The organism is Streptomyces sp. JL2001 (genome assembly GCF_050917515.1).
Taxonomy (GTDB): Bacteria; Actinomycetota; Actinomycetes; order Streptomycetales; family Streptomycetaceae; genus Streptomyces.
In genome coordinates, this window is record NZ_CP169421.1 from 6,768,801 (window position 1) to 6,825,524 (window position 56,724).

Genomic DNA, 56,724 nt, shown 5'->3' on the forward strand with positions numbered 1-56,724 from the left:
CGACTCGGACGGCGGCTGACCTGCCGGTCGAGCCCGGCCCGGTGTCGTGGACGCGGAGCGCCCGCCGCCATCGGGCCCGGCCCGCGACGCCGCCCCGGGCGTCCCGCCGCCGCGCTCCGGACCGGCGGCGAAGCACGCCTGCTCCGTGGGCATTTCGACCGATACGCGCCACACCGGAACGCCATGAAAGTGGGCAAAGCGGGCCAACGGGGGTCGTGGGGCGGTGGCGTAGGCTCCTGGGCGTCGGACGGGTATCGTCTCGGCCGCTCGGTCGAGAGGCTTCGAGCCCGCACCGAAGACGTGCCGCGGAATTTTCGGCGTTTCCTGTTATCCGGGAGACGGCCTGCGGTCTCCCAGGTGCCGGGCATCGACAACAGGCGGGACAGGCAGAGTGAACCAGGGCATGGCTACACAGCACGGTACGGAGCTCGTCAGGGCTGCACAGGGCGGCGACCTGTGGGCGCAGGACCAGCTCATCGCGGCCTACCTGCCCCTCGTGTACAACATCGTGGGACGGGCCTTGAACGGTCACCACGACGTCGACGACGTCGTGCAGGAGACCATGCTGCGGGCGCTCGACGGTCTCCCCGCTCTCCGTGCCCCCGACAGTTTCCGGTCCTGGCTCGTGGCCATCACGATGAACGGGATCCGGGGGCACTGGCACAAGCAGCAGTCCCGACTCCCGATCGGCGCCCTCGACGAGGCGCGTGACGTCGCTCACCCCGGCGCGGACTTCGTCGACCTGGCGGTGGTCAAGCTGCACCTGTCCGGGCAGCGGCGCGAGACCGCCGAGGCGACCCGCTGGATGGAGCCGGACGACAGCGCGCTGCTCTCGCTCTGGTGGCTGGAATGCGCGGGCGAGCTGACCCGCTACGAGGTGGCGGCGGCCCTGGAGCTGTCCACGCAGCACACCGCGGTCCGGGTGCAGCGGATGAAGGCGCAGCTCGACACCGCCCGCGTGGTCGTCCGGGCCCTGTCGGAGAACCCGCTGTGCCCCACGCTCCGGTCCGAGCTGGGCACGTGGGACGGCCGTCCCTCCGCTCTCTGGCGCAAGCGCATAGCCCGCCACGCCCGTGGCTGCGCGCACTGCGCGGGCCTCTGGAGCAACCTCGTCCCCGCCGAGGGCCTGCTGGCCGGACTGCTGCTGGTGCCGCCGTCGGCGATGCTGCTGGCCGCCGTCCGGGACGGCGCCGCGTTCGGCCTCGCCGCGACGACCACGGCCACCACCGCCTACTCGGCACAGCCGTACGGCTCCGACCCCCTGTACGGGTCGCCCGCGCCGTACGAGGCCACGGGCGCCTACGAGGCGACGGGCACGTACGGGACCCAGGGGCCGTACGACACACCAGGAGTCCACGACACCGCCGGCCTGTACGACGCCCAGGGCGGGTACGCCACGCAGGGCCCGTACGAGACCCAGGGCCTGTACGAGACCCAGGGCTTCCAGGACACGCAGGGCCTGTACGAGACCCAGGGCTTCTACGAGACGCCCGGGGCCCACGAGACGACGGCGCCGTACGGCATACCGTCGCCGTCGCCGTACGAGGCGACGGCTCCCTACGGGATACCCGCCCAGCGGGCACCGTACGAGGCGACCCGGCCGTACGACCCGGCGCCGCAGTACGGGACCGGCGGAGGCTACGAGGCCGCGCCGTACGACCCGGCGCCGTACGGGCAGTACGAGGCGTACCGTCCGGCGGACGGCCGCGAGCCGTTCGAGTCGGCGGCCGGGCACGAGGGCCCCGGAGCGCAGGAGGCGTTCACGCCCTACGCGACACAGAGCACCGTCACCCCCGTCGGAGCGGCCGGCCGCGGTTCGCGCGGTGCCCGGCGGCGTCAGGAGCAGGAGCGCCGGCGCGGCCGCCGCAGGGCCGTCGTCGCCGCCGGCATGGCGGTCGTGGCGGTCACCGGCGGGTCCTTCTACCTGAGCGGCGGACCCGACGGCGACGGTGAGGCGCTGGACGTGAACCGTGCCGCGGCCCCCGGTCCGGACCTGCCCTTCGGCCAGCAGCCGACCGCCCTCCTGGCGACCCCCTCCCCCTCGGCGTCGACGTCGGCGAGCGCCAGTGCCAGCGCGAGCCCGTCCGCCCGACCGAGCCGCACCGCGAAGGCCACGCCGCCGAAGACGGCCGCACCCCGCACCTCGTCGCCCGCGCCCAAGCCGACGAAGACGGCCGACTCCGGCTCCGACACGGGCTCGAAGAGCGGATCCGGCTCCGACTCCACCGCCGACCAGGTGATCAGCCTGGTCAACGCCGAGCGCGCCAAGGCGGGTTGTTCCCCGCTGACCGCGAACTCGCAGCTGACCAGGGCGGCTCAGGCCCACTCCGACGACATGGCGGCGCGCGACTTCTTCGACCACACCAACCCCGACGGCAAGGGTCCGGGCGACCGCGTCACGGCCACCGGCTACCCCTGGTCGACGTACGGCGAGAACATCGCCATGGGTCAGAGCAGCGCCGAGCAGGTGATGGAGTCCTGGATGAACAGCCCGGGCCACCGCGCGAACATCCTCAACTGCTCCTTCAAGGAGATCGGGATCGGGATCCACGACGAGGGCGGCCCCTACTGGACCCAGGTCTTCGGCGCGCGCTGACGGCCGGCACGATCCGCCGGGAGCCGGGAGCCGGGAGCCGGGAGCCGGGAGCCGGGAGCCGGGTGGCGGGTGGCGGGTGGCGGGTGGCGGGTGGCGGCCGGCCGTCGGACCGGCCCCCTGCCCCGCCCCGTGCCGCTCCTCTCGATCCCCGCCCCGTCACCTCCGCCGTCTCATCGCCCTCGTCATCCGGGGCAGTACGTCATCGAGCAGCCGGCCCACCAGGGCACCTCCGAAGACGACGACGCCGACGGCGAGCAGCCAGGACTGGATGACGAGGAAGGCGCCGAAGGGGCCGTAGGTGACGGCGCTCGAGGCGATCAGCGGCGAGAAGACCAGCCGGGAGAAGATCCTGAGGCCGAGGAGCCCCACCGTCGTCGCGACCGCCCCCGGCAGGAGCGCGAGCCAGCCGATCCGGCCGCCCAGCAGCCAGCGTTGCGACCACCAGAAGAACAGGGTGCCGCAGAGTGCGGTGCCCACGCCGCGGGCCGGGTTGTCGCCCCAGAGGGTCGTGACCGCGAACAGGTAGAGGACACCGATGAGGACGGCCAGCCACACCACGTGGCGCCACCGCGACCACCAGCGCTCCGGCGGCAGGTCCCAGACCTTCTCGTAGCCGGACTGGACCACCGTGCCGAAGGAGAGACCGAAGACGGCGAGTACGGCGAGACCGAACGCCGTGGTCGTCCGCCAGACCTGGCCCGGCAGGGCGAACAGCCGGGCGATCTCCGCCCGTGCCGGTGCCGAGACCCCCAGCCCGTCCCCGAGCCACTGCGCGAAGCCGCGTCCGCTCTCCGTGTCCGCCGCGGACACCACGATCAGCAGGGGTACGAGGGTGAGGAATCCCAGCGCCGCGAACCCGAGCGAGCGCTGCCAGAGATCGAGTGCGGTCACCCGCCCCCAGCGGTGACCGGCCCGCAATCGGCGGATCACACTGCGTGCCCGCGCGAGAGGAGAAGGCCGTCCGGTGGGGTCGGGGGCCGTCATCGTGCCGGGGGAGGCGCGGCCGTGACGGCCGGCGCCGGCACCCCGGGCACTCCGGCCGCGCTCGGGACGACGAGCATGGCGCGCTCCGCGGGAAGACGCTGGTGCCTCCACCGTAGGGCCGCCCGGCCACCCGGGCCAACGCGAGGCGCGGGCCACGGGGATGGCGGCCGCTCACGCCGGGACCCGGGCAGGCTCGCCACGACACGCCCACCGGCCGGTCCGTCACGCCGCCCGTCCTCACCGGGCCGGCCGTTCCGGTCCCGCCGGGTGGGGGAGCGCCCTGGCGGGTAAGGGAACAAGTGGAGGTTTCGATGTCGTGACCCGCGCGGACTGGTTCCTGGAACGCGGCGAACGCGGCAACCCCGCGACGCGCCTCGACGAGCGCCGCCCCGGCGGAACGGCCTGGTCCGAGGGAAACCTCGTCCGGCCGCTCGTGCACGGTGCCACGTACTTCGCGGAGCTGCTCGCGGCCGTGCGCGGCATGCGCGGTGGTGATCTGCTCCTCTTCACCGACTGGCGCGGCGATCCGGACGAGCGGCTCGCGGGTCCCGGCACCGAGATCGGCCCACTCCTCTGCCGGGCGGCGCGGCGAGGCGTCGTCGTCAAGGGCCTGTTGTGGCGCTCCCACCTGGACACCCTCCAGTACAGCGAGACGGAGAACCGGCACTTCGGCGAGGAGCTCGCGCGGGCCGGCGGCGAGTGCCTGCTCGACATGCGGGTACGCCCCGGCGGATCGCACCACCAGAAGATGGTCGTCCTGCGCCACCCCGGCCGCCCGGAGCGGGACGTCGCGTTCGTCGGAGGCATCGACCTCTGCCACAACCGCCGCGACGACGCCGGACACCGGGGCGACCCGCAGGCGCTGCCCATGGCCGCCGCGTACGGGCCGCGGCCCCCATGGCACGACGTCCAGCTCGCCGTGCGCGGGCCGGCCGTCGGCGATATCGAGGCCGTCTTCCGCGAACGCTGGGAGGACCCGGCGCCGCTCAGCCGCAGCCCGCTCCTCCGCCTGCGCGAGCGGGCGCACCAGGAGGACACGGAGGCCGACGAACTGCCTCCCCAGTCGGCCGATCCGGCCCCCTGCGGCCCGCACGCCGTCCAGGTGCTCCGCACCTATCCGAACCGGCTGCTGCGCGGCTACCCCTTCGCCCCGGACGGCGAACGCAGCATCGCGCGCGGTTACCTCAAGGCGCTGGGGCGGGCGCGGGCGCTGATCTACGTCGAGGACCAGTACCTCTGGTCGCCCCGGGTGGTGGGCGCGTTCGCCGGCGCGCTGCGGGCCTCTCCCGGGCTGCTCCTGATCGCCGTCGTCCCCGCCGTACCGGAACAGGACGGCCGGCTGACCCTGCCCATGAACCTGATCGGACGGATCGAGGCCCTGGACGCGCTGCGCCGCGCGGGCGGCGACCGGGTCGCGGTGTACGCGGTCGAGAATCCCGAGGGCACCCCGGTGTACGTCCACGCGAAGGTGTGCGTGATCGACGACGTGTGGGTCTCCGTCGGCTCCGACAACGTCAACCTCCGCTCGTGGACACACGATTCGGAGCTCGGCTGCGCCGTGCTCGACGTACGCAGGGACCCGCGCGAGCCGCTCGACCCGGCCGGTCTCGGGGACGGCGCGCGGCCCTTCGCCCGGGAGCTCCGGCTGGAGCTCATGCGCGAGCACCTGGACGCCCGGGGCGCGGACGGGCGTCCGGACCCGGAGTCCGACGCCCTCGCCGACCCGGTGGCCGCCTTCGCCGCTTTCGAGGAGACCGCGGCGGCGCTCGACGCCTGGTACGCGAGCGGCCGACGCGGTCCGCGGCCATCGGGCCGGCTGCGCCGGTACGTCCCTCCGGAGCTGTCCGCCGCGCAGCGCGCAGTCGCGATCCCGTTGCACCGCCTCTTCGTCGACCCGGACGGGCGACCGCTGCGGCTGCGCCGCCGGAACACCTTCTGAGCTGCGCGAAGCCTTCCGCGTGACGACCGGGGCGTGCCACGGCACATCGGGGGTAACCGCAACTCCACGAAGGCACCAACGGACTTGGGGGGATCGATGGGCGTACACATCAGACGCCGCCTGGCCGCCGGCGCGGCTGCCGGCGGCGGTACGGGATCCGGGACGGCACGTGCGAAGGCGGCGAAGTCCGCCCCGGCCGGGAAGGGCGGGTACTTCCGCCTCGGGCGGCGGAAACCGGGCGTGGAGGCGAAGCCCGCCCCGCCCGAGAAGGGGAGGTCCCTCCGCCTTCTTCGGCGGAAGCCCCGCGCCGAGGAGGCGAAGCCGGCGCGCAGAGGGCCGAGCCCTGTCATCCGGATCGCCGTGACGGTGCTGGCTCTGGCGGGCATGGTGGCCTTCGCCGTCGTCCTCGCGCGCCTCACCCTGCAGCCGTCGCCGGCCTCGGAGGTGCTCACCCACACCAACCTGCAACCCGGCGACTCGATCCGCAACTACCTCTCGCAGCCCGCGTTCCGCGACACGGTCAAGCAGCTCGGCGGCAACATCCTGCTGGGAGTTCCGTTCGGGCTCCTGCTTCCGGTGGTGTCCCCGTACACCCGCGGCTTCCTCCGGGTCGGGCTGCTGACGGTGGCGACGATGCTGGTGGTGGAGCTGGTCCAGGGGGCGCTCATCACGGGGCGCGCCTTCGACATCGACGACGTCGTGCTCAACACCTTCGGGGCGCTGCTGGGGTACGTGGTGGTGGGACGCAGGCTCGGCCGGGCGGTACACCCGCCGCGGCGGCACTGGTGGTCCTCCCGCCGTACCTGACGTGTCCGGGCGGGCCCGCCCGACCGCGCCCATGTGTGCGAGGGTGGGCCCCGTGACCACGAGTGAGAAGCCCGATCGTCTCGTCCTCGGCTGCATGGGCCTGGGCGGTGCCTGGGACACGAGCCCCTACACGGCCGCCGACGTCGACGCCGCGGAGGCGGCCGTCGAGGCGGCCCTCGACAGCGGCATCACCGCCTTCGACCACGCCGACATCTACCGGCACGGCAAGGCCGAGGCGGTCTTCGGCGAGGTCCTCGCCCGATCGGCCGGCCTCCGCGACCGGATCACCCTGCAGACCAAGTGCGGCATCCGACTGGCCGACGGCGACCGGCCCGGGCTCTACGACCTGCGCGGGGCCACCATCGAGCGGAAGGTCGAGGAGAGTCTCGCCCGGCTCCGCACCGATGTGCTGGACGTACTCCTCCTGCACCGTCCCGACCCGCTCGCCGACCCGGCCGAGATCGGCGAGGCCCTGACCTCGCTGCACCGCCAGGGTCTGGTCCGCCGCTTCGGCGTCTCCAACATGAACGCCGCGCAGATCGCCCGGCTCCAGACGCACGTCGCGCTGCCGCTGGTGGCCGACCAGCTGGAGATGAGCCTGCACCGGAGGGCCTGGCTGGAGGACGGGGTGCTCGTCAACACCCCCGAGTCGGCCGCCAACGGCTTCCCTGCGGGCACCGTCGAGCACTGCCTGACGCACGGGATCTCCCTCCAGGCATGGGGGCCGCTCGCCCAGGGGCGCTACACGGGCCGGCAGGAGACCCCCGAGGAGCACGCCACCGCCGCGCTCGTGAGCTCGCTCGCCGAGGCGAAGGGCACCACGCCGGAGACGATCGTGCTGTGGTGGCTCCGCCGGCACCCCGCCCGCGTCGTCCCCGTCGTCGGTTCGTCGAACCCCGGGCGGATCCGCGCCTGCCGGGACGCGGCGACCGGCGAGCCCGACCTGACCCACGAGGAGTGGTACACGCTGTGGGTGACCGCCCGCGGCGCGGCCCTTCCGTGACCCGCCCGGCACCCCGCCCCGCGGTCCGCGAAGAAATCCCCGACCGGGTGGGTGTGAGACACCGGAGCCGGGGCAGCAGGTCGTCATCCCCCCCACGGGACACCGAGGGAGAACGGCCTCACCAACCCCCTTCTGGTGAGGCCGTTCCGGTGGTGCGGGGCGGACCCGGAGCCCGTCCGGCCTGGGCCGCACTCCCAACTTCCCCTGCGCGCAGGGGTGATGGGCGCCTCCCGGTACGCTTCGGCGTGATCACGGCCTCGCCGGCCGCCGCCGTCGTCGCCGCCGGCCCGGCCGAGGCACAGTCCGGCCGGCCCCGGGGGCGAGACACCCCCGGGGCACCGCGCCCCGTCCGGCGCGACCGGCCCCGTCCTGGGGGAGGACCCGTCCATGACCCGGTCCCGAAGCGTTCTCGTCATCGGCGGGGGAACCGCCGGATGCGCACTCGCCGTGCTGCTGGCCCGGGCGGGCACAGCCGTCGATCTCGTCGAACGGAGCCCCGACGGGAACGCCGGCCGCGGATCCGGCATCACCCTGCAGGGCAACGCGCTGCGCGTGCTCGACGCGATCGGGGTGTGGGACCGCGTACGGGCGCGGGGCGCCGCCTTGGACGGCGTCACGATCGTCGCCCCGGACGGCACGCCCCTCGTCACCCAGGACGACCTGCGGACCGGCGGGGACGATCTGCCCGCCGCGCTCGGCATGCGGCGCCCCGTGCTCCAGGGCATCCTCACGGACGCCGTCCTCGCGGCGGGCGCGCGCTTCCGGCCGGGCCGCACCCTGACCCACCTCGCCCAGGACTCCCAGGGCGCGCAGGTCCGCTTCGACGACGGCACCTCCGGCCGGTACGACCTCGTCGTGGCCGCCGACGGCGTCCACTCCGCCACCCGGGCGCTGATCGGCATCACGGAGACCCCGCGGCCCACCGGCATGGCCGTCTGGCGGGCTCCCGCGCCCCGCCCCGAGGGCGTCGACCGCACCCATCTCGCCTTCGGGGGACCGGCGTTCATCGCCGGCTTCTGCCCGACCGGCCCCGACACCGTCTACGCCTACCTGGTCGAGGCGGCGCGCGACCGGACCGCCGCGGACCCGGTCTCCCTGGTCCGGGAGATGCGCGAGCGCGCCGAGGGGTACGGCGGTCACTGGAAGACCATCACCGCCGCGCTGACGGACACGTCCCCGGTCAACTACACCTGGTGCACCGAGCACCTGGTGGACGGCCCCTGGTACCGCGGCCGCGTCGTCCTCGTCGGCGACGCCGCCCACTCCTGCCCGCCCACCCTGGCGCAGGGGGCCGCGATGTCCCTGGAGGACTCCCTCGTGCTGGCCGAGCTCCTCACCGAGGGATCCTCGTGGGACGACAAGCTGCTCGACGCGTACACGGAGCGCCGCCTGCCGCGGGTCCGCTCGGTGGTGGAGGCGTCGGTGCAGATCGGCCGCTGGCAACTGGACGGTGTCCGGGACGCCGACGTCCCCGGCCTGATGGGGCGGGTGATGGGGGCGTTGCGCGAACGCCCGTGACCGGCGGGCGGTTTCGCGGTCGCGGGTCGGTGCGCGCCGCCGTTCGGGGCCCTTCAGGCGAAGGCGTACGAGCGGAACGCGGCCCGCAGCGCGGCCACCGGGCCCCGTTCCCGGGTGAAGTACAGCTTGTTGGTGAGCAGGACCGCCCAGCGGTGGCGGCCGGGCGCGATCCACATCGCCGTGCCGGTGAAGCCGAAGTGTGCCCACACGTCCGCGGGCCCGCCGGTTCCGAGGTCGGGGTCGGGGTGCCAGAGCAGTCCCCGCGCGGGGACGAGCCCGCCGGTGTGCACGCGCAGGGAGTCGCCGACCCACCCCGAGTCGAACGGGGAGGCGCCGGGGGAGAGCATGAGGGTGAGGAACCGGGCGAGGTCGCCGGCCGGGGCGAAGACCCCGGCTATGCCGCAGGCACCGCCGAGCAGCCGGGTCGAGAAGTCGTGCACTGTCCCCTTCAGATGGGTGCCCGTCTCGTCGTCGAACTCCGTGGGAGCGCACCGGACCACGACTTCGGGCGGCAGCGGACCGTAGCGCGTCTCGGTCATGCCGACGGGGCTCCAGACCCGGGTCGCCGCGAGCTCGGCCAGCGTCCGTCCGGTGAGGTGTTCGGCGAGGTAGCCGAGGACGAGCGCCGCCCGGTCGGTGTAGGCGACGGCCTCGCCCGGCCGGTGGCGCAGGGGTGCGTCGAGCACCCCCGCGCGGACGTCCGCGGGATCGGTGCCGTAGTGGTGGCGGAGGTTCGCCCGCAAGGGCAGACCCGCGGTGTGGGTGAGGAGGTGGTGGGCCGTCGCGTCGCCGAGCGGCCGGCCGGCCGCCTCGGGCCAGAACGCGCCCAGCGGCCGGTGGAGTTCGAGACGGCCCGACCCGGCGAGGAGGCCGACGACGGACCAGACCGCGAGGATCTTGGTGAGACTGGCGAGGTCGAAGACCGTGTCGGTCCGCATCGGCTCGTGCGGGCGCGCGGGGTCGAGGAGACCCGCGGCGCCCTCGGCGAGGATGCCCCCGGAGTCCCCGACGGACCAGACGGCTCCGGGGCAGACCCGTGCGCCCACGGCGTCCCGGACGAGCGATTCGATGCGGTCGGCGCGGAGTCCCATGGCGTCCCCCGGTGTGCGGTCGGGCGTCCCGAAGGTGGCGGGCTCAGACGGTATGCCCTGACCGGGCCCGAAGGATGCGCCGTCCGGCACCGCCCTCAGGGTCGGAACACCTTCAGCTCCGAGACCGTGTACGACATCTCCGAGGTGTTCGGGTCGGGCGCCGGGTGGTAGCGGCCGGCACAGACGGACAGGTTCACGATGAGATGCGCCCGCCAACTGCGGCCCACCCCGCGCCGGTCGGCGAAGGCCCGCACGCCGTTGACGCTCCACACCACCGAGCCGGCGCCGAACTCGGTCCGCAGGGTGACCCATTCACCCGGGCGGATCGCCGGATCCCGGTAGTAGAGATGTCCTCCCCGCACGTGGTTGGACAGTTCGAGCAGATCCGGGTTGTCGGGGTGGTACTCGAAGACGTCGATCTCCTGCCCGCCGTCCAGCCAGGTCCAGATCGCCGGCCAGGCGCCCAGTTCCCTGGGCAGTTTCACCCGCGCCTCCAGGACGTCGCCGGCGCGCACCATGAATCCCTCGGCGCTGCCCTCCGTCGTCAGCAGGCCGGCGTTCCACTTGCCGTCGGGCCGCCGGGTCGCCCGGAAGACGCCCGAGCGGCTGTACGCGGGGTCCTCGACGAGGTGGTCCAGCTTGTTGTCGCCGGCGTTGGTCGGCCCGCCGTTCGGGTAGGCCCACGAGTGGCCGGCGACCCACTGGGTGGTGGAACGGAAGTCCGCGGTGAACACCGGTGACGCGGTCCGGGGTGGCGCGGGGGCGCGCGAGGGTGCCGGGATCGTGTCGCGGCCCTGCCCTCTGCGACGCCGCTTCAGCCGGTCGATGAGGCCTGTGAGCATGGGTGACTCCCTCGAAGGGGTGGTATGGGCGGTCTGGAGCGGTTCTGCCCACAGGCGCGTCACTCATGCGGAAATGCTCACAGTGTGTCGAGTAGTCGTCACGAAGGAGTAATCGTCATGGGAATGGGGGGCGGGCCGCCTCGGGGCGGCGTCCCCTCGGCTCCCCTCGGCTCGGCGTCGCCTGGCGCGGTTCCCCGGCGCCCGCGGCATCCGTCGGGCCGTCACGCCTTGGGGTCCATCGTTGCGCTGTCCGGCGTGCGTCGGCTGGCGGCGCACGGCCGCGTCACGCACGCTCGATCCGTCCGGATCGCCGTCTCCGCCCGAGGTGACGACGCCTCACGAAGGGAAACCAGACCCGTGGCCACTCGCCTCAACCCCTACATCAGCTTCGCCGGCGACGCCCGCCAGGCCGTGGAGTTCTACCAGGAGGTCTTCGGCGGCACCCTGACCCTGAGCACCTACGGCGACGTCTCCCCGGAGCAGGCCGGCGCCGTCGCCGACAAGGTCATGCACAGCATGCTGGAGACGGACGGCGGCCTCACCCTGATGTGTGCCGACAACCCGCCGGGCACGGAGCACAAGCCGGGCAACGACATCGCGGTGAGCCTGAGCGGGGAGGACGCCGGGGAACTGCGCGGCTACTGGGACAAGCTCTCCAGCGGGGGCGCGGTGGCGGTGCCGCTGGAGAAGCAGATGTGGGGCGACGTCTTCGGCATGTGTACCGACCGCTTCGGCGTCACCTGGATGGTCAACATCAGCGAACGCGGCTGAGCCGACCGCCTCCCGGCCCGGGGCGGCGGCTCGTGACGCGCCCGCGAGCCCCGCCTCCGCCCTCCGGCGCACCGGAGGGCGGAGGCGGGGCCTCGTGTGTCCGCCCCTGCCGGCCGCCCTCGTCCGGCGTCGCGCCGGGCCGCACCGGCCGCCACCCGGACCCGCCGGTCCGGCCGCCCTCGTCCCGCCCTGGTCATGGTGGGTGTCACACACCCTTCTGGATACCCCCCTGGGTATTACTGCTACGGTGGAGAATAGATACCCCCGGGGGTAAACATCACGAGGGAGAGTGCAGTGTTCTTTGTCGACACCCTGGAGACCGAGGGGCTGGGCAACCGCAGCTATCTGGCGGGCGGCGGCAGGGCCGCGGTCGTCGTGGACCCGCCCCGGGACATCGATCGCGTGATCGCCGAGGCCGCCCGTCGCGGTGTGCGCATCGTGGCCGTCGCCGAGACCCACGTGCACAACGGCTACGTGACCGGCGGCCTGGAGCTCGCGCGTCTGACCGGCGCGCGCTATCTGGTCCCGGCCGGGGCCGACGTCGCCTTCGCGCGGGTGCCGGTGACGGACGGGGACGTCGAGTCGGTCGACGAGCGGCTCGTGCTGCGGGCGGTGGCCACTCCCGGCCACACCCCGCACCACACCTCGTACGTCCTGGAGGAACAGGGCCGCGCGGTGGCCGCCTTCACCGGCGGCTCCCTGCTGATCGGCGGCGTGGGACGCCCCGACCTGGTCGAGCCCCGGCTGACCGAGAGCCTCGCCCGCGCCCAGTACGCCTCCGTGCACCGCCTGGCCGGCGAGCTGGACGACGCGGTCCGGGTGCTGCCCACGCACGGCTTCGGCAGCTTCTGCTCCGCCGGCCAGGCCGGCGCGACCTCCGGCACCATCGGCACCGAGAAGGCCTCCAACCCCGCCCTCGTGCGGGACGTGGACACCTTCGTCAAGGACCTGCTGGCGGGGCTGGAGGACGTGCCCGCGTACTACGCGCACATGGGCCCGGCCAACGCCGCCGGTCCGGCGCCGGTCGACCTCACCCCGCCGCGGCGCGCCGACGCCGCCGAGATCGAGCGGCGTCTCGCGGCCGGGGAGTGGGTGGTCGACCTGCGGAGCCGGATCGCCTTCGCGGCCGGCCACGTGACCGGCTCCGTCAACTTCGAGGTCGACGGCCGGCCGGCCGTCCATCTCGCGTGGATGATCCCGTGGGGCAGGCCCGTGACCCTTCTCGGGGAGAGCGCCGAGCAGATCGCCCGCGCGCAGCGCGAGCTGACCCGTGTGGGCATCGACCGTCCGGCCGCGGCGGCCGTCGGCGGGCCGGCCGACTGGCTCGCGGAGGGTGCCGAGCCGGGCTCGTTCCCGCGTGCCGTGTTCGCGGACCTCGCCGCCGCGCGGCGGCGAGGCGCGGATCCGGTGGTGCTGGACGTGCGCCGGGACGGTGAGCGCGCGGGCGGCTGGATCGAGGGCAGCGTGCACGTGCCCGTCCACCAGATCCACCGGCGCCTGGAGGACGTGCCGGACGGCACCGTCTGGGTGCACTGCGCGGGCGGGATGCGCGCCGCCATCGCCGCCTCCGTGCTCGCCGCCGCCGGCCGGGCGGTGGTGGCCGTCGACGACGGGTACGCCGCCGCGGCCGAGGCCGGGCTCACGATCGTCGCCCCGTCCGGTGACTGACGGCGCGCGGGTGCCCGGCCCGGCACGCGGGGCGCGCCGATGACCGCGCTCGTCCTGGCCCTGATCGCGGGCGGTGTGGTCGGCCTGGCCCTCGGCGCCCTGGGGGCGGGCGGCAGCATCCTCACCGTGCCCGCGCTGGTCTACCTGCTCGGCTTCGCCCCGTCCGCCGCGACCACCGCCGGCCTCGTCGTCGTGATCGGCACCTCTCTCACCGCGCTGCTGGCCCACGCCAGGGCGGGAGCGGTGCTGTGGCGCGCCGGTCTGCTCTTCGCGGCGGCGGGACTGCTGCCCGCCGCCGCGGCGGGCCTCGTGTCCGTACACCTGCCCGCCGCGCTGCTCACCGCGATGTTCGCCGTACTGGCCGGGCTGGCGGCGGTGCGCATGCTGCGGAGCGCCGGGCCGGCCGGGAGCGGCGCGGAGACGGAGGCGGCGGCCGGCGGGAACGGGGCGGCGGGTCCGTCGGCGGCCGGCCGTGCCGCGGGAGCCGGGGCGGGCCTCGGCGCCGTGACCGGTCTCCTCGGTGTCGGCGGCGGATTCCTGGCCGTGCCGGCGCTGGTCACGGTTCTCGGCGTGCCGATGAGCGCGGCGGTGGGGACGAGCCTGCTCGTCATCGTCGCCAACGCGCTCGTCGCCCTCGCGGCCCGGGCCTCCACCGCCGTGCAGCTGGACTGGGCGCTGATCATGCCGTTCCTCGCCACCGCCGTCCTGGGGGCCTGGGACGGCCGGCGACTGGCCGCGAAGGTCTCCGCGCGGGCGCTCCAGCGGGTCTTCGGCGGCGTGCTGCTGGCCGTGGCCGCCGCCATGGGCGCCACGGCCCTGCTGTGAGCGGACCCGCGCCGGCGGGCGGACTCAGGCCGGCGGGCGGACCCGGGCCGGCGGGCGGACCCGGGCCGGCGGGCGGACCCGGGCCGGCGGGCGGACCCGGGCCGGCGGGCGGACCCGGGCCGGCGGGCGGACTCAGGCCAGCGAGAGGAAGAGCTTCTCCAGCCGGGCCCGCATCTGCGCGGAGTCCCGCATCTCCGGGTCCTCGCCGGTCATGCACTGCTGCAGTCCGGTGGCGATGATCGAGAAGCCGGCGCGGTCCAGGGCGCGAGAGACCGCGGCGAGCTGGGTGACCACGTCCTCGCAGTCCCGGCCCTCCTCGATCATCCGGATGACGCCCGCCAGCTGGCCCTGAGCCCGCCGGAGCCGGTTCAGCGCCGACTTCAGCTCCTCGGCCGACATGTCGAGTTGCACGCTTCCTCCTCCTGCATATACCCCTGCGGGTATCCTACCGTGGGGGTCAACACTCCACCGAAAGGTTCCGTTCCGTGACGACCCCGACCGCCCTGACCACTTCGCAGGCGACGCGCCGCCTCGGCGAGTACACCGTCATCGACGTGCGCACGCCCGGCGAGTACGCCTCCGGCCACCTTCCGGGCGCCCACAACATCCCCCTGGACCGCGTCGAGGAGGCCGCCCACGCCCTGCGGTCCGCGGCCGAGCGCGTGCCGCTGCTGATCGTATGCGCCTCCGGTGCCCGGTCCGCCCGGGGCTGCGTCCAGCTGGCGGCACTCGGCATCGACGCCACGAACCTCGACGGCGGCACCGGCGCGTGGGCGGCGGCCGGCCACCCGGTCGAGCGGCCCGCCGGGGCCGGGACCACCTGGCCGATGGACCGCCAGGTCCGCCTCGCCGCGGGAACCCTGGTCCTGCTCGGATTCCTGGCCGGTCTGGCCTGGCCGCCCGCCCACTGGCTCTCCGGCCTGGTGGGAGCCGGTCTCGTCCTGGCCGGCGTGACGAACGCCTGCGGCATGGCCGCCCTGCTCGCGAGGCTGCCCCACAACAGGGCCCCGCGGGACGCCGTCGGGTTCGAGGCGACCCTGCGGGCCCTGACCGTCTGAGCGCACCGCCGCGTGCCCGTCCGCCGCCCGTGCCGTGGGCCCGGGCGGCCCGCCGGTCAGCGCAGGCTCGTGCCGTACACGTGGTCCACGGTCAGCGTGAGCAGGACCCTCCGGTCGGCCACCATGACCGCCCGGTACTCGTCCCAGTCCGGGTGCTCCCCGGCCGCCTCGCGGTAGTAGTCGACCAGGGCCTGGACCTCGGGGCCGTCCGGGTCGGTCCCGGGGCCGACGAGGGTCACGGTGCCCTCGGCCGTCGCCCACGACCGGCCGTCGGCGCTCGTGACCTCCAGGGCGGCGCGTGGATCGCGGCGCAGGTTGGCGGTCTTGGCCGTCCCCGCCGTCGTCGACACCCGGACGACACCGGCGGACCGGTCGTACGAGGGGAGGACGGGGGAGAGCTGGGGGCGGCCGTCGGACTTGATCGTCGCGAGCACGCCCAGCCGGCTCTCCGCGAGCAGTGCGTGCGCGTCGAAGGCTGTGTCGGTCATGCCAGGATCAACTCGCCGCCGGACGCCGTGTATTCCGCGTCCACGGGGTGCGCCGGCCGCCCGCGTACGCGGAGGGTCCCCCGCCCCGCGGTGCCGCCCCGCTCGTCGCCCGCCCGGTCCGGGCCCCGTCCCCGGTGCCTACGATGAGCCCATGGCCGAACGCGAGGGATTCCCCACTGCGCGTGATGCGCACCAGCGCACCCCTGGTGCCCGCGAGCTCTCCGCGGCGGCGGGGGTGTTCGCGCTGCTCGCGGACCCCACCCGGCTGCACCTGGTGTGGCTGCTGACGCGCGGGGAGTCGGACGTGACCGCGCTCGCCGAGGCGTGCGGCGCGGCGCGGCCCGCGGTCAGCCAGCACCTGGCGAAACTCCGTCTCGGCGGCCTCGTCCAGCACCGCAAGGACGGACGGCGGGTCGTGTACACGCTGCCCGACGGTCACATGCGGCGCCTGGTCGTGGAAGCGATCAGTCACGCCGACCACCAGGTGACGGGCGAACCCTGGCACGACTGACGTCCCGGGACGGGCGTGTCCATGGGGGCGCACCTGTCTCGAATCGACATGTGCGCACCTGTGCACATGTCGGCTACGGTGGAGTCCACCCCGTAGCCGAACGAGGGCGGTCCCCATGCTGTCCGTGCTGCGCCACCGCGCCTACCGGCACCTCTTCGCGGCCCAGGTCGTCGCGCTCACCGGCACCGGCCTCGCCACCGTCGCGCTGAGCCTGCTCGCCTACGACCTCGCCGGCGACCGGGCCTCCGCGGTCCTCGGGACCGCGCTGGCGCTCAAGATGGTCGCCTACGTGACGATCGCCCCGGTGGCCGGCGCGCTCGCCGAGCGGATACCCCGGCGCGCCCTCCTCGTCGCCACGGACCTCACCCGTGCGGCGATCGCCCTGACGCTGCCCTTCGTCACCCAGGTGTGGCAGGTCTACGTCCTCGTCCTGCTGCTCCAGGCCGCCTCCGCCGTCTTCACGCCGGTCTACCAGGCCACCCTCCCCGACGTGCTCCCGGACGAACGCTCCTACACCCGGGCGCTGTCGCTCTCCCGGATCGCCTACGACCTGGAGAGCCTGTTCAGCCCGGTGCTGGCCGCCGCGCTCCTGACCCTCGTCCCCTACGGAGGGCTCTTCACCGGAACCGCGATCGGCTTCCTCGCCTCGGCCGCGCTGGTCGTCTCCGTCCTGCTCCCCGGACCCGCGACCGGCGAGCCGGCGCCGGACCGGGCCCCTCGCTCCGGCGGCCGGTACGCCCAGGCCGCCTTCGGTACCCGGCTCTTCCTCGCCACGCCACGGCTGAAGGCCCTTCTCGCGCTCGACCTCGTGGTGGCCGCCGGTGGCGCCCTGGTCCTCGTCGGCACCGTCGTGCTGGTGCGCGACACCCTCGGCCGCTCCGCCGGCGACGTCCCGATCGCCCTGGGCGCGTACGGCGCCGGATCCATGGCCGCCGCCCTGCTCCTGCCGCCCCTGCTGGACCGGCGCGGCGAACGGGGTCCGATGCTCGCCGCCGCGTTCGCGACCGCCGCGGTGCTCGCCGTGCCGGCGACGACCGGTGCCTGGTCCTGGCCCGGCCTGCTCGCCGCCTGGTTCCTCGTCGGCGCGGTGGGGTCGGCGGTCCTGACACCCGGTGGCCGGCTGGTGCGCCGCTCGGCGGCCGGCACCGACCTGCCGGCCGCCTTCGCCGCGCACTTCTCCCTCTCGCATCTCTGCTGGCTGCTCACCTACCCGCTCGCGGGCGTGCTGACCGCGACGGCCGGACCGCGGGTCTGCGCCGCCGTCCTGGCCGGCGTCGCCCTGGCCGGCTCGGTCGCGGCGGTCCGGCTGTGGCCGCGTACGGACCCGGACGGGAGGGCCCACGTCCATCCCGAGCTGCCGCCGGACCACCCGCACCTGGCGGGCGCGGGCGGGCCCCACGTGCACGGCTACCGCCGGGACGCCCTCCACCCCCGCGGACTCGGCGGGGGCACCCGGAACGGGCGAAGCGCAGCGTGACGAGCTCGAACGGCCGCAGCCGCAGACGCAGCGCCCCGTCGTCACCCGCGCCGTCCCCGCCGGGGCGTCCGCGAGGGGACGCTCCGGGAGGTCGCAGAGCTCGACGCCGACGGCACCGGTGAGGTCGAGCGCACGGTCTCGACGTGTTCTGCGGCTTCCTCCGGGAGATCGGGCGGCTGCTCGGTAAACCGGTGCTGATGGCCCCGTAGGGCGGCTCGGGTCATCCGGTGCTCGGCTTCGACGTCGAGGCCGATCGAGTCGTTCTCCTCGCAGACGCGCAGGTCAGGTGAGCATCCACGCTGCCGCCCAATCGATTCAGCACCGATCTTCGGTCGTCATCGACCGTGGCACGTCCCGTTCCGCAACTCGCCGACAGAACCGCACGCTCGGTTGCAACCGAGCGCACGCCAAGGGCTGTTGCGCACATGGCGGTGTCCCGCCTCGGTGAGGTTCAGCCGATGCCGTCGAGATCGAGCGAGTGCTGAGGAAAAAACCAGGTCGACGCCGGTCATTGCGGTACTCGATCATGCGTTCATGCCCCTGAGAGAGACCCTTGCCCGAGTTGATGCAGACCTGGCCGCCGGCCGGGTTCCCGTCGCGCGCCAGCGCTTGCGAGGTCTCATCTCGTCCTTCCCGCACGACCTGACGCTCCGCCGTCGTCTGGCCGGGGTGTACCGGCTCTACGGTGACGCCGCCGAGGCTGGACGCTGGATGTACCTCGAAGAGGACCGGAACGCAGACGAGACGGCCGCCTTCGAGGCGCGGTACGGGTCGCCCGGGTGGCGGATGAAGGCCCTCGCCTGGCGCTGCCCCGAGGCGAAGGCCGCTACCGCCTTCGCGGAGGGGCAGTTGGTCGCGGTGCGGACAGCCTGCGCCGAGGAGGTGGGGCGCCCCGTCGCCTGGGACGACCCCGCCTCCTACTCGGACAACCTGGAAGATGAGGCTGAGGCACCCTCCGAGCCGTGGTCGGTCGGCGGTGTGCTGGCGGGCGCCGGCTGCCTGGTGCTGGCCCTCCTGTTCCTCGCGATCTGGGTGAACGGACTCGTTTCCCTCTTCGACTGACTCAGGTCACCGGAGCCCGTCCGGCACTCGCCCCCCCCGCGGCCCGGTGCGTCGGGAACCCTTGACGCGCGGCGAATGCGGAGGAAAATACTGAATACACCAGAAACCAGAGCGAGCCGCACCCGACGGCGAAGACGTTCGCCGCCCCGCGTGACCCCCTCGCGGCTCTGGCCAGGCCCCCGGCAGCTCCTCCCGGGCCCGTGGCTCCCGACGACGGTCGAGAACCCCGGCGCGGTGACGGACTGCCGGGGGACCGCGTGTCCGGACTCCCCGCGACCAGTCGGGCCCCCATGGAACCCCTCGCCGCCGCCCTGATCGACATCGACGGGGTGCTCACCGTGTCCTGGAAGCCGCTCCCCGGCGCCGTCCGGGCCTTGCGCTCGCTGCGGGACCGCGGCCTTCCGCTCGCGCTCGTCACCAACAACACCGCGCGGACCCGCGCCTCGATCGCCGGGAGGCTCGCGGACGAAGGCTTCCCCGTCACCGCCGACGACATCCTGACCGCGCCCGCCGCCACGGCCTCGTACCTGCGGGACCACCACCCGGGCGCGCGCTGTCTGCTCCTCAACACCGGGGACGTCCGCGACGACCTCGACGGCGTGACGCTGGTCGGCGAGGACGATCCGGCGCCCGAGGTGATCGTCCTCGGCGGCGCCGGCGACGCCTTCGCCTACCCGGCGCTGAACCGGGTGTTCCGCCTGCTCCAGGGCGGTGCGCACCTCGTCGCCATGCACCGCAACCTGTACTGGCGCACCTCCGGCGGTCTCGACCTCGACACCGGGGCCTTCCTCCTCGGGCTCGAACGCGCCGCCCGCGTGGAGGCGGTCGTCACCGGCAAGCCGTCCGCCGCCTTCTTCGCGGCCGCCCTCGCCCGCCTGGGGGTCTCCGCCGACCAGGCGCTCATGGTGGGCGACGACATCGTCTCGGACGTCCTCGCCGCCCAGCGGGACGGGATCACCGGCGTCCTCGTCAGGACCGGCAAGTACCTGCCCGAGACCCATCGTTCGGCCGACGGGACACCGGACCACGTGCTCGACTCCGTCGCCGACCTGCCGGCCCTGGTCGAACGACTCGCCGGGGCGGCCAGGTCCGCTGAGTGAGGGCGGCAGGACTGCTTCCGGATGGCCGGGCGGGCGGCCGTAGCGGCGGTGATCCACGAGGCAGGTGTGGCGCGTTCGCTGAATGGTGCTTATGTGACGAGTGAGTCGGGTGTGGCAAGCATGGTTGCGTGGTGCCAGTGTGACGGACGGTGGCCGGCCGGTTCGGAATTGTCCGTGGCGTGACGTAGAAACGTGAAGTGGGGGAACCGCTGACAGGTCGAAGGGGACGGGTCGTGCAGACACACGCGGGGCGGGGGTGCGTCGACCGCGCGCCCTTCGTCGGGCGGCGGGCGGAGCTGGACCGGCTCGGTGCCCTCCTGGACCGGATCGACGCCGGGGGGCCGGCCGCCGCCCGCGTCACGGCCGTCGACCTCACGGGCGAGGCCGGGGCGGGCAAGAGCCGGCTGCTCACCGAGTTCGCGGCGCGGGCGCGCGCCCGCGGCCTGACCGTCCTGCGCGGCCGTGCCGTCGACGACGGGCACGCAGGCCCCTTCCAGGTCTTCACCGACGCCCTCGGCGACCTCGACCACACCCACGAGGACGACCCCGCCTCCCGCCTCGGCGCCCTGTTCGGTGGCGGCGGTGCCGGTGGGGGGAGCGCGGGGCGCGGCATCACGTACGGGCCGGGCGGCTCCGCCGGCGCCGCCGGACGGTCCTCGCTCCTGCGCCGCGCCGCGGCGGCGCTCGGCCGTGTCCCCGGCCCCGGCCTGGTCCTCCTCCTCGACGACCTGCACGGAGCCGACGCGTCCTCCCTGGAGCTCCTCGACCACCTCCTCAGACACCCGGTACGAACCCCGTTCCTGCTCGTCGCGGCCCGGCGCGAGCGGCAGACTCCGCCGGACCTCGCCGCCGCCCTGGCCCGCGGCATCGACACGGGCGCCGTCACCCGCCTCACCCTCGGACCGCTGGACCGCCGCGACTGCGTCGAGCTGGCACCCGGCCTGCCGGTCCGGCAGGCGGAGGAGGCGTACACCGCGAGCCAGGGCAGCCCGCTGTACTTCCTGGCCCTCGTCCATGCCCGCAGCTGCGCGGGCACCACGGGCCCCGAGGCGCACCTGCTCGGCGAACTGGCGCCGCTGCCGCCCCTGCAGCGCGCCGTCGTCGAGGCCGTGGCGGTCCTCGGCGACCAGGCGACGCCCGAACTGGTCCGGGCGGTCACGGCCGCCGGCCCCGACGACCTCGCCGAGGCCCTGCGCCAGGTCGCGCGCCGCGATCTCGTGCGCCACGACGGCGGCGGCCACCGCCTGCTCCCGCGGCACCCCGCCATGCCGCGGCTGGTGCGACGGTCCATGGACCCCTGGCGGCGCCAGGAGTTCCACCGCCGGGCGGCGGCCGAACTCTCCCTGGCCGGCGCCGCGCCGGCCGAGCAGGCCCGTCACCGGGAGCAGGCGATGACCCGCTGGGACCCGGCGGGTGCCGCCGTCCTGGTCAGAGCCGCCGCGGAGACGGAGGCCACCGCCCCGGGGCGCGCCGCCCGCTGGCTGAACGCGGTCCTCCGACTCCTTCCCGACACCTGCGAACACCGCCGCACCCGACGGGAGTTGACGCTGCTCCGGGCGCGGGCGCTCGGCGCCGCCGGACGGGTGGAGGAGAGCCGCGACCTGCTCCACCGGCTCATCGACGGCGGTCCGCCCGCGGGCGGCGGCGAGGCGGACTGCCGGCGGGACGACGGGGCGGACTGCCGGCAGCACGACCGGACCGGTGGCGCCCGCGACGGCGTGCCCCACGCCCGCGAAGGCGACGACGGAGGAGGGGAGGACGGCGACGACGGAGGCGGGGAGCACGGCGGGGACGACCTGCGGATCTCGGCCGTCCTGCTCTGCGCCTTCATGGAACGCCACCTCGGCCGCTACCCCGAGGCCGACGCCCTGCTCCGCCGCGAACTGGAACGCGTGCCCGGCCCCCGGCCCGCCCGGCGCCTCGGGCTCGTCGTCGAATGGGGCTGCCGCGCCCTCTTCGCCACCCGCTACCCCGAGGTCCGGGGCGAGGTGGCCCGCGTGCTGGCCGACGCCCGGGCGCGCGGCGACGAAGCGGGCGCGGTGGAGGCGCTGACGCTGGCCGCCCTGGGCGAGGCCTACGAGGGCGACGTCCCCGCGGCCCGCTCCCACGCCGACCAGGCGGCGGCGCTGGTCGACGTGCTGACCGACGGCGCACTGGCGGCCCACTGCGAGTCGCTGGTCCGACTCGGCTGGAGCGAGGTCTTCCTCGACCGCTACGCCGACGCGGAGCGCCACAGCGCGCGGGGGATCGCCATCGCCCGGCGCGGCGGCCGGCCCTTCGCCCTCTCGCAGCTCCTCATGTGCGCGGCGTACGTCCGCTTCACCACCGGCCGGGTCGCGGCGGCCCTGGAACTCGCCGACGAGTCCCTGGCGGTCGCCCAGACGCTCGGCGGGGCGGAGCTGCTCGGCTTCACCCGGGCGACCCGGGCCGCGATCCTGCTGCACGCCCGGCCGCTGGGTGATCCGGCGGGGCCGGCGGCGGCCGAGGAGGCCGCCGCCACCGTGAGCGGCGCCGAGGGCTGGTGGGCGATCCAGGCGCGCTCGCTGCTCGCCTACGCCATTCCCGCGGGCGAGGACCCCGACCGGGTCCGGGACGTCCTGACGCGTGCCGGAGGCGGTCGGGACCTGCCCCGGATCCAGTCCTCCGTCCGGCCGAGCCTGCTGGAACTCCTGGTGGCGGCCGACCTCGTCGCCGGCGATCCGGCCGAGGCCGAGCGGGGTGCGGCCCGCGCGACCGAACTCGCGGAGCGGCTCGATCTCCCGGTCCAGCGCGGGGCGGCCCTGCGCGGCCTCGGCCGGCTGCAGGCACATCGGGGCGACCCGGCCGCGGCGGCCCGCTCCTTCACGGAGGCGGCGCGGCTCAGCGCGCGCTCCGGCGCGACCCTGCGGGAGGCGCAGAGCCTGCTGCTCGGCGCCCCGTTCGCGAAGGCGGCGGGCGACGGACCCGGGGCGGTCTCGATGTGGCGCCGGGGCCGCCGGCTCGCCGCGGACGGCGGCGCGCGGATGCTCACCGACCTGGCCGAGCGGCTGCGGCCGGCGGTGCTCGGGCCCGGACCGACGGGACCGGCGGGACCCGGGGAACCCGCCGGCCCGCGTCCCCCCGGGGCGGGCGGCGCGCCCGCCCGGGACGACCGGCTGGCCCGTCTGACCCCGCGTGAGCGGGAGATCTCCGCGCTGGTGGCGGAAGGGCTCACCAACCAGGCGGTGGCCGACCGGCTGGGCTTGAGCCCCCGGACGGTCGAGAGCCACGTCGCCCGCGTCTACCGCAAGACCGGGGTGGTGACGCGCGCGGCACTCGCCTCCCTGGTCGTGCGGGGCGGCCTGGCCGACGGCGACGGCCCGCCACCGGGCAGGACCGGTCAGTCCTCCTGCGGGTAGGCGGCGATGACCTTGCCCTTGGGGTCCGCCTTCAGATAGCCGGAGCCGTAGTCGTCGGAGAGGTAGACGCTCATCCCCGGGCCCGTCTTGAAGATGGTGGACGGCGTGTTCACCACGAGGTAGCGGCTGGTGGGGTTCTTGACCCCGAGTTCCTTGTCCGCCCGCTTCATCAGACCCGGGACGGCGTCCCAGTCGAAGTCGGCGAGATCGACCGCCACGGTGCCCGACATGACCGTGCCGCCCGAGCCCTCCTTCACGGCGACGTCGCCGCCGCGGTAGCTGTACGAGTCGTACCGCTTGGTGCTTCCCTCGACCAGCGCCTCGGCGAGCACGTACTCCGGGTACACCACGAAGCGGGTGACCTTGGTGCCGCCCATGACGGGCTTCAGCTTGGCCACGGCGTTCTTGATGCCCTCGGCCGTGAGCAGGTCGGTCTTCACCGGGTCGTCGTCGGCCGCGTCCACGGGGGTGTCCGCCGACGCGTCCGACGACGGCGTGGCGGCGGAGGACGGTCCGGTGGCCGAGGTGGTCGGGCCGCCGTCCTTGGCCTCGTCGCCGGTCCCCTTCCGCCCGTCCCAGTTCAGGTAGCCGATCGGCAGGGCCACCGCGAGCAGCACGGCGAGGGCCGCGCCGACCAGCCGGCCGGTCCGCCGCCGGCCCCCGGGCACCGTGGTGGTGGGCGCGGTGGAGGGGAAGGGCGGCGGCGTCGGCGCGGCCGGCCCCCCGTAGGCCGGGAACGGCGACGGCGTCGCGCTCCCGGCCGGGCCCGTGAACGGCCCCTGGCCCGGGGCCCGGCCCGCGGCGGGCGGCGCCAGATGGAACGACGTGTGCGCCCCGGACCGCGGGTCCCCGGCAGCGGGGACGGCGTCGGCCGGCCGGCCGACGGACCTCGGGTCGACCGGGCCGCCCCCGCCCCCTGCCGAGCCCGTCGCACCGGCCCCCTGACCGGTCGGTGCGACGGGCTCGGCGACGGCGGCCAGCGCGAGGTCGAGCGCCTCGGCGTCCGGGCGCGCCGCCGGATCACGGACGAGCAGTGTGGCCAGTACGGCGCCGAGCGGGCCGGCCTGGCGGGGCGGAGGCACGTCGTCGGAGAGGACGGCCGCCAGGGTCGCCAGCGTGTTGGCGCGGCGGAGCGGATGCCGGCCCTCCACCGCCACGTACAGCAGCATGCCGAGGGACCACAGGTCGCCGGCCGAACCGCCGACGCCTCCCCGGACCCGCTCGGGCGCCATGTAGTCGGGCGAGCCGATGACGGAGCCCGTGGCCGTGAGGCTGGTGGACTCGCGCACCGCGGCGATCCCGAAGTCCGTGAGCACCGGCCGCCCGTCGGGGCGCATCAGCACGTTCGCCGGCTTCACGTCCCGGTGCTCGATGCCGCGCGCGTGGGCCGCCCGCAGCGCCGACAGCAGGTCGCGGCCGAGCCGGGCCGCGTCGGCCGGCGCCATCGTGCCGCGCTCCAGCCGGTCGTGCAGCGAGCCGCCGGTCACCAGCTCCATCACGAGCCAGGGGTACGTGCCCTCCCCGCCGTCCACGATGTGGTGGATCGTCACGACGTTCGGGTGGTCGACCTGGGCCAGCGCCCGGGCCTCGCGCAGGACCCGCTCGCGCAGCGTCCGGGCGGCCTCCGGCTCGTACTCGGCCATCGCCGGGTCCGGCGGCCGGACCTCCTTCAGCGCCACCTCCCGGTGCAACGCCAGGTCACGGGCGCGCCACACCGTGCCCATGCCGCCCCCGCCGAGCCGCTCCACCAGCTCGAAGCGGCCGTCGATCACTCTGCTCACGTACTCTCCCGCGTCCTGTCACCGGCGTTCGCGGCCGTGGCCCGCCGATGGTCCTGCGTGCATGCCCGCAGCCGTTCGAGCTTGGCGCGCAGGTCCGTGGCTCCGGACTCCGTCGCGGACCCGCCCCCCGGACCGGGTGTGGCGCCGAGCCCCCCGGCCCTTACCCCGCACTGTAGGAGAAGGAGGGTGGCGGTCTGCGCGGCGGTGGTGTCCCCGGCCTCGTGGGCCGCGACCACCTGGTCGCACAGGGCTCCGAGAGCGGCCATGGCACGGGCCTCCGGGCCCGGTCCGGCCGCGTCGGCGGCGTCCGGGGCGCAGAGCAGTGCCCGGGCGCGGGACAGCAGCGCCTTGCCGTGGCTGCCGGCCCGTTCGTGCAGCTCGGCCGCCCGCGCGAAGTGCGTCTCGGCGCAGTGGCCGACGTCGCCGCGGTGGTCGAGCGCGAGGGCGTCGAGCGAGTCCGCCTCGTCGCCGGGGGAGAGCCGGCCGCCGGCGCGCGCGACGGCCGCCGCGGCCCGGCGCCACGCGGCGCCCGCATCGGGATGACCTGCCTCGGTGAGCATCCGGGCCCGGGCGAGCAGGGTCCCCGCCGTGTCGAAGCCGGTCACCGGACGCCTCGCGACGCGCGGCGGCGGGCTTCCGTGGTGTCCTCGGCGGGGCCGGCTCCGGTGATGCTCTCGAACGCTTTCAGCGGGCCCATCCGTGTTCCTGCTCGGGGGAGACGTGCGGCGGTCGACCGGCGCCGCGCACCGGTCCCGCCGCGGAGCCTTTCACGCCCGGCGCGCGCCCACATCCGTAGAACTACGGAACTTCGCGGACCGGACCGGACCGGACCGGACCGGACCGGACCTGACCGGGCCGGGCCGGCCCCGGCTCCCGTCCGGCCCTGTCCGGCGACGCCGAAGCCGGAACCGCCGAAGATCCGCGCGCCCGGCCACGCCGCCGAGCGCCCGCGCGAGCCTCACCACGCCGCCGGAGATCCGCGCGGGGCCATGCCCCCGGGCCTCCGCGCGCCCCACCACGCCGCCCCGGCGAAGTGAGTAGCGGTACTCATGCCGCCCACCGCCCGCGGCGGGACCATGGCCGACGGGAGCCGACCGGACGGCTCGGAGGGGGTTGGCATGAGCAAGGCCGCAGGTGTGTGCGTGGCCGCGGGAGCCGCGGTCCTGGCCCTGGTGACGGCGTACGCGGTGGGGGCCCCGCCCGCCCTGGTGCTCGGCGTCGGAGCCGGCGTCCTCGGACTGCTCTGGCTGCTGCTGCTCCTGACGGCGCCCTGGAACCTCTACTTCCGCGCCCACGCGGTGCTCGCCGAGATCGCGATCAGCCGGCGGAAGGGGCTGGAGGTCCCGAAGGAGCGCGACGCCGAAGCGGGCCGCATCGCCCGCGTGATGCTCCGCCTGGCCGTCGCCGGCCATCTGGCGACGGCCGTCGCGGTGGGCGTGGTCGCGTGGGCGAGCGGACGGGAGGCGGGCTACTGGTTCGCCGGGTTCTTCCTGCTCAGCACCTTCTTCCGGCCCGCGGGCGCCTACTTCGCCCAGCTGCGCCGGCGGCTGGGACGGCTGCTCGTGGAGGTGACCCACCCCCGCGACGACGTGGTCGCGCTGCGCGGCCGGGTCGACCAGGTGGAGAACGGTGCGCGGGTCCTGGAGGACCGGACCGAGGAGCACTACCGGACCCTGGCCGAACTGCGCCGCGCGGTCGACGCGCTGGCCCTGACCACGGACCGGCGCGCCGACGACACCGACCGTCGCATCGCCGCCATGGCGCGGGAGTTCGAGGCGACGATCGACCGCCTCACCGACAACGAGGAGATCATCGCCGGGCTCAAGGCCTTCCTGCGCCTGCTGCGCGCCACCGACGCCGTCGACGGCACGGGGCGCCCGGCCGCCCTCTGACCGGTGGGGGCGCCGCCCTGGGGGTGTCCTGCCGGTCCTGCCGGGCTTTCGGCGTGATCGACAAGCCCCCCGAGTGCTTCTCACAGCGAGCCGGGGGCCGCTGTGTGACGCGTGTTACGGACCAAGATCAGCCCGGTTGACACAGATGTAACGGGCATTTCCTACGGTCGTGGCACGAACGGTTCCACAGAGAGGCCCCCGGTGACGCCAGAGGACACGCGCAACCCGCGCACCGGCCCCGACCAGGTGCGGACCGTCTGCTCGTACTGCGGTGTGGGCTGCGGAATGATCCTCGACATCGGCCGGGGACCCGACGGCCGACGCACGGTCCTCAAGGCGACCGGCGACAAGGAGCACCCCGCCAACTTCGGACGCCTGTGCACCAAGGGCGCCACCACCGCCGACATGCTCGCCGCGCCCGGACGGCTGACCACCGCGCTGGTACGGGAACGCCGCGGCGAGGCCCCCGTCCCCGTATCCGCCGACCGGGCCATCGCCGACACCGCCCGCCGCCTGCGCGCGATCGTCGACCGGCACGGTCCGGACGCCGTCGCCCTCTACGTCTCCGGCCAGATGAGCCTGGAGGCGCAGTACCTGGCCAACAAGCTGGCCAAGGGATTCCTCGGCACGAACCAGATCGAGTCCAACTCGCGGCTGTGCATGGCGAGCGCGGGCACCGGCTACAAGCTCTCCCTCGGCGCCGACGGCCCGCCCGGCTCGTACCAGGACTTCGAGCACGCCGACCTCTTCCTCGTCATCGGCTCCAACATGGCCGACTGCCACCCGATCCTCTTCCTGCGCATGATGGAGCGGGTCAAGGCCGGGGCGAAGCTGATCGTGGTCGACCCGCGGCGCACCGCCACCGCGGCCAAGGCCGACCTCCACCTGCGGGTGCGGCCGGGCACCGATCTCGCCCTCCTCAACGGGCTGCTGCACCTGCTGCACGAGAACGGACACACCGACCCGGAGTTCATCGCCGCGCACACCGAGGGCTGGGAGGCGATGCCCGCCTTCCTCGCCGACTACCCGCCCGCCACCGTGGCGGAGCTCACCGGCATCCCCGAGGAGGACATCCGCACCGCCGCCGCCTGGATCGGCGCGGCCGGGGAGTGGACCAGCTGCTGGACCATGGGCCTCAACCAGTCCACCCACGGCACCTGGAACACCAACGCCCTCGTCAACCTGCACCTGGCCACCGGCGCGATCTGCCGACCCGGCTCGGGCCCCTTCTCCCTGACCGGCCAGCCCAACGCCATGGGCGGGCGCGAGATGGGCTACATGGGCCCGGGGCTGCCCGGTCAGCGCTCGGTCCTGGTCGCCGAGGACCGGGCCTTCACCGAGGAACTCTGGGACCTCGCGCCCGGCACGCTCCGCGAGGACGGCTCCGGCCGCGGCACCGTCGACCTCTTCCGGCGCATGGCGGACGGCGAGATCAAGGCCTGCTGGATCATCTGCACCAACCCGGTCGCCTCGGTCGGCAACCGCCGCACCGTCATCGAGGGCCTGGAGGCCGCCGAACTCGTCATCACGCAGGACGCGTTCGCCGACACCGAGACCAACGCCTACGCCGACGTCATCCTGCCCGCCGCGCTGTGGACCGAGACCGAGGGGGTACTGGTCAACAGCGAGCGCAACCTCACGCTCGCCTCCCCGGCCGTCGACCCGCCCGGCGAGGCCCTCGCCGACTGGCGGATCATCGCCGGCATCGCCCGCGCCCTGGGCCACGACGAGGCGTTCGCCTACGAGAGCGCCGAGGAGATCTTCGAGGAGATCACCCGCGCCCGGAACCCGAAGACGGGCTACGACCTGACCGGTGTCACGTACGAGCGGCTGCGGGACACCCCCGTGCAGTGGCCGGCCGCGCCGGGCGGCCCCGACCGCAACCCGATCCGCTACCTGGACGCGGACGGCGCGGGCCCGGTCTTCCCCACGCCCAGCGGCCGGGCCGTCTTCCACGCCCGCCCCCACCTCGACGCGGCCGAGATGCCCGACGACGACCACCCCTTCGTCCTCAACACCGGCCGCCTCCAGCACCAGTGGCACACCCTCACCAAGACCGGCCGGGTCGCCAGGCTCAACCGGCTCGACCCCGCCCCGTTCGTCGAGATCCACCCCGGGGACGCCGAACGACTCGGCATCGCGGAGGGCGACGCGGTGGAGATCACCTCGCGGCGCGGGAAGGCCGTCCTGCCGGCGGTCGTCACCGACCGCGTCCTGCCGGGCTGCTGCTTCGCGCCGTTCCACTGGAACGACCTGTTCGGCGAGTACCTCAGCGTCAACGCCGTCACCAACGACGCCGTCGATCCGCTCTCCTTCCAGCCCGAACTGAAGGTGTGCGCGGTGGCCCTGACGAAGACGACCGCGCCGGGACCGGGACCCCGGCCGGCGGCGGCGCCCGGCACGGCCGCACCGGGCGGGCGACCCGTGCCCGCCGTCGTCCCCGCCGTCGTCCTGCCCCAGGCGGCCCCTCCCGGTGTGTCCGCCGCCTTCGGGCTCGAACCCTCCCCGCCGCCCGTCCTCAGCGCGGAGGAACGGCAGTATCTCGTCGGCTTCCTCGCCGGCCTGGAGGCGGGCGCCCCGGGCGTCCCCGTCCTGCCGCCCGGCGCGCCCTTCCGCGAGGAGCACGCCCGCTGGGTCGACGGCGTCCTCGCGGGCCTGTACTCGCGCGCCCCGCGGGCCGTCCCCTCCGGGCCGGGACCGGCAGCCCCGGCCCACGCCCGCGAGATCGTCGTCCTGTGGGCCTCGCAGACCGGGAACGCCGAGGACTTCGCCGCGGCCACCGCCGACCGGCTCGTGGCGGCCGGGCACCGGGCCGCCCTCGCCGGCATGGACGAGACCGACCCGTCCGCCCTGCCGCCGGCGGCCGACCTGCTGCTGATCACCAGCACCTTCGGCGACGGCGACGCGCCCGACAACGGCTCCGGCTTCTGGGACGCCCTCGCCGGCCCGGACACCCCGCGCCTCGACGGACGGCGGTACGCCGTGCTCGCCTTCGGGGACTCGTCGTACGACGACTTCTGCGGCCACGGACGGCGCCTCGACCAGCGCCTCGACGAGCTCGGGGCCGTACGCCTCGCGCCGCGGACCGACTGCGAACCCGACTACGAGCCCTCCGCCGAGGCGTGGCTCGACCAGGTCCTGACCAGCCTCACCAGTCCCACCGGCCTCACCGAGCCGCCGCGGGCCGCGCCCGCACCGGGCCCCGTCCCCGCCGCGCCGCGCAGGTCCAAGCCCGTCGCCACCCCCGCCCGGCTCGTCGGCAACCGGCTGCTCAGCCTGCCCGGCGCAGGCAAGGAGGTCCGCCGCTTCACCTTCGACACGAGCGAGAGCGGCACCCCCCTCGGCTACGAGGCGGGGGACGCCCTGGGCGTCCAGCCCGTCAACTGCCCCGAACTCGTCGCCGAGTGGCTGGCCGTCACCGGACTCGACGCCGGAGCCACGGTCGAACTCCCCGGGCTGGACCCCGTACCGCTCGGCGAGGCCCTGCACCGCCACCTCGACATCACCCGCCTCACCCCCGCCCTGCTCGGATTCGTCACCGAACGGACCGAGGACCGCGACCTCAAGCGCCTGCTCCGCCCGGACAACAAGGACGGCCTCGCCCAGTGGTCCTGGGGCCGGCAGGCCGTCGACGTGATCGCCGAGCATCCCGTACGGGCCGCGGCGCAGGAGTGGGCCGACGTGCTCGGCCGCCTCCAGCCGCGGCTGTACTCGATATCCTCCAGCCCGCTCACGGACCCGCACCGGGTCTCCCTGACGGTCTCCGTGGTCCGTTACGAGAACCTGCGCGGCACGCCCCGCAAGGGCGCCTGCTCCCCCTACCTGGCCGACGCCGAGCCGGACGCCGTGGTCCCGGTCTTCGTGCGGCGGGCCGCGCACTTCCGGCCCCCGGCCGACCCCGGCACCCCGATGGTGATGATCGGGCCGGGCACGGGCGTGGCCCCCTTCCTGGGCTTCCTGGAGGAGCGCCGCGCCCTCGGCCACCGGGCGCCGAACTGGCTCTTCTTCGGTGAGCAGCACCGCGCGACCGACTTCCTCTACGAGGAGGAGCTCACCGCCTTCCTCGCCGACGGCACCCTGGACCGCCTCGACACCGCCTTCTCCCGGGACCAGCGCGCCAAGATCTACGTCCAGGACCGGATGCGGGAGCACGGCCCCCAGCTGTGGTCCCGGCTCAGGTCCGGCGCCCACCTCTACGTCTGCGGCGACGCCGCGCGGATGGCGAAGGACGTCGACCGGGCGCTGCGGGACATCGCCGTCGCGCACGGCGGCCACGACGAGGAGTCGGCGGCGGCGTACGTCAAGCAGCTCGCCGCCGAGAAGCGGTACGTCCGGGACGTCTACTGAGCCTCCCGCGCCCTGGGGGATCTCGCCGGGCTGCCTGATCGACAGGACGCCCCCACGGGCCGCGCGGCCGCTCAGGCGGTGGCGCCGGCGTCCGCGGCGGTGACGGGTGCCACCGGGGACAGCTGCGGGCGCTTCGCCGTGCGCCCGTCGCCCGAGGAGCGGCCGCGCAGCCGGCGGCCCAGCCAGGGACCCAGGAATCCGGCCGCCCAGCGGACGTCGGCCAGCGCCGCGCGCGGGCCGGTCGGGGCGGGGACCTCGGACGGGGGCAGGGGCAGGCTCCAGGTGTCGTCGCTGCCGGGCAGGGCCAGGGCGTGGGCGACGGCGGCGGCGATCCGCTCGTGGCCCAGCGGGCCGGCGTGCAGCCGGTCCGCGCTCCAGATCCGCGGGTCCGTCACCACCTCGTGCCCGGTGCTCTCGGAGACGACGACCCCGTGCCGCGCCGCGGCGACGCGGATCCGGTCGTTGAGCTCCTCGATCCGGGGGCGCAGCGGCCGGGCCAGCGGCACCAGGACGGTCAGATCGGGGAAGGTGAGCGTCGCCACGCGCGTGCCTGCGCCGGTCAGCGCGGCGAACATCGCCTCCAGGTGCCCGGCCACCTCCGCCGCGTCGAACGACGGCCGGAGCATGTCGTTCACCCCGGCGACCACCGTGGCCAGATCGGGGCGGAGCGCGAGGGCCGGCGCGAGCTGCCGGGCCCGTACCTGGCCGGCGAGCAGTCCTCGGACGGCGAGGTTCGCGTACTGCACCCGGGGATCCACCACCGCGAGCCGTTCGGCGAGACGGTCGGCGAAGCCGCGCAGGCCCACGGTGTCGTCACCGTCGCCGACACCCTCGGTCTGGCTGTCGCCGAGGGCCACGTAGCGGAGATAGGGGGAGGACTGCTCGCTGGTGGGCATGGCCTCACTCTATGGTCAGCAGAGTGGGTATTCAACAAATCTACTAATCAGCGAGGGGGGTGCCGGTTCGGCCGCCACGGGCCGATGACCGCCCGATCGACTCGACCAGGGGGAGCAGGCGGTGCGGGACCCGCTCCCGCAGGGCCATCTCCGTGCGCGTGCGGACGACCCCGGGAAGCTGGATCAGCTGCTGGATCACGTCCTCCAGATGGCCGTTGTCCCGCGCCACCACCCGCGTCAGCAGGTCCCCGCCGCCGGTGATCGAGAACGCCTCGACGATCTCCGGAATCGCGGCGAGCGCGTCGCCGACCTCGTCCAGGTGCCCCTGCGTCACCTCGATGTGGACGAAGGCGAGCACAGGGTGCCCGAGCGCGGCCGGCGACAGGAACGGTCCGGTGCCGGTGATCACCCCGTCCCGCTCCAGCCGGTCGACGCGGGCCTGCACGGTGCCCCGCGCCACCCCGAGGATCCGGGCGTACTCCCGCACGCTGGTGCGCGGCTGCTCCAGCAGCAGCCGCAGGATGCGCGTGTCGAGCTCGTCCACCGCCATGGTCCGATGGCCTCCTTCTGGCCGATGTCTACTCGCGAAGACTGTACCAATGGCCCACCTCCAGCCGGTCGAGTTGAGCCAGTGAGCGGATGGATGTTTTCCTCGGAGCAGAGAACGTAGACGGCGCCGCGCTTGCGCCGGACCGGCGACGAGGCCGGTACCGGACCGCGGCGCCTTTCCCATGTCCGAGAGCGGCCACGGGCAGGCCCGGGCACGAGATCACGCGAAGAGGGTGTGTGTACGGCAGCGGGGGCGGGTCGACCGTCGTGAAGAAGGGCCGGGAGACCGGCGGCCGGCTGGTCAGGCTGGTGTTCGTGGCCCCGGACCCGGGGAAGGTCAGGCTGCGCGTCTCCTCGCGCGCCGTCCTCGGCGTCGGGCTCGCGGTGGCCGCGGCCGAACTCGCGGGCCTCTCCCTGACCGCCTCCCTCACCGGGGGCCTGGCCGCGCTGCTCGCGCTCTTCACCGTCGGCGACCCCACCGTCCGCCGGCAGGCCCTCACCACCGCCCTGCTGCCCGTCGCCGGCTTCCCCGTCCTCGCGCTGGCCACCGCCCTGCACGGCGCGCCGCTGCTGCGGGACGCCTCCTGGCTGCTCGTCGTCTTCGCCGGGGTCTACGCCCGGCGCTGGGGCCCGCGCGGCCACGCGCTCGGCATCTTCGCGTTCATGATGTTCTTCGTCACCCAGTTCCTGCACGCGCTGCCCGCGCAGCTGCCGGAGCTGTACGCCGCGGTGACCCTCGCGCTCCTCGTCGTCGGAGCCGTCCGCTTCGTCGCCTGGTCCATCGAGCGGCGCGTCCCGCCGCCCGCCGCGCCCGCCCCGCTGCCCGGCAGTGGCCTCGCTCGGCCCACCACCCGGCAGGCCTTCCAGGCCACGGCGGCGTGCGCCGTCGCGCTCGCCGCCGGACAGGTCATCTCGCACGACCGCTGGTACTGGGCCGTCGGCACCGCCTGGTGGATCTTCGTCAACACGGCCTCGCGCGGCGAGACGCTCGTCCGGGGCTTCCGGCGGGTCGTCGGCACCGTCACCGGTATCGCCGCGGGTCTCCTCGTCGCGATCCCGCTGGCGGGCGCGCCCGCTCCGACCGCCGCGCTGGTCGCCGTCTGCGTCTTCGGGATCTTCTACACGGCGCCGCTCTCGTACAGCTGGATGATGTTCTTCGTGACCGTCATGGCGGGCCTCCTCTACGGCCTGCTCGGCGTGCTCCACCCCGGGCTCCTGCTGCTGCGCTTCGAGGAGACCGCGGTCGGCGTGCTCGGCGCGGCCGTCGGTGTCGCCCTGCTGCCCGTGACCACGCACGCCGCGACCAACGCCTGGATCGAGCGGGCCGTGACCTGCGTGCACGAGTGCACCACGGTCGCCGCCCGCCGCCTCGCCGGGGACCCGGCGGCCGACCCCGCGCCGCTCGCCGCCGAACTCGAGCTGCTGCTCGGCCGGGCGAGGATCACGCTGGCCCCGCTGACGCACCCGCTGAGCCCGCTGCGCGCCCGCAAGGCCCGCGCCCGCCACGTCCTCGCCCTCCTGGACGACTGCGCGCGGGAGATCCGGGGGCTCTCGGCCGTGGCCGCCGACCCCGACGCCTCGCACGACGCCCGGCTCGCCGCCGCGTCCTGGCGGGTCGAGTCGGCCGTCCACGCCCTCGTGCCGCCGGTCCGGCCCGTCCGCCCGGCCTCGCCCGACTCCGCCCTCCCGTCCCACCACCCCGGCGCGGAGGCGGCCCTCGGCCACCTGTACGGCCTGGAGCGCGCCCTCGTCGACCTGGCGACCCCGCTCCGCAGCGCCCCGGACGCCCCCCTGGTCCCGGCGGCCTGACACTCCCCGGCCGCCGGGCGATCGCGTGCCCGCCGCGCACCGGGGAGCCCCGGCCGCGGGGCGGTCGGCTCGGCGGCGGCTGGGCGGCCTCCCTGCCGCGGCCCTCCGGCCCGCCGCGGCCTTCCGGCCCGGTCCTCCGTACCGGAGCCGGCCGACCGCCCTTCCCGTCGGCCCCGCCACGACCCAGTTGGTCTAGACCGCCTGCTAACGTCAGGCCGGACTACGGAGCGGTCGACCCCGGCCGCTCGGCGGAAGGGGAGACGCCATGGGCGGCACACGCGCGCGCAATCCGGTACGGGCCTTCATCGGCTCCTTCACCTCGGCGGGCGGCCGCGGCGTCCTCGCCGCCGACGTCGACCCACGCACGGGCGCCCTGACCGTCACCGGATCCACCGACGCGGTCGCCGATCCCTCCTACCTCGCCCTCGCCGGCAGCACGCTCTACGCCGTGTCCGAGACCGAGGCGGGGGCGGCCGCCGCCCTCGACGTCAGCGGAGCCGCGCCGCGGCCGCTCGGCGCCCCCGTGTCCGTCCGGGGTGCCGGGCCCACCCACCTCGCCGTCGCGGCCGGGCACGTCCTGACCGCGAACTACGGCTCCGGCAGCGTCACCGCCCTCCCCGTCGCCGCCGACGGCTCCCTCGGCCCGGCCGCCGACATCGCCCGGCACGAGGGCTCCGGCCCGGTCGCCGACCGCCAGGCCGGTCCCCGCGCCCACCAGGTGCTGCCCGCCCCCGGGGGCCGCTGGGTGGCCGCGGTGGACCTCGGCACCGACTCCGTCTGGATCCACGCCCTCGACGCCGCGACCGGCGCCCTGCGGCCCCACGGCGAGACCGCCCTGCGCCCCGGCACCGGGCCGCGCCACCTCGCCTTCCATCCGGCGGGCGGCCACGCCTACGTCCTCAACGAGCTGGAGCCCACCCTCACCGTCTGCCGCTGGGACGCCGACGCGGGCGTCCTGGAACCGCTCGACGAGGTCCCCGTCCTGCCCGAGGGAGCCGCCGCGCCGAGCTACCCCTCCGCGGTCGTCGTGGCCCCCGACGGCCGCTTCGTGTGGGTGGCCGTCCGCGGCGCCGACCTGCTCGCCGTGCTCGCCCTCGACCCGGACGGCGGGAGGGCGGCGCTCGTGGAAACGGTGCCCTGCGGCGGCCGCTGGCCCCGTGACCTGGCCCTCGATCCCTCCGGACGCCGGCTGTACGCGGCGAACGAGCGCTCCGGCGACGTGACGTGGTTCGACCTCGACCCGGAGACCGGTGTCCCGAGCCGGGCGGGCTCCGTCGAGGCCCCCGCGGCCACCTGCGTGGTCCTCGGCTGACGGGACCCGGCCCGCGGGCCGGGTCCCCGTCCCACCGCCGTCACCCGCCACCCGCCGGGCGGGCCGCCCGGCCGCGCGCAGACGGGAGGGCCCGCTCCGGACTTCTCCGGTGCGGGCCCTCCCGTACTGCTCCGCTGCCTGCGCGCGCGGCGCGCGGGTCAGTGGCTCGGCGCCCCCTGGGCCTGCGGCGAGCCGATGCCCAGCGTGGCGGTGTACTGCGAGAGCACGAGCTTGCCGATCGCCGGGTACGCGCCCAGCGGCTCGGCGGCGGCGCAGCCCGCCTCCTTCGCGGCCGCGTCCAGCAGGCCGTCGGCCAGCTCGGGACCGATCAGGTACGGCGCGAGCGCCAGCTGCTCGGAACCGGAGCCGCGCAGCTGCTCGGCCACGGCGGTGATCGAGCCCTCCTGGTCCAGCGCGGCGGCGATCACGGGGACGGCCAGCCGGGCGGCCAGCAGCATGCCGGTGATGCCGGCGGCCTGCACGGCCTCCTCGCCGCCGACCGTGGCCAGCACGATGCCGTCGGCGGCGGTGGCCACCGTGAACAGGCGGGCGCGGTCGGCACGGGCCAGACCGGCCTCCGACAGGCGCACGTGCAGGGCCTCGGCGAGCAGCGGGTGCGGGCCGAGGACGTCGGTCAGCTCGGCGATGTTGCCGCTGTCCATGACGGCCTGGCGGATCCGGCGCATCAGGGCGCTGTCCGGGCCGGCGAGCAGCGGGACCACCACGGCGGCCGGGCCCTCGGGAGCGCTGACCTCGCGACCGGCGGCCAGCGCCAGCTGGTAGCGCTCGGTGCGCACGGCCGCGGTGCGCATGAGCGCGGCGGCCAGCGAGGGGTACTCGGCGTCGTCACCGTCCAGGTAGCCGATCACGGCCTCCAGGCCGGGCAGCTCGGAACGGGCGATGCTCACGACCTCTTCGGCCAGCGAGCGTATGGCGGGCGTGGGCTCGCCGGGGACGGCGAGAACGAGTGCGGGAGCGCCCTCGGGCGCCGCCGCGGGTTCGGGGCGGCGGTGCCGTCCGGTCTGGCGGGGTCGCGGCATTCGTACAGGCAGGCCGGAAGCGGGCCCAGTGGGGGAGCTCATGGCGCCGCATGCTACTGGTTTTGCCCGCCGCGCAGTTCGGTGAGGTGCGACAGAGCGTTATCTGCCCCCCTATGTCCGAACAGTGGCTTACCTGGTGAGATGGAGCAACCTCGGCTCCTCCGGCAGCCGTAGCGAACCGGTCGCGCTCGCGGCGGCGAGGGAGACGGCTCCGGCCAGCGGATCGCCGGCGGCGGACACGGCACGGGCCTGCGGCAGTTGCTCCGCGAGCTCCGTGCGCAGCGGTGCGAGCAGAGCGTCCCCCATCTTGAACAGACCGCCGGTCAGCGCCACTTCGCACGGCAGGCCGGCGGGGCACACGGCGGCGGCCGCCTCGGCGATGTGTGCCGCGGCCCGCGCCAGCACGTCGCCGGCGACCGGATCGCCCGCGTCGGCGCAGACGGCGACCTCGGGCGCGAAGGAGGCCAGCACGGCGGGGCGGTCGGTCCGCGGGTAGAGCGCGCCGGGCAGTCCGGCGGCCGGCCCGAACAGTGCCTCGGCCCGGGCGAGCAGCGCGGCCGAGCCGCCCCGGCGGCCGTCGTACGCGCGCATCGCCGCCTCCAGGCCCGCCCGGCCGATCCACGCGCCGCCGCCGCAGTCGCCGAGCAGATGTCCCCAGCCGTCGGCGCGGCGCCAGGCGACCAGGTCCGTACCGAGCGCGATCATGCCGGTGCCGGCGGCGACGACCGCCCCGGGCCGCTGCCCGAGGGCCCCCGCGTAGGCGGTGACGGCATCGGCGGCGAGGACCAGCGTGCGCACCCCCAGGGCGCGTTCCAGCGCGCCGGGCAGCTCGGCGCGGAGTTCGTCGCCGAGCGTCGCCATCCCGGCGGCGCCGACCGCCACGGCCACGACCGTCCCGGTCCCGGACGGGCCGGCGTCGCCGCCGGACGCCCCGGCCCGCAGCGTCTGGACGGCGGGCAGCACCTGCGCCAGCAGATGGGCCGCCTCGATCCCGCCCGGCCCGGTCCGCACGGGTTCGCGGGACGAGACGGTGCCCAGCACCCGGCCGCCCGACGCCTCGGCCAGGGCGATCCGCAGTCCCGAACCGCCCGAGTCGACCCCGACGACCAGATCCCCGGCCCTCGGCGGGGTCACCGCGGGCCGCCGGTGCCGGTCGGGTGGATGCGTGACCTCATGGACGGACTCCTTGACGGGGGAGGAGGGACGAGGCAGGCGGAGGGAGAACGGGCGGGGAGGGAGCGAGGCGTGACGGCCGGAAGCCTAAGGGCTGTCCCGTGATCCCCGGCGGCGGGCGCTCGCGGTGGGGGATCGGCGGGGCTCCCGTGACCGGTCGCCGGAGCGGTGCGCGCCGCCGGTCGCTCCGTGGTGATCGACTGTCCGTGTAGGCCGGTAGGGTGACCGACTGTGGCAGCACGACCGTTGAGTGAACTTGTGGAGCCCGGCTGGGCCGAGGCGTTGGCGCCGGTCGCCGGAGGCATCGCGGCGATGGGCGATTTCCTCCGCGCGGAGATCGCCGCCGGCCGGACGTACCTCCCGGCGGGGCAGCATGTCCTGCGCGCCTTCCAGCAGCCGTTCGACGAGGTGCGGGTGCTGATCGTGGGGCAGGACCCCTATCCCACGCCTGGCATGGCCATCGGGCACAGCTTCGCCGTCGCGCCCGACGTGCGGCAGCTGCCGGGCAGCCTGGAGAACATCTACCGCGAGCTGAACACCGACCTGGGTCTCGCGCGGCCGTCGAACGGCGATCTGACGCCGTGGACCCGGCAGGGGGTGCTCCTGCTGAACCGCGCGCTCACCACCGCCCCGCGGAAGCCGGGAGCCCATCGCGGCGCCGGCTGGGAAGCCGTCACGGAGCAGGCCATCCGCGCGCTCGCCGCCCGCGGCAAGCCGCTCGTGTCGATCCTCTGGGGCCGTGACGCCCGGAACGCGCGCCCGCTGCTCGGGGACCTGCCGGCCGTGGAGTCGGCCCACCCTTCCCCGATGTCCGCGGACCGCGGCTTCTTCGGCTCCCGCCCGTTCAGCCGCACCAACGAGCTCCTGGTCCGCCAGGGCGCCCAGCCCGTCGACTGGAGCCTCCCGTAGAGGTGTCCCGCCGATCGGGCCGGGTGCGTGCCCGGGGGGCCGTGGCCCGGCCCCCGACGGGACGTCAGTCCAGCACCGCCGCGCGCACGCAGAGCACGTCCGGCAGGTGCGAGGCGAGCTGCTGCCAGGTGTCGCCGTCGTCCGCGCTCGCGTACACCTCTCCGTTGCGGTTGCCGAAGTAGACGCCCGCGGGGTCGCCGTCGTCCGTGCACATGGCGTCCCGCAGCACGGTGCCGTAGTGGTCGCCCTCGGGCAGCCCGGCGCCGAGGGGCTCCCAGCTGCCGCCCGCGTCGTTGGTGCGGTAGACGCGGCAGCGGTGGTCCGCCGGCACCCGGTCGGAGTCGGCGTTGATGGGGAAGACGTAGGCCGTGTCGGCGCGATGGGGGTGCGCCGCGACGGCGAAGCCGAAGTCGGACGGCAGCCCGGCGCCGATGTCGGTCCATCGGGCACCCGCGTCGTCGCTGCGGAAGACGCCCCAGTGGTTCTGCAGGTACAGCCGGTCCAGATCGCCCGCGTCCTGCGCGATCTTGTGCACGCACTGCCCGAACTCCGGGTGCGGATCGGGCAGGAAGACCGCCGACACCCCGTCGTTGGACGGTGCCCAGCTCTCGCCGCCGTCCTGGGAGCGGAACACCCCGGCCGTCGACACCGCGACCGTCAGCCGGTCCGCGTCCCGCCGGTCGGTGACGATCGTGTGCACGGCCTCGCCGCCGCCGCCGGGCACCCACCGGTCCCGGGTCGGATGCTCCCACAGCGGGCGCACCAGGTCGAAGGACTCCCCGCCGTCCTCCGACCTGAAGAGCGCGGCGGGCTCGGTCCCCGCGTACACGACGTCGGGCGAGTGGGCGGGGGCCGGGTGCAGTTGCCACACCCGCTCCAGCGAGGCGCCCGTGTCCTGGGGGAACTTGACCGCGGGCCGCGGTGGCTCGTTCCAGGTGGCCCCGAGGTCGTCGGAGTGGAACACGGAGGGGCCCCAGTGCGCGCTGTCGCCCCCGACGAGCAGCCGTGGGGTGCCGCGCCGCGTGTCGATGCCGATCGAGTACACGGCCTGCGCGTTGAAGTGCGGGTCGTCGAACTCCCACCGGCCGTCGCGCCTGCGGCCGATGAACAGGCCCTTGCGGGTACCTACGGTGAGCAGAACGTCGGGCATGGCCGATCCCTCCAGGACGCCGTTGTCGCGGACAGGGGCCAGTCTGCACCCGGCCACCGACAGCGGCTCCCGGAACGGCGTCCGCCCAGGTCGGGCGCGTGTTACCGGCCCGGCCCGGGGAGACGGCGCGGCAGCGCGTGGGCTCAGATCGCCCAGGCGTACTGGCTGGGGGCGTGGGTCTCGGCGCCCAGCCCGCGCGCGGCCCGGCGCGCCCAGGAGGCGTCGCGCAGCAGTTCGCGCCCGAGGAGGACGGCGTCGGCCTCGCCGTTGGCGACGATCTTCTCGGCCTGCGCGGCCTCGGTGATGAGGCCCACCGCGGCGACGGGGAGTCCGGTCTCGGCCTTCACCCGCGCCGCGAACGGCACCTGGTAGCCGGGGCCGACCGGGATCTGCGCCGGGCCGCCGTTGCCGCCGCTGGACACGTCCAGGAGGTCGACCCCGTGCTCGCGCAGCAGGGCCGCGAAGCGGACGGTCTCGTCCGCGGTCCAGCCCTGCTCCTCCAGCCAGTCGGTGGCCGAGATCCGGAAGAAGACCGGCAGCTCCTGCGGCCAGACCGCGCGCACCGCGTCGACCACGTCGAGCGCGAGGCGGGTGCGGTTCTCGAAGGAGCCGCCGTACTCGTCCGTCCGGTGGTTGCTGTGCGGGGAGAGGAACTCCCCGATGAGGTAGCCGTGGGCGCCGTGCACCTCGACGACCTCGAAGCCGGCTTCGAGCGCGCGGCGGGCCGCGTCCGCGAACTGCCCGACGATCTCCCGGATCCCCTCGGAGGTGAGCTCGGTCGGTACGGGGTAGCCGTCGGCGAACTCCACCGGGCTCGGTCCGACCGGCTGCCAGCCGTGACCGTCCTCGGGCACCGGGCCGCGGCCCTCCCAGGGGCGGTTCGTTGACGCCTTGCGCCCGGCGTGCCCGATCTGGATCCCGGGCACGGTGCCGTGGTCCTTGAGGAAGCCGGCGATCCGGCGGAGCGCCGCGACCTGGGTGTCGTTCCAGATGCCGAGGTCGGCGGGGCTGATCCGGCCTTCAGGGGCGACGGCGGTGGCCTCGACCAGGATCAGGCCCGTGCCGCCGGTGGCGCGGGAGGCGTAGTGGGCGAAGTGCCAGTCGGTGGCGACGCCCGCGTTCGGTCCGAACACCTCTGCCGAGTACTGGCACATGGGGGCCATCCACACACGGTTGGGGATGGTCAGCGACCGCAGGGTGTAGGGCTCGAACAGGGCGACGCTCATGGCGGACTCCGTTTCAGGGGGCCTGGTGGGTGCTCGTACGATACTCATCGTAGTACGGCGTCTGTCAAACTACGAGAGGTCTCGTACAATGACCGGGTAGCCAGGGCACCGGACGAAGTGGAGCCGCCGTGACGACCGCGACCAACCCCCGGGTCCTCGACCATCCCGCGCGGGACGACATCCGCCTGGAGGACGTGCTGCACGCGCTGTCGGACGCGGTGCGGCTGCTCATCGTCAGCGAGATGGCGCGCGAGGAGGCGGAGTTGAGCTGTTCGCACTTCGACCTGCCGGTGACGAAGTCGACGACGACCCACCACTTCAGGGTGCTGCGCGAGAGCGGCGTCATCCAGCAGATCTACCGGGGCACGACCAAGCTGAACGCCCTGCGCCGGGACGACCTGGACGCGCTCTTCCCCGGCCTCCTGGACAGCGTGCTGGAAGCCGCCGCCGCGCAGTCCCGCCGTCTCGGCGACCCCCGGCCGGCCGCCATCACGTCCTGAGCCGTCACCCCCGCCCCCTCCCCGGCCGCCCCGCGGTGGGACCGGCGGCCCCGGAGCCGTTCACCCCGGTGGTGTCGCCGCCCCGCCGCCGGCCCGCGCCGCCGCCCGCAGGCCCGCCCAGTCCGGGATCTTCACCCGCCCGCGCCCCAGGGAGCGGCCGAGCTCCGACTCGGCGCGTTCGATGGCGAGCCAGCCCGGCCAGGCGACCGGCTCGTGCCCCAGCCCGCGCAGCGCGCCCAACGGCTCGGCACCCACCGGCCGGGCGGCGAGCCGCTCCGCGTCGGCCAGGAGCGAGGCGACGGTCTCCTTGGCGCAGGGCCGGTTCGTGCCGATCACACCGGTGGGGCCGCGCTTGATCCAGCCCGCCACGTACTCGCCGGCGGACGGCTCGCCGTCCCGCAGGACGCGGCCCGCCGCGTGCGGGACCGTGCCCCGGGCCTCGTCGAAGGGCAGCCCCGGCAGGGCGACCCCCTGGTAGCCGACGGCCCGCAGGACCAGCTGGGCCTCGATCTCCTCGTACCGGCCCGTGCCCCGCACGCCGCCGTCGCCGTCGGGCTCCGTCCGCTCGAACCGCACCCCGGTGACCCGGCCGTCCGCGCCGAGGAGTTCCACCGGGCGGAGGAAGAACCGCAGCGTGACGGAGCGCCCGTCCGGGCCGTCGGTCGGAGTCGACGTGTCCGCCCAGCCCCGGACGACCTCCAGATTCCGCCGGTTCACGGCCGGCAGTCCCGACGGGTCCGCGAGCGACGCGTCCAGCGCCAGGTCGGCCGGCTCCACCCGCACCCGCGTACCGGCGAGACCACCCAGCTCCCGCAGCTCCTTCGTGGTGAACCTGGCCTGGCCCGGCCCGCGCCGGCCCACCATGTGGACCGTGCGGACCCGGCTCTCCTCCAGGGCGGCGAGGGCCGCCTGGGGCACGTCCGTCGCCCGCAGCTCGTCCGAGGCGCGGGCCAGGATCCGGGCGACGTCCACCGCCACGTTCCCGACCCCGATCACCACCGCCGACCGGGCGTCGAGTCCGAACCCGTCGGCGGCGGCGTCGGGGTGCGCGCTGTACCAGGAGACGAACTCGGTGGCCGAGTGGCTGCCGGCCAGGTCCTCGCCCGGCACCCCGAGCCGCCGGTCGCGCGCCGCGCCGACGCAGTACACGACCGCGTGGTACAGCTCCAGCAGCCGGGCGGGTGTCAGTCCGTGCGCCCCGACCTCGACGTTCCCGAGGAAGCGGATCCGCTCGTCCTCCAGGACCGCGCGCAGGTTCTGCTGGAGGGACTTGATCTTCTCGTGGTCGGGCGCGACCCCGTAGCGCACCAGTCCGTACGGGCACGGCAGCCGGTCGAGCACGTCCACCCGCACGTCGGGCACCGCCGACTGCTGGACCAGCGCCTGGGCGGTGTAGACCCCACTGGGCCCGGAACCGACGACAGCGACACGAAGCACGGCCGTACTCCTTCCCGCCGCGGGGAGTCCCGCCGAGAGGCTTCCAGCATCGCACCGCAGCCCTTCCGGGGGGAGGAGCGCGACACGGTCCTTTCGGGTGTCCGCGCTCCTCGGCCGCCCGGGGCCTACATCGACCGCATCCGGTTGATCTCCGAGCTCTGCTGTGCGATGACGTCGTTCGCCATCTCCTCCACCAGCACGTTGTTCCCGGAGCCGAGCACCTCCGCCGCCATCGACACCGCCCCCTCGTGGTGCGTGATCATCAACCGCAGGAAGAGTCGGTCGAAAGCGGCTCCCTCGGCCTTCCGCAGCTCCGCCAGCTGCGCCTCGGTCGCCATCCCCGGCATGGCGTGGTGGTCGTGCGCGCCCTGGTCGCGCGGGCCACCGTTGTTTTTCAGCCAACCTTCCATCGCGCCGATCTCCGGCCGCTGCGCCGCGGAGATGCGCTCCGCCACCTTCCTGACCTGCTCCGATCCGGCCCGCTCCGGGGCGAGCGCGGTCATCGTCAGCGCCTGCCGGTGGTGCGCGATCATCATCTGCACATAGGTGAAGTCCGCCGCGTTCGGCTTGTCGTCCGGCCGCAGCCGCGCCGCCTCCTCCGGAGATATCCGCCGGGCCGGTTCACCCGGCTTGCCGGGAGCCACCACCGCGGGGCCCGAGGCGCCCGTCCCCCGCGACGCGTCCGGATCGGATCCCGACTCGCAGGCGGCCAGGGCCAATACGGCGGCCGCGCCGAGCGCCACGGCGACTGCTCCACGGATACGGCGGTTCAACACGACGACCTCCAAGGTGGTTCCGGGGACCGGGGGACGAGACCCGGCACGACGGCGGGGGTGGGTGGACGCGAGGACAGGGACCGTTCCTAGCACCCTTCCGTGGGTCGTTGATCGGAAACCTTGATTACGTCTGTGTTGCCATCTGTTGAGATGTGCATGCAAAGGAAGATACTGCCGGGGTCCATCAACCGTTCAACTACGAACGGACACAAGGGAGGACGGAGTGACTTCGTTGCGTATCACGCGTACCCCGCGCGCACGGATCAGAGGTCTGGGTGTGGCCACCGCCGCAGCCGGACTGCTGGTCAGCCTGCTCGCAGCCGGCCCCGCAACCGCCACACCCGACCCGGGTGACTCCTCCGCGCCGGGCTCCGTCTCGGCGCAGCAGGCCGCCGAGGCGCGGTCCGCCATCCAGAGCGGCGAGATACCCGGTGTGGACGAGATCGTCCACAGCAAGAACATCGAACACCTCGTCAACATCCCCAAGGACGCGCTCTCGGGGACGAACTCCGACCTGGCCTTCCAGGGCAAGTACGCCTTCGCGGGCAACTACGACGGCTTCCGGATCTTCGACATCAGCAACCCGAGGGCTCCCAGGACCGTCGCCCAGGTGCTGTGCCCCGGATCCCAGAACGACATCTCGGTCTCCGGCAACCTCGTCTTCCTCTCCACCGACTCCTCCCGCAGCGACAACTCCTGTGCCAGCACCACCCAGCCGGCCACGGAGAAGTCCTCCTGGGAGGGCATGAAGATCTTCGACATCAGCGACATCACCAACCCCAGGTACGTCGCCGCCGTCGAGACGTCCTGCGGCTCGCACACCCACACGCTGGTGCCGAAGCGCAAGGACGTCTACGTCTACGTCTCCTCGTACTCGCCGAACGTCGCCTTCCCCGACTGCCAGCCCCCGCACGACGGCATCTCGGTCATCAAGGTGCCCCGCAAGGCGCCCGAGAAGGCCGCGATCGTCAACTTCCCCGTCCTCTTCCCGGGCGAGGGCCCGGACGGCGGCGGAAACCCCGGCGGCCCGACCAACCCGGGCGTCTCCAAGACCACCGGCTGCCACGACATCACCGTGCTGCCGGGCAAGGACCTCGCGGCCGGCGCCTGCATGGGTGACGGTATCCTCTTCGACATCGCGGACCCCGAGAACCCGAAGGTGATCGACCAGGTCCAGGACAACGTCAACTTCGCCTTCTGGCACTCGGCCACCTTCAACCAGAGGGCCGACAAGGTCGTCTTCACCGACGAGCTCGGCGGCGGCGGCGCGGCCACCTGCAACGCGGTCGTGGGCCCGAACCGCGGCGCGGACGGCATCTACGACATCGTCGGCAAGGGCAAGAAGCGCAAGCTCGTCTTCCGCAGCTACTTCAAGATCCCGCGCCACCAGGCCGACACCGAGAACTGCGTCGCCCACAACGGCTCGCTGATCCCGGTCAAGGGCAAGGACCTGATGGTCCAGGCCTGGTACCAGGGCGGCGTCTCCGTCTGGGACTTCACCGACTCGGCCAAGCCCAAGGAGATCGCCTACTTCGAGCGCGGCCCGCTGTCCGCCACCACCATGAGCACCGGCGGCGCGTGGTCGGCGTACTACTACAACGGCCACATCTACTCCAACGACATCGCGAAGGGCTTCGACGTCCTGAAGATCTCCGACCGTCGTACCGACCCCGCGAAGCGGATCCGGATGGACGGCCTCAACGTCCAGACCCAGCCGGACTACTTCGACGACTTCGACCGCTGATCCGACGCGGGTGGCCGGCCCACCAGGGCCACCGGTGTGAGCGGCACGCCGTCGGGCGGACCTCCGTCCGGCGGGGTACCGCACTCCCAGTCGAGGCCGTACCGCTGGAACAGCTCCGCGCGCAGCCGGGTCACCGGCATCGGAGCCCCCGGCAGCAGGACCGCCACCACGGCACCCATCAGCAAGGCCCGCAGCAGGGGGTAGTCGGTGTCCGGGTCGGCGGAGCCGTACCGCACCATCGTGTCCCGGAGCAGCGCGGCGAGCCGCTGCTGCTCCGGGCAGCGCACGAACCCCTCCGCCTGCAGGATCAGCGCCATGTGCGTCCGCATCAGCACCGGCCGGTCCACCGCCAGGCCCAGCACCGCGTCGATCGCCCGCGCCAGGCGCTCCCGGCCGTCGTCCGTCCGCGGCTCGCGCTCCAGCGCCTCCTCCAGCGTCAGGTGCATCAGCCGGTGCACGGCGGACTGCAGCAGCTGACGCTTGCCCGGGAAGTAGTACGAGATCAGCCCGCGGGCCGAACCGGCCCGCTCGGCGATGTCGCCGAGCGTCGTCGCCTCGTACCCCCGCTCGGAGACCAGCTCGACGGTGGCCTGCAGCAGCCGCTCGCGCGAACGGCGCCGAAGCTCTTCATTGACCGATGCGCTACGCGGGGACATGCTGGACTCCTGCGTTGACTGGCTCGCGGCCAATATACTCAGCGCATCCTGCTGTCGCGCCCTCGAGGCCGGTCGGCGGGGCTGCCGTCTGTTCTGGGCGACGCGGGGGATCGTCCAGGACAGGCGGCGTCACGAGCCTTCTCCCATTGTCCTCCGCCCGTCCGCGGGGGCCGCCCGGCGGTACGTGAGGATCGCGACGGCGACGCACGTCCAGCCGAGGAGCCAGCCGGCGACCACGTCCGACGGCCAGTGCACCCCCAGGTACACCCGGGTCCACCCCACGCCCAGCACCGACACCACCGCCGCCACCGCGAGGACGCTCCAGCCCCGCCACGTCTCCCGCCAGTGCAGCGCGAGCACCCACAGCAGCAGCCCGCAGCTCACCACCGCCGTCATCGCGTGCCCCGAGGGGAACGCCGCGTACTGCGCCGAATCGACCGGGTCGGGCCAGCTGGGCCGGGCCCGGCCGACCGCCGATTTCAGGCCCTGCTGCAGCGCCGCCGCCAGCACGGTCGTCACCGCCAGCCAGAGCGCCGGTCGGCGCTCCCCTCGCCACCACAGCACCACCACGGCCACCGCGATGAGCGCGCGCATCGTCCACGGATCCCAGACCCAGTCGGTCAGGATCCGGTTGGCGCGCGTGAAACCGGGTTCGGCCACCGCGCTGCGATGCAGCGCGTCGACGACCCACCGGTCGAGCGAGAGGAGCGGGGGCCAGCCCACGGCCACCAGGACGAGCAGCAACACGGCCAGGGCACCGGACACCACCGCGGAGGAGCGCATGGGGTGATCCTCCCCGACCCGCGCACCGAACGGAGCGACCGGCTCCGCGAAGGCGGCTAACCGAGCGTCCGCAGCGCCGGAACGAACGCCACCAGCACCGGCACCACCGGCACCAGCGCCGCCGCGGCGGTCAGCCGCAGGCGCCGCCCCGCCGTGAAGCGCGGCGCGGCCCTGAGCAGCCGGTCCACCCGCCTCGGCAGGTCCGCGTCCGGAGCCGTGCCCGGTCCGAACACCCCGCGGTCCTCGTTGAGTTCGACCAGAGCCAGCGCGATCGTCAGCCGCCCGAAGCGGCGCGAGGCGACGTCGTCGGCCGCCAGCTCCACCAGCCGGTGCATCTCGTCCCGGAAGGCCGCGAAGACCGGAATCCCCGGAAAGCCCGTCGCCAGCGCCCCGGAACAGTGCCGCAGCCAGTCGTGCCGCGCCCGGGCGTGTCCCTGCTCGTGCGCGAGCACGGCGTCCAACTGGCGCCCCTTGAGGCGGCGCAGCGCGGCCGTCGTGACGACCAGCTGCGGGGCCGGACCGGGAAGCAGCCACGCGTCCGACCGCTCGCCCTCCAGGACCACGAGCCGCTCCTTGCCGGAGCCGTTCTCCCGTTCCTCGCCCGGCAACAGCGGGGAACGGCGCAGGAGTTCCCCGCGGCGCTGCCGGCGCCGGGCCCGCGCCCGGCCGATCTCCCGGCCCAGCATCGCGCCGCTCCAGAGGCCGCCACAGGCGAGGGCCACCGCGAGCACGGCCGACCAGGGCCGGCCGGCGCCCAGTTCGTACGCCTCCAGCACTCCGCGCGGTGCGGGTGCGAAGACACGACCCCGCACCGCCTGCCAGGCCGCCGCCGCGCTGAACGTCATCGACAGCGCGAAGCTCAGCAGCACCCCGGCCACCACGCACTGCCACACCCAGAGCGCCACCACCGGCTCGCGTTCCGCCCAGTCGGACCGCGACAGCAGCCGAGGGGCGACGACGGCGGTGAGGACGCCGAGCGCGAGCAACGCGAGGGAGACCACCATGGCGTCAGACTATGAGGGCCGTGCTACCCGGGGGTATGCCCGCGCGCGCCAAGTGACGTACGCCACGGTTTCGCCCGGCGCGTCGCGCCGGGCCCGCTGTGAGGCGGAGGACGGCGGGCGGCCTCCCGGCCCGCGCGGGCCGGGGGAGCAGCCCGATGCCGGTGCTCACAGCGTCACGAGCATCGCCAGCATCGCGAGCGCCATCGACAGCCGGCAGACCAGCGTGAACTCCGGGCGCTCCGCCAGGAGTGCGGGAGCGGAGCCCGCCGGCGCCGCCACCGGGACCAGACGCGCCCCCGCCCGCAGGACGTACACCGAGTAGTACGCGAGCAGCGCTCCCGTGAGCAGGGGTATCCCACCGGTGCCCGCCGCGCCGTGCCCCCCGTGCGCGCCCCCGCCCGGGGCCGTGGCCATCGCCACGGCCATGTAGACCATCGCCGCGGACCCCACCAGGTGGTGGAGATGGTGGCCGCCGCTCCGCGCGCCCGCCAGCGCGCGCAGCGACGCGACGCCGAACACCACCGCGTACACCGCCCAGCTCCACACCGGCGGCGTGAGCACCGCCGCCGGCAGCGCCATCGCGGCCATCCCGAAGCCCATCAACGCCTCGCCGCCCGCGGCCTTGCGCTCCTCGCCCGCGCACCCGCGCCGACGCAGCAGGCAGTACACCGCGCTCGCCGCGCACAGCGCGACCATCGCCCATGCCGGCCACGCAGCCCACGCCGCTCCGTGCACCGCACACCTCCCCGTCCGACGGCGCCGCTCGGCCCCCCGAGTGCATGCCCAGCCACACCGGGGCACACGCGAGCGCAGAGGCGCGCAGGGGCGTACGAAGGGGAGTGCGCGCCCACGTTAGGCTCGGGGCGATCGCCTTCACCGATCGATCAGCGCTCCGAGGGGAGACCGAACACCATGGACACCGCCGCGCCCCAGGACACCGGCCGGATCACCTATCGCGACGCGGTCGAGGACGACGTCCCGGTCCTGGTGCCGCTCGTCGAGTCGGCCTACCGCGGCGACTCCAGCCGGGCCGGCTGGACGACCGAGGCGGACATCCTCCAGGGCCAGCGGACCGACGCGGAGGGCGTCCGGGCCGTCATCACCACCGAGGGCAGCCGCCTCCTGGTGGTCGAGAAGGACGGCCGGGTCATCGCCTGCTGCCAGCTGGAACACCGCGGCGACGCCGCCTACTTCGGCATGTTCGCGGTCAGCCCGGCGCTCCAGGGCGCCGGCCTGGGCCGCCTGATCATCACCGAGGCGGAGCGGCGGGTCCGCGAGATCTGGGGCGTGCGCGAGATGCACATGACGGTGATCTCGGTGCGCGAGGAGCTCATCGCCTGGTACGAGCGGCGCGGCTACCGCCGCACGGGACGGATGACCCCGTTCCCGTACGGCGACGAGCGCTTCGGCGTCCCGCAGCGCGACGACCTGCAGTTCGAGCTGCTGGTGAAGGAACTGGTCTGAGGGTCGCCGCCGGCCGGGGGCGGGTCAGGCCGTGAAGCGGCCGGTGCGGCGGATCTCCGGATAGTCGGTCGTCGCGCCGTCCAGCTCCAGGGCCCGCGCGAGCCGCAGGTGCTCCTGGGTGTTCACCACCCAGCCGATCACCCGCAGCCGCTCCGCGTGGGCCCGTTCGACGGTCGCCAGCGTCAGGTGCCGGATGTTGAGGACGAGGGCGCCGGCACCGACGGCGAGGGCCCGGTCCACGACGTCGTCGCCCCAGCGGTCCGCGACCAGGGCCGTGCGGACACCGGGCACGAGTCGGGCGGTCTCGGCGATCGCCTCGTCGTGGAAGGACAGCACCTCCACCCGCTCGGCCAGGTCGCGCCGGTTCAGCACGCCGGCGAGCGCCTGGGCCGCCGCCACGTCCTTGATCTCGGCCTGGAGCGGGGCCCGCACCGCGTCCAGGACCTCCTCGAAGACGGGGACGCGCTCCCCGTCGCCCGCGTCCAGCTCGCGCAGCTCGGCGAGCGTCTGCGCGGAGATCGGGCCGCTGCCGTCGGTGGTGCGGTCGACGTCCGCGTCGTGCATGACGACGAGGGCGCCGTCCTTGCTCAGGTGGAGATCCAGCTCGATGGCGTCCATCCCGGCCCGCTCCGCCCGCACGAACGAGCGCAGGGTGTTCTCGGGCTCGACGCCCATGACTCCGCGATGACCGATGGTGAGGAAAGTCAAGACCTTCTCGCTTCCGTCGATGTCGGGCCCGGGGGCCCCTCCGGGCACCCGGTGCGGCTCGGGGCGCAGCCTAACGGCTGGGCATCGAGAGGTCAGCGCACGTGCGGGTGTCGGCCTCCCCCGGTTCCTGGCCGTGTCCGGATGCCTCGACGAGGCGGCCGACGCCTTGTTCCGCGCGGCGGATGCGCTTGCCTCGACGCTTCCAGACAGGAAAAACAGCGGCGATCAGGGGGGTCGCGCAGGATAATTTCTCCCATCTCCTCTTGTGGGGGAGAACCTCACACGGTTACGGTGTCTTAACGCGAGGTTCTCCTGTGGAGGAAGAGGCATGACGGAAATTCTTGTGCAGGACGTGACCAGTGGGGGGATATCCACCGCCACCCCGGTGATCGAGCACCCTGCCTGGGCCGAGCTCAAGGGTGCCGTGGAGGAGATCCGTCCCTGGCAGAACGCCGACGGCTCCATCGACTTCGAGGCCGAGGGCGCGCCGACCCGTGAGGTCGTCACCGTCACCGTCAGCCGTGTCGCGCACGCGGTCGAGCAGCTGTCCCCGCTGCTCCCGCACGACGCCGCCTACCACCTCGCGCTCGTCGCCGACCTGCGCAAGTGGGTCGAGGAGGGCTTCGGCGTGCCGGACTTCCTCGACTCGCTGCTGGCCTTCCAGCCGGCCGCCGGCCGTGAGGACGGGCTCCAGCACCTGGTGCTCTTCCCGATGTACACGCAGAACGGCAACCCGGACCGCAACTTCGAGGCCGTCGTCCTGCGCATGGTGTGGCCCGAGTGGCTCTCGGAGCTGGAGCGCACCCGCTACGACAACCCGCTGTTCTGCGGCATCACCTTCGAGGACTTCACCGCGGGGTACGACACGCACTCCGCCGTCCTCTTCCCCGAGACCATCGCGGTGCGCGAGGCCCCCGAGCGCTTCAGCTGGGGCGGCATCTTCTGCGACCGCGAGGCCGCCCGCTTCCGCAAGGTCACCGAGGCCGCCGTCGACATCCTGGGCATCGAGCTGCCCGAGGACATCGCCGCCATGGTCCAGGACCAGGAGCGGTGCGAGAAGGCGTTCGTCCTGTGGGACATGGTCCACGACCGCACCCACAGCCACGGCGACCTCCCGTTCGACCCGTTCATGATCAAGCAGCGCCAGCCGTTCTGGATGTACGGCCTGGAGGAGCTGCGCTGCGACCTCACCGCCTTCAAGGAGGCCGTGAAGCTGGAGGCCGAGGGCAACACCCACGGCCGTGACGTGCAGTACGCCGTCCTCTTCGACCGGATGTTCCGCTTCCCGGTCTCCGGCGACCGCAACCGCAACTACGACGGTGTGGGCGGCCAGCTCCTCTTCGCGTACCTCCACAAGCACGACGTGGTGCGCTGGACGGACAACAAGCTCAAGATCGACTGGCAGCGGGCCCCCGAGGTCACCAACCAGCTCTGCGCCGAGATCGAGAAGCTGTACCGCGACGGCATCGACCGTCCCAAGCTGGTCCACTGGCTGGCCGCGTACGACCTGGTCTCCACCTACCTCGCTCCGCACCCGGGCTCCCGCTGGGCCAAGGGCCCCGACGCCCTGGACCTGTCGCTTCCGCCCCGCAAGCTCGTCGACGACGTGCTTCCGGACGAGTTTCCGCTCAGCATGTTCTATGAGGCCCTGTCCAAGAAGCTGAAGGGCGTGATCGCCTCCACCAAGGGCATCACCGCCGCCGACGCGTCCCGGGACGGGCAGGCTGCCGCGTGAACGCTGTCACGGAGGAGGCGACGACCATGAACGGCAACGGGAACGGCGGACCGCTGGACGGAGCCGTCATCGCGGTCGCGGGAGCGGCCGGCGCGGCCGGCCGGGCGACGCTTCTGCGTCTCGCCGAAGCCGGGGCGACCGTCGTCGCCTCGGACGCGGATCCCGCGCGCCTCGCCGAGGCGGTCGACGCCGCCCGCTACGCCCACGGCGGTGCGACCGTCATCGGTGACACGGTCGACCTCTTCGACCTGGGCGCCGCCCGCGAGTGGGCGGACAAGACCGAGAAGGAGTTCGGCCGGATCGACGGGCTGGTCCACCTGGTGGGCGGCTGGCGCGGCAGCGCCTCCTTCGCGGAGACCGACCTCGCGGACTGGGCCTTCCTGGAGAAGCTGCTCATCCGCACGGTCCAGACCACCTCGCTCGCCTTCCAGGACGCGCTGCAGCGCAGCGAACGCGGCCGCTACCTGCTGGTCAGCGCCGCGGGCGCCTCCAAGCCCACCGCCGGGAACGCCGCCTACGCGGCGGCCAAGGCGGCGGCCGAGGCGTGGACCCTCGCGATGGGCGACGAGTTCCGCAAGGCGGGGGGCGAGGAAGGCCCGTCGGCGGCGGCTGCGATCCTGGTGATCAAGGCACTGGTGCACGACGCCATGCGCGCCGAACGCCCCAATGCGAAGTTCGCGGGCTTCACCGACGTCAAGGATCTGGCCGACGCCATCGCCGGTGTCTGGGACCGGCCCGCACAGGAAGTGAATGGACAGCGTCTGTGGCTGACCCCCAAGCCGTGACCCCGGCGTTCCCCACCAGGACCGACGCGCGTCGTCACCACGACCCGTCGGTCCGGGGCTTCGCCAGCGACAACTACGCCGGCGTCCACCCCGAGGTGCTCGCCGCCCTCGCCCTCGCCAACGACGGTCACCAGATCGCGTACGGCGAGGACGACTACACCGAGCACCTCCAGCGGATCATGCACAGCCACTTCGGCCCGCACGCCGAAGCCTTCCCGGTCTTCAACGGGACGGGTGCCAACGTGACCGCGCTGCAGGCCCTGACCGATCGCTGGGGCGCGGTGATCTGCGCCGAGTCCGCGCACATCAACGTGGACGAGGGCGGCGCGCCCGAGCGGATGGGCGGCCTCAAGCTGCTCACGGTGCCGACTCCGGACGGCAAGCTCACTCCCGAGCTGATCGACCGGCAGGCGTGGGGCTGGGAGGACGAGCACCGGGCGATGCCGCAGGTCGTCTCGATCACCCAGAACACCGAACTCGGCACGGTCTACACCGTGGACGAGATCCGGGCGATCGTCGAGCACGCGCACGGCAAGGGCATGAAGGTGCACCTCGACGGTGCCCGGATAGCCAACGCCGCCGCCTCGCTCGACGTGCCGATGCGCGCCTTCACGAACGCGGTGGGCGTGGACGTCATCTCGTACGGCGGCACGAAGAACGGCATGCTCTTCGGCGAGGCCATCGTGGTGCTCAACCCGGACACCGTCAGCCACATGAAGCACCTGCGCAAGCTGTCCATGCAGCTCGCCTCGAAGATGCGGTTCGTCTCCGTGCAGCTGGAGGCACTGCTGGCCAAGGACCTGTGGCTGCGCAACGCCCGGCACTCCAACGCCATGGCGCAGCGCCTCGCGGCCGGCGTCCGCGGCGTCGACGGCGTCGAGATCCTCTACCCCGTGCAGGCCAACGCGGTCTTCGCCCGGCTGCCCCACGAGGTCAGCACCCGGCTGCAGAAGCGCTTCCGCTTCTACTTCTGGGACGAGGCGGCCGGTGACGTGCGCTGGATGTGCTCGTTCGACACCACGGAGGACGACGTGGACGCGTTCCTGCAGGCCCTGAAGGAAGAAATGGCGCGATAGCGCCCATCAGATCGCATGGATATGCGCTCGGACGGAAAGTCATTGACTCCCGTCCGGGCGCTTTCCTATGCTCCCGCCCCATGGAGATGATCCAACAAGAACCCGACATCGCCGCGTACCTGACGGAGTGCGAGGCCGTGGACCATCGGCATCCGCGCGTGCGCGCCGTCGCGGACGAGCTGTCATCCCGGCATGCCGATGCATACTCATACGCGAAGGCCGCGTATGAGTTCGTACGTGACACCATTCCCCATTCGATGGACTCCGGCGACCCGCGCGTGACCTGGCGCGCCTCCGACGTGATCGAGGCCCGCACCGGGGTCTGCTACGCCAAGTCGATCGCGTACGTGGCGCTCCTGCGGGCCCGCGGCATCCCGGCCGCCCTCTGCTACCAGCGGCTCGCCGACGACGACGGCTCGAACCCGGTCGTCCACGGTCTGGCCGCGGTCCGGCTGCCGGGGACCGCGCGATGGGTGCGCCAGGACGTCCGGGGCAACAAGCCCGGCGTCGACGCGCACTTCTCGCCCGACGGGGAGCGACTGGCCTGGGCTGTACGGCCGGAGTGCAATGAAGTGGACTACCCGGTGCTCTATGCTGAACCGCATCCGGTCGTCCTCAGCGCCCTGCGCGCCGCGTCCGACCGGTCCCACCTCGCACGCACGCTCCCCACGGAGCTCTGACCGGAACCGAACGGCGGACCATGACCCTCACGCTCACCGTGTCCGACGAGGTACGCAGCCTCGTCCCCGGCTTCACCCATCTCGCCGTGGAGGCGCGCGGACTGGTCAACGGGCCGAGCGACGAGGTGAGTTCGGCCCTGCTGGACGAGGCGGGCCGCCGCCTGGCCGAGCGTCTCGACGGCCGTTCCCCGGACCGCGACCCGCACGTCGCCGCCTGGCGCGCCGCCTACACGGCCTTCGGCGCGAAGCCCTCCCGTACCCGCAACTCCGCGGAGGCGCTGGCCCGCCGCGCCCTCGCGGACGGCGGACTGCCGCGGATCAACCGTCTCGTCGACGCGTACAACGCGGTCAGCGTCGCGCACCTGATCCCCGTCGGGGGCGAGGACCTGGACCGTATCCAGGGCGCCATGCGGCTCGTCGTGGCCACCGGGGACGAACCGTTCGCGACGACGGCCGGCGGGGTGGAGACCGTCGAGCACCCGGAGACCGGCGAGGTCGTCTGGTGCGACGAGGCCGGCGTCACCTGCCGCCGCTGGAACTGGCGCCAGGGGCCCCGCACCCGGATCGACGACTCCACCGTGAACGCGCTCTTCCTGCTGGAGGCGCTGGAGCCGATGACCCCCGCGGAGCTCGTGGCCGCGGGCGCCGAACTCGCCGCATCGCTGGAACGGCTGAGCCCCGGGGCGCGGATCACCGTCGGCGCCCCGGAGTGACGTTTCAGCGGACCGGGCCGGTCAGCCCGCTTCCTTGACCTGCGCCGGCGTCGGAGCCGTGCCCCCGAGGTGCGCCGGGACCCACCAGGTGTCGCCGGCGTCCTTGGGGCGCACGGGGTAGGCGCGCTGCGCCGCCTCCAGGAGCTCCTGGACGCGCTCGCGCAGCCGCCGGGTGATGGCGCCCGCGTACTGGTCGGACGGCGCCTCGATCGGCTCGCCGACCCGGATGGTGACCGGGATGTGCTGGCGCTTGAAGTTCCGCGGGCGGCCCTTCGTCCAGATCCGCTGCGTGCCCCACAGCGCCATCGGGATCAGCGGGACCCCGGCCTCCTGGGCAAGCCGTGCCGCACCCGACTTGAAGCTCTTCAGCGTGAACGACTGGGAGATCGTGGCCTCGGGGAAGACGCCGATGACCTCGCCCGACCGCAGGGACTCGAGCGCGTGCTGGTAGGCGTGCTCGCCCTGGGTGCGGTCGACCGGGATGTGCTTCATGCCGCGCATGAGCGGGCCCGACACCTTGTGCCGGAACACCGCGTCCTTGGCCATGAAGCGCACGAGGCGCTTCTGCGGCAGCGCGGCCAGACCCGTGAAGATGAAGTCCAGGTAGCTGATGTGGTTGCTGACGAGTACCGCCCCACCCGAGCGCGGGATGTTCTCCGAACCCTGAGTGTCGATCTTCAGGTCGAGCGCCTTGAACATGGCCAGAGCGGCGCCGATGACCGGCCGATAGACGAGTTCTGCCATCGGAGAGGAACCCCTTCTTCAGTGCCTGGGGATGGTTCTCCCGGCGGAAGTTACGCAGCCGTAGGTTTTTGGCTTTGGGCAGATCGTGCCCCATGTGGGCCGTGCTGACCAGTCCTGACGCCTTCGGACGGGGAGATTCTCGTCACCCTGCGCACACGTGCTGGGAATCGAGCGGTGCCGTGGGACGCTGCATGTGGAGAGCGGGAACGGCAGGGAGGCGGACACGTGAACGAATCGGGCGAGGGTTCCGGCACCCCCGGGCGGGGTGCCGGCGGACGGGACGCGGGCACGCTCGGCGCCGACCGGCTCGGTGCGGAGCTGGGGGAGCGGGCGACCCTGGTGCAGTTCTCCACCGCGTTCTGCCAGCCCTGCCGGGCCACCCGCCGCACCCTGTCGGAGGTGGCGGGGATGATCGAGGGGGTCGGCCACGTGGAGATCGACGCCGAGGAGCGGCTGGACCTGGTCCGCGCGCTCGGCATCGAGCGGACCCCCACGGTGCTCGTCCTCGACCGGACCGGCCGGATCGTCCGCCGGGCCGCCGGGCAGCCCCGCAAGGCGGACGTCATCGCCGCGCTGGGCCGGGCCGTCTGACGCGGTGACACATCTCCCACATCGCGGTACGCACTTGACTGCACCCGGCAACGATCGTCAGTCTGGCGGGGTGCCCCAAGAACTCCTTCTCTACGGCCGGGCCCACGTGGACCTGGCCCGCAACGCG

The 56,724-nt window shown here is 74.3% G+C and carries 50 protein-coding genes (1 of these 50 cut by a window edge); 29 read left to right on the forward strand and 21 right to left on the reverse strand.

The features are described 5' to 3' along the window. Positions 1-19 carry the 3' end of a hypothetical protein gene (locus ACE1OA_RS30290; RefSeq protein WP_356602312.1) on the forward strand. It extends 188 nt beyond the left edge of the window, so 19 of the gene's 207 nt are visible here — the last part of the coding sequence; its start codon lies off the left edge, out of view; it ends in the stop codon at positions 17-19. A 384-nt stretch (positions 20-403) separates the two neighbouring features. After that, entirely contained in the window at positions 404-2,596 is a 2,193-nt protein-coding gene (locus ACE1OA_RS30295) for a sigma-70 family RNA polymerase sigma factor (protein ID WP_432753669.1), read from the forward strand. Between the two features lie 156 nt (positions 2,597-2,752). Here the strand turns inward: ACE1OA_RS30295 and ACE1OA_RS30300 are convergent, their stop codons facing one another. Further along, positions 2,753-3,580, reverse strand: a complete 828-nt coding sequence (locus tag ACE1OA_RS30300) for a ribonuclease BN (RefSeq protein WP_356779667.1) — start codon at positions 3,578-3,580, stop codon at positions 2,753-2,755. Positions 3,581-3,896: 316 nt separating this feature from the next. On the opposite strand from ACE1OA_RS30300, the gene ACE1OA_RS30305 reads away from it, so the two are divergent. The 4 genes from ACE1OA_RS30305 to ACE1OA_RS30320 all read left to right on the forward strand — a co-directional run bounded on the left by ACE1OA_RS30305 (position 3,897) and on the right by ACE1OA_RS30320 (position 8,847). Further along, positions 3,897-5,519 (forward strand): phospholipase D family protein, encoded by a 1,623-nt coding sequence (locus ACE1OA_RS30305; protein WP_356602306.1) that lies wholly within the window; start codon positions 3,897-3,899, stop codon positions 5,517-5,519. Between the two features lie 96 nt (positions 5,520-5,615). Beyond that, a complete protein-coding gene (locus ACE1OA_RS30310; RefSeq protein WP_356602304.1) occupies positions 5,616-6,326 on the forward strand; it encodes a VanZ family protein in 711 nt (236 codons plus the stop codon). A 52-nt stretch (positions 6,327-6,378) separates the two neighbouring features. Next, complete coding sequence (locus ACE1OA_RS30315) at positions 6,379-7,329, forward strand: aldo/keto reductase (protein ID WP_384870121.1); 951 nt, start codon at positions 6,379-6,381, stop codon at positions 7,327-7,329. 387 nt (positions 7,330-7,716) lie between these two features. Next, positions 7,717-8,847: an FAD-dependent oxidoreductase gene (locus ACE1OA_RS30320; protein ID WP_432753670.1), complete on the forward strand. Its 1,131-nt coding sequence runs from the start codon at positions 7,717-7,719 to the stop codon at positions 8,845-8,847. Between the two features lie 53 nt (positions 8,848-8,900). Here the strand turns inward: ACE1OA_RS30320 and ACE1OA_RS30325 are convergent, their stop codons facing one another. Next, positions 8,901-9,938 (reverse strand): serine hydrolase domain-containing protein, encoded by a 1,038-nt coding sequence (locus tag ACE1OA_RS30325; RefSeq protein ID WP_432753671.1) that lies wholly within the window; start codon positions 9,936-9,938, stop codon positions 8,901-8,903. Between the two features lie 95 nt (positions 9,939-10,033). Beyond that, positions 10,034-10,780: a beta-glucanase gene (locus ACE1OA_RS30330; protein ID WP_384870117.1), complete on the reverse strand. Its 747-nt coding sequence runs from the start codon at positions 10,778-10,780 to the stop codon at positions 10,034-10,036. A 357-nt stretch (positions 10,781-11,137) separates the two neighbouring features. Here ACE1OA_RS30330 and ACE1OA_RS30335 point away from each other — a divergent pair, with 357 nt between their 5' ends. From ACE1OA_RS30335 to ACE1OA_RS30345, 3 genes are all read left to right on the forward strand, one after another. Beyond that, positions 11,138-11,551, forward strand: a complete 414-nt coding sequence (locus tag ACE1OA_RS30335; RefSeq protein WP_356779662.1) for a VOC family protein — start codon at positions 11,138-11,140, stop codon at positions 11,549-11,551. 294 nt (positions 11,552-11,845) lie between these two features. Then, complete coding sequence (locus ACE1OA_RS30340) at positions 11,846-13,219, forward strand: rhodanese-like domain-containing protein (RefSeq protein ID WP_432753672.1); 1,374 nt, start codon at positions 11,846-11,848, stop codon at positions 13,217-13,219. A gap of 39 nt (positions 13,220-13,258) precedes the next feature. Then, positions 13,259-14,044, forward strand: a complete 786-nt coding sequence (locus ACE1OA_RS30345; protein WP_356602290.1) for a sulfite exporter TauE/SafE family protein — start codon at positions 13,259-13,261, stop codon at positions 14,042-14,044. A 132-nt stretch (positions 14,045-14,176) separates the two neighbouring features. On the opposite strand, the gene ACE1OA_RS30350 is transcribed toward ACE1OA_RS30345, so the two are convergent. Then, on the reverse strand, positions 14,177-14,455 hold the full coding sequence (locus ACE1OA_RS30350) for a metal-sensitive transcriptional regulator (RefSeq protein ID WP_356602288.1): 279 nt from the start codon (positions 14,453-14,455) through the stop codon (positions 14,177-14,179). A gap of 74 nt (positions 14,456-14,529) precedes the next feature. On the opposite strand from ACE1OA_RS30350, the gene ACE1OA_RS30355 reads away from it, so the two are divergent. Beyond that, entirely contained in the window at positions 14,530-15,102 is a 573-nt protein-coding gene (locus ACE1OA_RS30355; protein ID WP_356602286.1) for a rhodanese-like domain-containing protein, read from the forward strand. A gap of 56 nt (positions 15,103-15,158) precedes the next feature. On the opposite strand, the gene ACE1OA_RS30360 is transcribed toward ACE1OA_RS30355, so the two are convergent. Beyond that, positions 15,159-15,590 (reverse strand): PPOX class F420-dependent oxidoreductase, encoded by a 432-nt coding sequence (locus tag ACE1OA_RS30360; protein ID WP_356602284.1) that lies wholly within the window; start codon positions 15,588-15,590, stop codon positions 15,159-15,161. 151 nt (positions 15,591-15,741) lie between these two features. On the opposite strand from ACE1OA_RS30360, the gene ACE1OA_RS30365 reads away from it, so the two are divergent. The 5 genes from ACE1OA_RS30365 (at position 15,742) to ACE1OA_RS30385 (ending at position 23,117) form a co-directional block, all read left to right on the forward strand. After that, positions 15,742-16,101: an ArsR/SmtB family transcription factor gene (locus tag ACE1OA_RS30365; RefSeq protein ID WP_356602282.1), complete on the forward strand. Its 360-nt coding sequence runs from the start codon at positions 15,742-15,744 to the stop codon at positions 16,099-16,101. A 115-nt stretch (positions 16,102-16,216) separates the two neighbouring features. Further along, positions 16,217-17,578: an MFS transporter gene (locus tag ACE1OA_RS30370; RefSeq protein ID WP_432753673.1), complete on the forward strand. Its 1,362-nt coding sequence runs from the start codon at positions 16,217-16,219 to the stop codon at positions 17,576-17,578. 534 nt (positions 17,579-18,112) lie between these two features. Beyond that, a complete protein-coding gene (locus ACE1OA_RS30375; protein ID WP_432753674.1) occupies positions 18,113-18,640 on the forward strand; it encodes a DUF6584 family protein in 528 nt (175 codons plus the stop codon). Between the two features lie 290 nt (positions 18,641-18,930). Next, positions 18,931-19,740, forward strand: a complete 810-nt coding sequence (locus ACE1OA_RS30380; protein ID WP_356602276.1) for an HAD-IIA family hydrolase — start codon at positions 18,931-18,933, stop codon at positions 19,738-19,740. Between the two features lie 233 nt (positions 19,741-19,973). Then, the gene (locus tag ACE1OA_RS30385) at positions 19,974-23,117 is read left to right on the forward strand and encodes a helix-turn-helix transcriptional regulator (RefSeq protein ID WP_432753675.1); all 3,144 of its coding nucleotides are present in this window, start codon (positions 19,974-19,976) and stop codon (positions 23,115-23,117) included. Here ACE1OA_RS30385 and ACE1OA_RS30390 read toward each other — a convergent pair. Both ACE1OA_RS30390 and ACE1OA_RS30395 read right to left on the reverse strand, forming a co-directional pair. Next, positions 23,099-24,898, reverse strand: a complete 1,800-nt coding sequence (locus ACE1OA_RS30390; RefSeq protein WP_432753676.1) for a serine/threonine-protein kinase — start codon at positions 24,896-24,898, stop codon at positions 23,099-23,101. The two genes, ACE1OA_RS30385 and ACE1OA_RS30390, sit on opposite strands and share 19 nt — an antisense overlap. Beyond that, on the reverse strand, positions 24,895-25,503 hold the full coding sequence (locus tag ACE1OA_RS30395) for a hypothetical protein (protein ID WP_432753677.1): 609 nt from the start codon (positions 25,501-25,503) through the stop codon (positions 24,895-24,897). Before ACE1OA_RS30395 ends, ACE1OA_RS30390 begins: the two co-directional genes overlap by 4 nt. A 513-nt stretch (positions 25,504-26,016) precedes the next feature. Here ACE1OA_RS30395 and ACE1OA_RS30400 point away from each other — a divergent pair. Beyond that, positions 26,017-26,790: a hypothetical protein gene (locus ACE1OA_RS30400; protein ID WP_384870100.1), complete on the forward strand. Its 774-nt coding sequence runs from the start codon at positions 26,017-26,019 to the stop codon at positions 26,788-26,790. Positions 26,791-27,075: 285 nt separating this feature from the next. Continuing rightward, positions 27,076-31,137, forward strand: a complete 4,062-nt coding sequence (locus ACE1OA_RS30405) for a molybdopterin-dependent oxidoreductase (protein ID WP_432754108.1) — start codon at positions 27,076-27,078, stop codon at positions 31,135-31,137. A gap of 71 nt (positions 31,138-31,208) precedes the next feature. On the opposite strand, the gene ACE1OA_RS30410 is transcribed toward ACE1OA_RS30405, so the two are convergent. Together ACE1OA_RS30410 and ACE1OA_RS30415 are read right to left on the reverse strand one after the other, a co-directional pair. Further along, positions 31,209-32,033, reverse strand: a complete 825-nt coding sequence (locus ACE1OA_RS30410) for an SGNH/GDSL hydrolase family protein (protein WP_356602268.1) — start codon at positions 32,031-32,033, stop codon at positions 31,209-31,211. Between the two features lie 43 nt (positions 32,034-32,076). Further along, on the reverse strand, positions 32,077-32,583 hold the full coding sequence (locus tag ACE1OA_RS30415; protein WP_356602266.1) for an Lrp/AsnC family transcriptional regulator: 507 nt from the start codon (positions 32,581-32,583) through the stop codon (positions 32,077-32,079). Positions 32,584-32,891: 308 nt separating this feature from the next. Between ACE1OA_RS30415 and ACE1OA_RS30420 the strand changes: the two genes are divergently transcribed. Together ACE1OA_RS30420 and ACE1OA_RS30425 are read left to right on the forward strand one after the other, a co-directional pair. Then, complete coding sequence (locus ACE1OA_RS30420) at positions 32,892-34,391, forward strand: FUSC family protein (protein ID WP_432754109.1); 1,500 nt, start codon at positions 32,892-32,894, stop codon at positions 34,389-34,391. A gap of 265 nt (positions 34,392-34,656) precedes the next feature. Then, a complete protein-coding gene (locus ACE1OA_RS30425) occupies positions 34,657-35,703 on the forward strand; it encodes a lactonase family protein (protein ID WP_432753678.1) in 1,047 nt (348 codons plus the stop codon). A 158-nt stretch (positions 35,704-35,861) separates the two neighbouring features. On the opposite strand, the gene ACE1OA_RS30430 is transcribed toward ACE1OA_RS30425, so the two are convergent. Both ACE1OA_RS30430 and ACE1OA_RS30435 read right to left on the reverse strand, forming a co-directional pair. Further along, complete coding sequence (locus ACE1OA_RS30430; RefSeq protein WP_432753679.1) at positions 35,862-36,785, reverse strand: sirohydrochlorin chelatase; 924 nt, start codon at positions 36,783-36,785, stop codon at positions 35,862-35,864. An 87-nt stretch (positions 36,786-36,872) separates the two neighbouring features. Next, positions 36,873-37,877 carry an N-acetylglucosamine kinase gene (locus ACE1OA_RS30435; RefSeq protein WP_356602260.1) on the reverse strand — a complete coding sequence of 335 codons (1,005 nt, stop codon included), beginning with the start codon at positions 37,875-37,877 and terminating at the stop codon, positions 36,873-36,875. A gap of 270 nt (positions 37,878-38,147) precedes the next feature. Here ACE1OA_RS30435 and ACE1OA_RS30440 point away from each other — a divergent pair, with 270 nt between their 5' ends. Further along, complete coding sequence (locus tag ACE1OA_RS30440) at positions 38,148-38,825, forward strand: uracil-DNA glycosylase (protein ID WP_356602259.1); 678 nt, start codon at positions 38,148-38,150, stop codon at positions 38,823-38,825. A gap of 64 nt (positions 38,826-38,889) precedes the next feature. Here the strand turns inward: ACE1OA_RS30440 and ACE1OA_RS30445 are convergent, their stop codons facing one another. Then, positions 38,890-39,975 (reverse strand): WD40/YVTN/BNR-like repeat-containing protein, encoded by a 1,086-nt coding sequence (locus tag ACE1OA_RS30445; protein WP_356779316.1) that lies wholly within the window; start codon positions 39,973-39,975, stop codon positions 38,890-38,892. Between the two features lie 143 nt (positions 39,976-40,118). After that, on the reverse strand, positions 40,119-41,201 hold the full coding sequence (locus tag ACE1OA_RS30450) for an NADH:flavin oxidoreductase/NADH oxidase (RefSeq protein WP_432753680.1): 1,083 nt from the start codon (positions 41,199-41,201) through the stop codon (positions 40,119-40,121). 128 nt (positions 41,202-41,329) lie between these two features. On the opposite strand from ACE1OA_RS30450, the gene ACE1OA_RS30455 reads away from it, so the two are divergent. Continuing rightward, positions 41,330-41,701, forward strand: coding sequence for an ArsR/SmtB family transcription factor (locus ACE1OA_RS30455; RefSeq protein ID WP_356602253.1), 372 nt, complete (start codon positions 41,330-41,332; stop codon positions 41,699-41,701). Between the two features lie 60 nt (positions 41,702-41,761). On the opposite strand, the gene ACE1OA_RS30460 is transcribed toward ACE1OA_RS30455, so the two are convergent. Then, positions 41,762-43,138: an FAD-dependent oxidoreductase gene (locus ACE1OA_RS30460; RefSeq protein WP_432753681.1), complete on the reverse strand. Its 1,377-nt coding sequence runs from the start codon at positions 43,136-43,138 to the stop codon at positions 41,762-41,764. Positions 43,139-43,263: 125 nt separating this feature from the next. Beyond that, positions 43,264-43,914, reverse strand: coding sequence for a DUF305 domain-containing protein (locus tag ACE1OA_RS30465; RefSeq protein WP_386543330.1), 651 nt, complete (start codon positions 43,912-43,914; stop codon positions 43,264-43,266). 223 nt (positions 43,915-44,137) lie between these two features. Between ACE1OA_RS30465 and ACE1OA_RS30470 the strand changes: the two genes are divergently transcribed. After that, positions 44,138-45,658 (forward strand): LVIVD repeat-containing protein, encoded by a 1,521-nt coding sequence (locus tag ACE1OA_RS30470; RefSeq protein WP_432753682.1) that lies wholly within the window; start codon positions 44,138-44,140, stop codon positions 45,656-45,658. Here ACE1OA_RS30470 and ACE1OA_RS30475 read toward each other — a convergent pair. The 4 genes from ACE1OA_RS30475 to ACE1OA_RS30490 form a co-directional block, all read right to left on the reverse strand. Continuing rightward, positions 45,634-46,314, reverse strand: coding sequence for a TetR/AcrR family transcriptional regulator (locus ACE1OA_RS30475; protein ID WP_356602245.1), 681 nt, complete (start codon positions 46,312-46,314; stop codon positions 45,634-45,636). The two genes, ACE1OA_RS30470 and ACE1OA_RS30475, sit on opposite strands and share 25 nt — an antisense overlap. Positions 46,315-46,443: 129 nt before the next feature. Next, a complete protein-coding gene (locus ACE1OA_RS30480; protein WP_356602243.1) occupies positions 46,444-47,097 on the reverse strand; it encodes a phosphatase PAP2 family protein in 654 nt (217 codons plus the stop codon). A 56-nt stretch (positions 47,098-47,153) separates the two neighbouring features. Further along, entirely contained in the window at positions 47,154-48,101 is a 948-nt protein-coding gene (locus tag ACE1OA_RS30485) for a M56 family metallopeptidase (RefSeq protein ID WP_356602241.1), read from the reverse strand. Between the two features lie 165 nt (positions 48,102-48,266). After that, positions 48,267-48,836, reverse strand: coding sequence for a DUF5134 domain-containing protein (locus ACE1OA_RS30490; RefSeq protein ID WP_432753683.1), 570 nt, complete (start codon positions 48,834-48,836; stop codon positions 48,267-48,269). A 177-nt stretch (positions 48,837-49,013) separates the two neighbouring features. Between ACE1OA_RS30490 and ACE1OA_RS30495 the strand changes: the two genes are divergently transcribed. Continuing rightward, positions 49,014-49,565 carry a GNAT family N-acetyltransferase gene (locus ACE1OA_RS30495; protein ID WP_356602239.1) on the forward strand — a complete coding sequence of 184 codons (552 nt, stop codon included), beginning with the start codon at positions 49,014-49,016 and terminating at the stop codon, positions 49,563-49,565. A gap of 24 nt (positions 49,566-49,589) precedes the next feature. Here ACE1OA_RS30495 and ACE1OA_RS30500 read toward each other — a convergent pair whose 3' ends face one another. Beyond that, on the reverse strand, positions 49,590-50,273 hold the full coding sequence (locus ACE1OA_RS30500) for a glycerophosphodiester phosphodiesterase (protein ID WP_147975733.1): 684 nt from the start codon (positions 50,271-50,273) through the stop codon (positions 49,590-49,592). A gap of 328 nt (positions 50,274-50,601) precedes the next feature. On the opposite strand from ACE1OA_RS30500, the gene ACE1OA_RS30505 reads away from it, so the two are divergent. From ACE1OA_RS30505 to ACE1OA_RS30525, 5 genes are all read left to right on the forward strand, one after another. Then, positions 50,602-52,008: a DUF6421 family protein gene (locus ACE1OA_RS30505; RefSeq protein ID WP_356602237.1), complete on the forward strand. Its 1,407-nt coding sequence runs from the start codon at positions 50,602-50,604 to the stop codon at positions 52,006-52,008. Between the two features lie 26 nt (positions 52,009-52,034). Then, positions 52,035-52,793: an SDR family NAD(P)-dependent oxidoreductase gene (locus ACE1OA_RS30510; protein ID WP_356602616.1), complete on the forward strand. Its 759-nt coding sequence runs from the start codon at positions 52,035-52,037 to the stop codon at positions 52,791-52,793. Continuing rightward, a complete protein-coding gene (locus ACE1OA_RS30515) occupies positions 52,772-53,869 on the forward strand; it encodes a threonine aldolase family protein (RefSeq protein WP_356602235.1) in 1,098 nt (365 codons plus the stop codon). Before ACE1OA_RS30510 ends, ACE1OA_RS30515 begins: the two co-directional genes overlap by 22 nt. 80 nt (positions 53,870-53,949) lie before the next feature. Further along, positions 53,950-54,549: a transglutaminase-like domain-containing protein gene (locus ACE1OA_RS30520; protein WP_432753684.1), complete on the forward strand. Its 600-nt coding sequence runs from the start codon at positions 53,950-53,952 to the stop codon at positions 54,547-54,549. A 20-nt stretch (positions 54,550-54,569) separates the two neighbouring features. After that, on the forward strand, positions 54,570-55,262 hold the full coding sequence (locus ACE1OA_RS30525) for a B3/B4 domain-containing protein (RefSeq protein WP_432753685.1): 693 nt from the start codon (positions 54,570-54,572) through the stop codon (positions 55,260-55,262). A gap of 21 nt (positions 55,263-55,283) precedes the next feature. Here ACE1OA_RS30525 and ACE1OA_RS30530 read toward each other — a convergent pair whose 3' ends face one another. Further along, complete coding sequence (locus tag ACE1OA_RS30530; RefSeq protein ID WP_356602229.1) at positions 55,284-56,006, reverse strand: lysophospholipid acyltransferase family protein; 723 nt, start codon at positions 56,004-56,006, stop codon at positions 55,284-55,286. A 318-nt stretch (positions 56,007-56,324) separates the two neighbouring features. Here ACE1OA_RS30530 and ACE1OA_RS30535 point away from each other — a divergent pair, with 318 nt between their 5' ends. Next, positions 56,325-56,597, forward strand: a complete 273-nt coding sequence (locus ACE1OA_RS30535) for a TlpA family protein disulfide reductase (RefSeq protein ID WP_356602614.1) — start codon at positions 56,325-56,327, stop codon at positions 56,595-56,597. Positions 56,598-56,724 lie beyond the last annotated feature (127 nt).

Bases quoted from the DNA above. Each gene is read 5' to 3' on its own strand.
- ACE1OA_RS30505 (WP_356602237.1), top strand. From the start codon at position 50,602: ATGACGGAAATTCTTGTGCAGGACGTGACCAGTGGGGGGATATCCACC.
- ACE1OA_RS30495 (WP_356602239.1), top strand. From the start codon at position 49,014: ATGGACACCGCCGCGCCCCAGGACACCGGCCGGATCACCTATCGCGAC.
- ACE1OA_RS30525 (WP_432753685.1), top strand. From the start codon at position 54,570: ATGACCCTCACGCTCACCGTGTCCGACGAGGTACGCAGCCTCGTCCCC.
- ACE1OA_RS30410 (WP_356602268.1), bottom strand. From the start codon at position 32,033: ATGCCCACCAGCGAGCAGTCCTCCCCCTATCTCCGCTACGTGGCCCTC.
- ACE1OA_RS30310 (WP_356602304.1), top strand. From the start codon at position 5,616: ATGGGCGTACACATCAGACGCCGCCTGGCCGCCGGCGCGGCTGCCGGC.
- ACE1OA_RS30370 (WP_432753673.1), top strand. From the start codon at position 16,217: ATGCTGTCCGTGCTGCGCCACCGCGCCTACCGGCACCTCTTCGCGGCC.
- ACE1OA_RS30375 (WP_432753674.1), top strand. From the start codon at position 18,113: ATGCCCCTGAGAGAGACCCTTGCCCGAGTTGATGCAGACCTGGCCGCC.
- ACE1OA_RS30345 (WP_356602290.1), top strand. From the start codon at position 13,259: ATGACCGCGCTCGTCCTGGCCCTGATCGCGGGCGGTGTGGTCGGCCTG.
- ACE1OA_RS30330 (WP_384870117.1), bottom strand. From the start codon at position 10,780: ATGCTCACAGGCCTCATCGACCGGCTGAAGCGGCGTCGCAGAGGGCAG.
- ACE1OA_RS30475 (WP_356602245.1), bottom strand. From the start codon at position 46,314: ATGTCCCCGCGTAGCGCATCGGTCAATGAAGAGCTTCGGCGCCGTTCG.
- ACE1OA_RS30485 (WP_356602241.1), bottom strand. From the start codon at position 48,101: ATGGTGGTCTCCCTCGCGTTGCTCGCGCTCGGCGTCCTCACCGCCGTC.
- ACE1OA_RS30425 (WP_432753678.1), top strand. From the start codon at position 34,657: ATGGGCGGCACACGCGCGCGCAATCCGGTACGGGCCTTCATCGGCTCC.
- ACE1OA_RS30325 (WP_432753671.1), bottom strand. From the start codon at position 9,938: ATGGGACTCCGCGCCGACCGCATCGAATCGCTCGTCCGGGACGCCGTG.
- ACE1OA_RS30320 (WP_432753670.1), top strand. From the start codon at position 7,717: ATGACCCGGTCCCGAAGCGTTCTCGTCATCGGCGGGGGAACCGCCGGA.
- ACE1OA_RS30405 (WP_432754108.1), top strand. From the start codon at position 27,076: ATGATCCTCGACATCGGCCGGGGACCCGACGGCCGACGCACGGTCCTC.
- ACE1OA_RS30365 (WP_356602282.1), top strand. From the start codon at position 15,742: ATGGCCGAACGCGAGGGATTCCCCACTGCGCGTGATGCGCACCAGCGC.
- ACE1OA_RS30520 (WP_432753684.1), top strand. From the start codon at position 53,950: ATGGAGATGATCCAACAAGAACCCGACATCGCCGCGTACCTGACGGAG.
- ACE1OA_RS30295 (WP_432753669.1), top strand. From the start codon at position 404: ATGGCTACACAGCACGGTACGGAGCTCGTCAGGGCTGCACAGGGCGGC.
- ACE1OA_RS30530 (WP_356602229.1), bottom strand. From the start codon at position 56,006: ATGGCAGAACTCGTCTATCGGCCGGTCATCGGCGCCGCTCTGGCCATG.
- ACE1OA_RS30400 (WP_384870100.1), top strand. From the start codon at position 26,017: ATGAGCAAGGCCGCAGGTGTGTGCGTGGCCGCGGGAGCCGCGGTCCTG.
- ACE1OA_RS30510 (WP_356602616.1), top strand. From the start codon at position 52,035: ATGAACGGCAACGGGAACGGCGGACCGCTGGACGGAGCCGTCATCGCG.
- ACE1OA_RS30445 (WP_356779316.1), bottom strand. From the start codon at position 39,975: ATGCCCGACGTTCTGCTCACCGTAGGTACCCGCAAGGGCCTGTTCATC.
- ACE1OA_RS30450 (WP_432753680.1), bottom strand. From the start codon at position 41,201: ATGAGCGTCGCCCTGTTCGAGCCCTACACCCTGCGGTCGCTGACCATC.
- ACE1OA_RS30430 (WP_432753679.1), bottom strand. From the start codon at position 36,785: ATGAGCTCCCCCACTGGGCCCGCTTCCGGCCTGCCTGTACGAATGCCG.
- ACE1OA_RS30480 (WP_356602243.1), bottom strand. From the start codon at position 47,097: ATGCGCTCCTCCGCGGTGGTGTCCGGTGCCCTGGCCGTGTTGCTGCTC.
- ACE1OA_RS30415 (WP_356602266.1), bottom strand. From the start codon at position 32,583: ATGGCGGTGGACGAGCTCGACACGCGCATCCTGCGGCTGCTGCTGGAG.
- ACE1OA_RS30300 (WP_356779667.1), bottom strand. From the start codon at position 3,580: ATGACGGCCCCCGACCCCACCGGACGGCCTTCTCCTCTCGCGCGGGCA.
- ACE1OA_RS30360 (WP_356602284.1), bottom strand. From the start codon at position 15,590: ATGACCGACACAGCCTTCGACGCGCACGCACTGCTCGCGGAGAGCCGG.
- ACE1OA_RS30380 (WP_356602276.1), top strand. From the start codon at position 18,931: ATGGAACCCCTCGCCGCCGCCCTGATCGACATCGACGGGGTGCTCACC.